Annotated in this window: 56 protein-coding genes and 2 pseudogenes (1 of these 58 cut by a window edge); 31 read left to right on the forward strand and 27 right to left on the reverse strand. The window is 63.7% G+C overall.

Going from position 1 to position 56,230, the window contains the following annotated elements; translation table 11 throughout:
• Positions 1-294, forward strand: partial view of a pyruvate dehydrogenase (acetyl-transferring), homodimeric type gene (gene aceE, locus C4K40_RS25425; RefSeq protein ID WP_022639709.1) — the 3' end only. 2,376 nt of this gene lie to the left of the window's left edge; the window shows 294 of its 2,670 coding nt (coding positions 2,377-2,670); its start codon lies beyond the left edge, outside the window; it ends in the stop codon at positions 292-294.
• Positions 295-409: 115 nt separating this feature from the next.
• Here the strand turns inward: aceE and C4K40_RS25430 are convergent, their stop codons facing one another.
• Positions 410-1,078: a M35 family metallo-endopeptidase gene (locus C4K40_RS25430; protein ID WP_053131810.1), complete on the reverse strand. Its 669-nt coding sequence runs from the start codon at positions 1,076-1,078 to the stop codon at positions 410-412.
• Positions 1,079-1,474: 396 nt separating this feature from the next.
• On the opposite strand from C4K40_RS25430, the gene ppk2 reads away from it, so the two are divergent.
• Together ppk2 and C4K40_RS25440 are read left to right on the forward strand one after the other, a co-directional pair.
• Complete coding sequence (ppk2, locus tag C4K40_RS25435; RefSeq protein ID WP_164485063.1) at positions 1,475-2,368, forward strand: polyphosphate kinase 2; 894 nt, start codon at positions 1,475-1,477, stop codon at positions 2,366-2,368.
• A 371-nt stretch (positions 2,369-2,739) separates the two neighbouring features.
• Complete coding sequence (locus tag C4K40_RS25440) at positions 2,740-3,477, forward strand: hypothetical protein (RefSeq protein WP_022640719.1); 738 nt, start codon at positions 2,740-2,742, stop codon at positions 3,475-3,477.
• Positions 3,478-3,609: 132 nt separating this feature from the next.
• Here C4K40_RS25440 and C4K40_RS25445 read toward each other — a convergent pair whose 3' ends face one another.
• Together C4K40_RS25445 and C4K40_RS25450 are read right to left on the reverse strand one after the other, a co-directional pair.
• The gene (locus C4K40_RS25445) at positions 3,610-4,944 is read right to left on the reverse strand and encodes an ATP-binding protein (RefSeq protein ID WP_053131814.1); all 1,335 of its coding nucleotides are present in this window, start codon (positions 4,942-4,944) and stop codon (positions 3,610-3,612) included.
• A complete protein-coding gene (locus C4K40_RS25450) occupies positions 4,941-5,651 on the reverse strand; it encodes a response regulator (protein ID WP_053131817.1) in 711 nt (236 codons plus the stop codon). Before C4K40_RS25450 ends, C4K40_RS25445 begins: the two co-directional genes overlap by 4 nt.
• A gap of 167 nt (positions 5,652-5,818) precedes the next feature.
• Here C4K40_RS25450 and C4K40_RS25455 point away from each other — a divergent pair, with 167 nt between their 5' ends.
• Positions 5,819-6,142, forward strand: a complete 324-nt coding sequence (locus tag C4K40_RS25455) for a hypothetical protein (protein ID WP_053131820.1) — start codon at positions 5,819-5,821, stop codon at positions 6,140-6,142.
• A 49-nt stretch (positions 6,143-6,191) separates the two neighbouring features.
• Here the strand turns inward: C4K40_RS25455 and C4K40_RS25460 are convergent, their stop codons facing one another.
• Positions 6,192-7,325, reverse strand: coding sequence for an MFS transporter (locus C4K40_RS25460; RefSeq protein ID WP_053131823.1), 1,134 nt, complete (start codon positions 7,323-7,325; stop codon positions 6,192-6,194).
• 101 nt (positions 7,326-7,426) lie between these two features.
• On the opposite strand from C4K40_RS25460, the gene gcvA reads away from it, so the two are divergent.
• From gcvA to C4K40_RS25485, 5 genes and pseudogenes are all read left to right on the forward strand, one after another.
• The gene (gcvA, locus tag C4K40_RS25465) at positions 7,427-8,356 is read left to right on the forward strand and encodes a transcriptional regulator GcvA (protein WP_053131826.1); all 930 of its coding nucleotides are present in this window, start codon (positions 7,427-7,429) and stop codon (positions 8,354-8,356) included.
• A 75-nt stretch (positions 8,357-8,431) separates the two neighbouring features.
• Positions 8,432-8,542, forward strand: a pseudogene (locus tag C4K40_RS25470) (LysE family translocator); the annotation flags it as partial.
• Positions 8,543-8,719: 177 nt separating this feature from the next.
• Positions 8,720-10,645, forward strand: coding sequence for an alkaline phosphatase D family protein (locus tag C4K40_RS25475; RefSeq protein ID WP_053131828.1), 1,926 nt, complete (start codon positions 8,720-8,722; stop codon positions 10,643-10,645).
• A 37-nt stretch (positions 10,646-10,682) separates the two neighbouring features.
• A complete protein-coding gene (locus C4K40_RS25480) occupies positions 10,683-11,153 on the forward strand; it encodes a hypothetical protein (protein WP_053131831.1) in 471 nt (156 codons plus the stop codon).
• A gap of 12 nt (positions 11,154-11,165) precedes the next feature.
• On the forward strand, positions 11,166-11,531 hold the full coding sequence (locus C4K40_RS25485; protein ID WP_031320450.1) for a hypothetical protein: 366 nt from the start codon (positions 11,166-11,168) through the stop codon (positions 11,529-11,531).
• 8 nt (positions 11,532-11,539) lie between these two features.
• Here C4K40_RS25485 and C4K40_RS25490 read toward each other — a convergent pair whose 3' ends face one another.
• The 3 genes from C4K40_RS25490 to C4K40_RS25500 form a co-directional block, all read right to left on the reverse strand.
• Positions 11,540-12,121, reverse strand: a complete 582-nt coding sequence (locus C4K40_RS25490) for a hypothetical protein (protein WP_053131833.1) — start codon at positions 12,119-12,121, stop codon at positions 11,540-11,542.
• 160 nt (positions 12,122-12,281) lie between these two features.
• Complete coding sequence (locus tag C4K40_RS25495; protein ID WP_053131836.1) at positions 12,282-14,327, reverse strand: c-type cytochrome; 2,046 nt, start codon at positions 14,325-14,327, stop codon at positions 12,282-12,284.
• Between the two features lie 215 nt (positions 14,328-14,542).
• The gene (locus tag C4K40_RS25500) at positions 14,543-15,208 is read right to left on the reverse strand and encodes a metalloregulator ArsR/SmtB family transcription factor (RefSeq protein ID WP_053131838.1); all 666 of its coding nucleotides are present in this window, start codon (positions 15,206-15,208) and stop codon (positions 14,543-14,545) included.
• A gap of 109 nt (positions 15,209-15,317) precedes the next feature.
• Here C4K40_RS25500 and C4K40_RS25505 point away from each other — a divergent pair, with 109 nt between their 5' ends.
• The 4 genes from C4K40_RS25505 (at position 15,318) to C4K40_RS25520 (ending at position 18,476) form a co-directional block, all read left to right on the forward strand.
• Complete coding sequence (locus C4K40_RS25505; protein WP_053131840.1) at positions 15,318-15,827, forward strand: DUF2938 domain-containing protein; 510 nt, start codon at positions 15,318-15,320, stop codon at positions 15,825-15,827.
• Between the two features lie 41 nt (positions 15,828-15,868).
• Positions 15,869-16,387, forward strand: coding sequence for a hypothetical protein (locus C4K40_RS25510; RefSeq protein ID WP_022640737.1), 519 nt, complete (start codon positions 15,869-15,871; stop codon positions 16,385-16,387).
• A gap of 139 nt (positions 16,388-16,526) precedes the next feature.
• Positions 16,527-17,108 carry a DedA family protein gene (locus C4K40_RS25515; protein ID WP_053131842.1) on the forward strand — a complete coding sequence of 194 codons (582 nt, stop codon included), beginning with the start codon at positions 16,527-16,529 and terminating at the stop codon, positions 17,106-17,108.
• 120 nt (positions 17,109-17,228) lie between these two features.
• On the forward strand, positions 17,229-18,476 hold the full coding sequence (locus C4K40_RS25520; RefSeq protein WP_053131845.1) for an aspartate aminotransferase family protein: 1,248 nt from the start codon (positions 17,229-17,231) through the stop codon (positions 18,474-18,476).
• A 25-nt stretch (positions 18,477-18,501) separates the two neighbouring features.
• On the opposite strand, the gene C4K40_RS25525 is transcribed toward C4K40_RS25520, so the two are convergent.
• The 3 genes from C4K40_RS25525 to C4K40_RS25535 form a co-directional block, all read right to left on the reverse strand.
• Complete coding sequence (locus tag C4K40_RS25525) at positions 18,502-19,086, reverse strand: hypothetical protein (RefSeq protein WP_022640740.1); 585 nt, start codon at positions 19,084-19,086, stop codon at positions 18,502-18,504.
• A gap of 4 nt (positions 19,087-19,090) precedes the next feature.
• A complete protein-coding gene (locus C4K40_RS25530; RefSeq protein ID WP_022640741.1) occupies positions 19,091-19,534 on the reverse strand; it encodes a DUF3592 domain-containing protein in 444 nt (147 codons plus the stop codon).
• Between the two features lie 146 nt (positions 19,535-19,680).
• Positions 19,681-20,511: an amidohydrolase family protein gene (locus C4K40_RS25535; RefSeq protein ID WP_022640742.1), complete on the reverse strand. Its 831-nt coding sequence runs from the start codon at positions 20,509-20,511 to the stop codon at positions 19,681-19,683.
• Positions 20,512-20,681: 170 nt separating this feature from the next.
• Between C4K40_RS25535 and C4K40_RS25540 the strand changes: the two genes are divergently transcribed.
• Entirely contained in the window at positions 20,682-21,077 is a 396-nt protein-coding gene (locus C4K40_RS25540; protein WP_053131848.1) for a GNAT family N-acetyltransferase, read from the forward strand.
• A gap of 35 nt (positions 21,078-21,112) precedes the next feature.
• Positions 21,113-21,742, forward strand: coding sequence for an SMI1/KNR4 family protein (locus C4K40_RS25545; protein ID WP_053131851.1), 630 nt, complete (start codon positions 21,113-21,115; stop codon positions 21,740-21,742).
• A gap of 24 nt (positions 21,743-21,766) precedes the next feature.
• Here C4K40_RS25545 and msrA read toward each other — a convergent pair whose 3' ends face one another.
• The 3 genes from msrA to msrB all read right to left on the reverse strand — a co-directional run bounded on the left by msrA (position 21,767) and on the right by msrB (position 24,881).
• The gene (gene msrA / locus C4K40_RS25550) at positions 21,767-22,465 is read right to left on the reverse strand and encodes a peptide-methionine (S)-S-oxide reductase MsrA (RefSeq protein WP_053131854.1); all 699 of its coding nucleotides are present in this window, start codon (positions 22,463-22,465) and stop codon (positions 21,767-21,769) included.
• Positions 22,466-22,552: 87 nt separating this feature from the next.
• Complete coding sequence (locus C4K40_RS25555) at positions 22,553-24,331, reverse strand: cytochrome c biogenesis protein DipZ (RefSeq protein ID WP_053131857.1); 1,779 nt, start codon at positions 24,329-24,331, stop codon at positions 22,553-22,555.
• 31 nt (positions 24,332-24,362) lie between these two features.
• Complete coding sequence (gene msrB / locus C4K40_RS25560) at positions 24,363-24,881, reverse strand: peptide-methionine (R)-S-oxide reductase MsrB (protein WP_053131860.1); 519 nt, start codon at positions 24,879-24,881, stop codon at positions 24,363-24,365.
• A gap of 149 nt (positions 24,882-25,030) precedes the next feature.
• On the opposite strand from msrB, the gene C4K40_RS25565 reads away from it, so the two are divergent.
• Together C4K40_RS25565 and C4K40_RS25570 are read left to right on the forward strand one after the other, a co-directional pair.
• Positions 25,031-25,744, forward strand: a complete 714-nt coding sequence (locus C4K40_RS25565) for a response regulator transcription factor (protein ID WP_053131862.1) — start codon at positions 25,031-25,033, stop codon at positions 25,742-25,744.
• Entirely contained in the window at positions 25,741-27,240 is a 1,500-nt protein-coding gene (locus tag C4K40_RS25570) for a HAMP domain-containing sensor histidine kinase (protein WP_053131865.1), read from the forward strand. Before C4K40_RS25565 ends, C4K40_RS25570 begins: the two co-directional genes overlap by 4 nt.
• A 137-nt stretch (positions 27,241-27,377) precedes the next feature.
• Here the strand turns inward: C4K40_RS25570 and C4K40_RS25575 are convergent, their stop codons facing one another.
• From C4K40_RS25575 to C4K40_RS25590, 4 genes are all read right to left on the reverse strand, one after another.
• Positions 27,378-28,175 (reverse strand): GNAT family N-acetyltransferase, encoded by a 798-nt coding sequence (locus C4K40_RS25575; protein ID WP_053131867.1) that lies wholly within the window; start codon positions 28,173-28,175, stop codon positions 27,378-27,380.
• Between the two features lies 1 nt (position 28,176).
• A complete protein-coding gene (locus tag C4K40_RS25580) occupies positions 28,177-28,656 on the reverse strand; it encodes an HIT family protein (protein WP_053131870.1) in 480 nt (159 codons plus the stop codon).
• A 107-nt stretch (positions 28,657-28,763) separates the two neighbouring features.
• A complete protein-coding gene (locus tag C4K40_RS25585; protein WP_053131873.1) occupies positions 28,764-30,371 on the reverse strand; it encodes a 5-guanidino-2-oxopentanoate decarboxylase in 1,608 nt (535 codons plus the stop codon).
• 121 nt (positions 30,372-30,492) lie between these two features.
• Positions 30,493-31,413 (reverse strand): LysR substrate-binding domain-containing protein, encoded by a 921-nt coding sequence (locus C4K40_RS25590; protein ID WP_022640755.1) that lies wholly within the window; start codon positions 31,411-31,413, stop codon positions 30,493-30,495.
• A gap of 225 nt (positions 31,414-31,638) precedes the next feature.
• On the opposite strand from C4K40_RS25590, the gene C4K40_RS25595 reads away from it, so the two are divergent.
• The 9 genes from C4K40_RS25595 to C4K40_RS25635 all read left to right on the forward strand — a co-directional run bounded on the left by C4K40_RS25595 (position 31,639) and on the right by C4K40_RS25635 (position 40,216).
• Positions 31,639-32,433 carry an ABC transporter ATP-binding protein gene (locus tag C4K40_RS25595; protein WP_053131876.1) on the forward strand — a complete coding sequence of 265 codons (795 nt, stop codon included), beginning with the start codon at positions 31,639-31,641 and terminating at the stop codon, positions 32,431-32,433.
• A gap of 49 nt (positions 32,434-32,482) precedes the next feature.
• Positions 32,483-33,256 carry a transporter substrate-binding domain-containing protein gene (locus tag C4K40_RS25600; protein ID WP_053131879.1) on the forward strand — a complete coding sequence of 258 codons (774 nt, stop codon included), beginning with the start codon at positions 32,483-32,485 and terminating at the stop codon, positions 33,254-33,256.
• 50 nt (positions 33,257-33,306) lie between these two features.
• Entirely contained in the window at positions 33,307-34,020 is a 714-nt protein-coding gene (locus C4K40_RS25605) for an ABC transporter permease (protein WP_022640758.1), read from the forward strand.
• A gap of 9 nt (positions 34,021-34,029) precedes the next feature.
• The gene (locus tag C4K40_RS25610) at positions 34,030-34,734 is read left to right on the forward strand and encodes an ABC transporter permease (protein WP_053131882.1); all 705 of its coding nucleotides are present in this window, start codon (positions 34,030-34,032) and stop codon (positions 34,732-34,734) included.
• 42 nt (positions 34,735-34,776) lie between these two features.
• Complete coding sequence (locus C4K40_RS25615) at positions 34,777-35,958, forward strand: pyridoxal phosphate-dependent aminotransferase (protein WP_022640760.1); 1,182 nt, start codon at positions 34,777-34,779, stop codon at positions 35,956-35,958.
• Between the two features lie 131 nt (positions 35,959-36,089).
• The gene (locus C4K40_RS25620; protein ID WP_053131884.1) at positions 36,090-37,838 is read left to right on the forward strand and encodes an amidohydrolase; all 1,749 of its coding nucleotides are present in this window, start codon (positions 36,090-36,092) and stop codon (positions 37,836-37,838) included.
• Positions 37,835-38,761 (forward strand): GTP-binding protein, encoded by a 927-nt coding sequence (locus tag C4K40_RS25625; protein ID WP_022640762.1) that lies wholly within the window; start codon positions 37,835-37,837, stop codon positions 38,759-38,761. The genes C4K40_RS25620 and C4K40_RS25625 overlap by 4 nt, the downstream gene beginning before the upstream one ends.
• 78 nt (positions 38,762-38,839) lie before the next feature.
• Complete coding sequence (locus C4K40_RS25630) at positions 38,840-39,337, forward strand: hypothetical protein (RefSeq protein WP_022640763.1); 498 nt, start codon at positions 38,840-38,842, stop codon at positions 39,335-39,337.
• Positions 39,338-39,517: 180 nt separating this feature from the next.
• Positions 39,518-40,216: a hypothetical protein gene (locus C4K40_RS25635; RefSeq protein ID WP_022640764.1), complete on the forward strand. Its 699-nt coding sequence runs from the start codon at positions 39,518-39,520 to the stop codon at positions 40,214-40,216.
• 66 nt (positions 40,217-40,282) lie between these two features.
• On the opposite strand, the gene glyA is transcribed toward C4K40_RS25635, so the two are convergent.
• Entirely contained in the window at positions 40,283-41,638 is a 1,356-nt protein-coding gene (gene glyA / locus C4K40_RS25640) for a serine hydroxymethyltransferase (RefSeq protein WP_031320455.1), read from the reverse strand.
• A gap of 487 nt (positions 41,639-42,125) precedes the next feature.
• Here glyA and C4K40_RS25645 point away from each other — a divergent pair, with 487 nt between their 5' ends.
• Positions 42,126-42,728 (forward strand): helix-turn-helix transcriptional regulator, encoded by a 603-nt coding sequence (locus C4K40_RS25645; RefSeq protein ID WP_031320458.1) that lies wholly within the window; start codon positions 42,126-42,128, stop codon positions 42,726-42,728.
• 238 nt (positions 42,729-42,966) lie between these two features.
• Positions 42,967-43,595: pseudogene (locus C4K40_RS25650) on the forward strand (queuosine precursor transporter).
• A gap of 83 nt (positions 43,596-43,678) precedes the next feature.
• Here C4K40_RS25650 and queC read toward each other — a convergent pair.
• The 9 genes from queC to hmpA form a co-directional block, all read right to left on the reverse strand.
• Positions 43,679-44,377 carry a 7-cyano-7-deazaguanine synthase QueC gene (queC, locus tag C4K40_RS25655; RefSeq protein WP_031320460.1) on the reverse strand — a complete coding sequence of 233 codons (699 nt, stop codon included), beginning with the start codon at positions 44,375-44,377 and terminating at the stop codon, positions 43,679-43,681.
• Between the two features lie 119 nt (positions 44,378-44,496).
• Positions 44,497-45,051 (reverse strand): cytochrome b, encoded by a 555-nt coding sequence (locus C4K40_RS25660; RefSeq protein ID WP_053131887.1) that lies wholly within the window; start codon positions 45,049-45,051, stop codon positions 44,497-44,499.
• A 144-nt stretch (positions 45,052-45,195) separates the two neighbouring features.
• On the reverse strand, positions 45,196-46,083 hold the full coding sequence (cyoE, locus tag C4K40_RS25665; RefSeq protein ID WP_022640771.1) for a heme o synthase: 888 nt from the start codon (positions 46,081-46,083) through the stop codon (positions 45,196-45,198).
• A 10-nt stretch (positions 46,084-46,093) separates the two neighbouring features.
• Positions 46,094-46,435 (reverse strand): cytochrome o ubiquinol oxidase subunit IV, encoded by a 342-nt coding sequence (gene cyoD, locus C4K40_RS25670; protein WP_022640772.1) that lies wholly within the window; start codon positions 46,433-46,435, stop codon positions 46,094-46,096.
• Positions 46,436-47,062: a cytochrome o ubiquinol oxidase subunit III gene (locus tag C4K40_RS25675; protein ID WP_031320461.1), complete on the reverse strand. Its 627-nt coding sequence runs from the start codon at positions 47,060-47,062 to the stop codon at positions 46,436-46,438.
• 3 nt (positions 47,063-47,065) lie between these two features.
• Complete coding sequence (cyoB, locus tag C4K40_RS25680; protein ID WP_031320463.1) at positions 47,066-49,084, reverse strand: cytochrome o ubiquinol oxidase subunit I; 2,019 nt, start codon at positions 49,082-49,084, stop codon at positions 47,066-47,068.
• A 3-nt stretch (positions 49,085-49,087) separates the two neighbouring features.
• A complete protein-coding gene (gene cyoA, locus C4K40_RS25685; RefSeq protein WP_031320464.1) occupies positions 49,088-50,032 on the reverse strand; it encodes a ubiquinol oxidase subunit II in 945 nt (314 codons plus the stop codon).
• Positions 50,033-50,827: 795 nt separating this feature from the next.
• Positions 50,828-51,337, reverse strand: a complete 510-nt coding sequence (locus C4K40_RS25695; RefSeq protein ID WP_022640776.1) for a disulfide bond formation protein B — start codon at positions 51,335-51,337, stop codon at positions 50,828-50,830.
• A gap of 383 nt (positions 51,338-51,720) precedes the next feature.
• Positions 51,721-52,902 (reverse strand): NO-inducible flavohemoprotein, encoded by a 1,182-nt coding sequence (hmpA, locus tag C4K40_RS25700; RefSeq protein ID WP_053131890.1) that lies wholly within the window; start codon positions 52,900-52,902, stop codon positions 51,721-51,723.
• A 154-nt stretch (positions 52,903-53,056) separates the two neighbouring features.
• Between hmpA and norR the strand changes: the two genes are divergently transcribed.
• The 3 genes from norR (at position 53,057) to C4K40_RS25715 (ending at position 56,132) form a co-directional block, all read left to right on the forward strand.
• Positions 53,057-54,610 carry a nitric oxide reductase transcriptional regulator NorR gene (gene norR / locus C4K40_RS25705; RefSeq protein WP_053131893.1) on the forward strand — a complete coding sequence of 518 codons (1,554 nt, stop codon included), beginning with the start codon at positions 53,057-53,059 and terminating at the stop codon, positions 54,608-54,610.
• 136 nt (positions 54,611-54,746) lie between these two features.
• Positions 54,747-55,649, forward strand: coding sequence for a chemotaxis protein CheV (locus C4K40_RS25710; protein ID WP_022640779.1), 903 nt, complete (start codon positions 54,747-54,749; stop codon positions 55,647-55,649).
• A gap of 3 nt (positions 55,650-55,652) precedes the next feature.
• Positions 55,653-56,132 (forward strand): GNAT family N-acetyltransferase, encoded by a 480-nt coding sequence (locus C4K40_RS25715; RefSeq protein ID WP_022640780.1) that lies wholly within the window; start codon positions 55,653-55,655, stop codon positions 56,130-56,132.
• Positions 56,133-56,230: the final 98 nt, after the last annotated feature.

Raw genomic sequence — 56,230 nt, forward strand, 5'->3', positions numbered from 1 at the left:
CTGCAAGACAAGGAAGGCCCGGTGGTGGTCGCTACCGACTACATGAAGATCTTCGCCGACCAGATCCGTCCCTTCGTACCCAAGCGTCGTTTCGTCGCCCTGGGCACCGACGGCTTCGGCCAGTCGGACACCCGTGAGTCCCTGCGTCGGTTCTTCGAGGTCGACCGTCACTTCATCGCCGTGGCCGCCCTCAAGGCCCTGGCCGACGAAGGCAGCCTGCCACGGGAAAAGGTCGCCGAGGCCATCGCCCTGTACGGCATCGATCCGGAGAAGAAGAACCCAGCCAAGGTCTGACGCTGCAAACTGCCTTGCCCACCCGGGCAAGGCACACCCTCGCTGTACCCCCTTCCAATGCCAAACGCCCCGGGGCTTGCCCCGAGGCGTGGACGCGTTCCCCGACCAGCCCTGGTCAGTCGTACATCTGTTCCTCGTAATATTCGTAGTTATCGGCGTTCTCCACTGCCTGTTCCGGGTGATCGGTCGCCAGATCACGCGCGCCCACCGGTCCATAGCCACCCGGGATATCGGCGGTGTGGCCGATCGAGTGGGTCAGCTCATGCACCACGCTACCGGCCTGGGTATCGAAGCCCACCCGTGGCGGCAAGGCGAAGAACGCCGTGCAGAACCAGGCTTCGATGTCCCCGCGGGCATTGACGTAGGTCGCCGCGATAACATCTACGCTGTCGCAGGGATCGACGGGGTTGGTCCGGCAACGGGCCGTCAGGGTATTGCCGCTGTTGAGCTTGAAGCGCACCCCGTCGAGTACCGCACGCACTCGCTGATAACGATCCTGGCTGAAGACGCCGAACCATGTCTGATAGACCGGGTCGCCGTTACGACGAAAGACCGCTTCGTTGTTGTTGACCCGGTTGTAGGCATCATTGGACCAGGTAGTGGCCACCGCCACCGCGTTGCTCACCGCGGTGCGATCGGCCTGGGTCGAACACGAGGCATCGAAGGCCACGTTGATCGCCAGCGCCGATTGCGCCGCCGCACTCAGCCCCAACAACAGCAACAGCCTCCACAGCCGATACGCCAGCCGGGGGCAGGATGAATAGACAAGGGATCGGATATCCATGATTCAGCATCCTTTGCAAGTTCCAGAGACCACCCCGAACGGGGCGGCACTTGCATTGGATTCCCCACCCGAACGCTGTATCAGCAGGAACTGCTTCCACATTTGCCCCAGCGCCTAGCGCCATCTCCCGAGCACAACCTTGATGGAAGTCAACGAGCGGTGCTTTGCGCTCCCTACACTGGTCGCTACCCCTTTGAACAAGATCCGCAGGCCCCCGCCATGAGTGAAGATTCCCGCGCACTTCCCCTCCCTGAAGTGCTGCCCAAGACCAGCGCAACCAGCCCCGCCAAGCCTCCGGCACGCAAGCCCGCCACACCCCGCACCCGCCGCCCGCGCAGCACACCCACCAAGGCTGCGGCAGTGAAGGCCATCGAGGTCGATCTCGAACAGACCCCCATGGCCCTGCAGATCGCCAGCGCGCCTCGTGGCTCCAACGAAGACAGCGTCTCGGCCAAGCTGCCGGGCAATTATCCCTACCGCAACCGCATGCGCCGCGCCGAGTACGAGAAGGCCAAGCACGAGTTGCAGATCGAATTGCTCAAGGTGCAAAACTGGGTCAAGGAAACCGGGCAACGCATCGTGGTGCTGTTCGAAGGCCGTGACGCCGCGGGCAAGGGTGGCACCATCAAGCGCTTCATGGAGCACCTGAACCCCCGCGGCGCGCGGATCGTCGCCCTGGAAAAACCCTCCGAGCAGGAAAAGGGCCAGTGGTACTTCCAGCGCTACATCCAGCACCTGCCGACGGCGGGGGAAATGGTCTTCTTCGACCGCTCCTGGTACAACCGCGCCGGTGTCGAGCGGGTCATGGAATTCTGCTCGCCCCTGCAATACCTGGAGTTCATGCGCCAGACTCCGGAACTGGAACGCATGCTGTGCAACAGCGGCATCCTGCTGTTCAAGTTCTGGTTCTCGGTCAATCGCGAAGAGCAACTGCGACGCTTCATCTCGCGCCGCGACGACCCGCTCAAGCACTGGAAACTCTCGCCCATCGATATCAAGTCCCTGGACAAATGGGACGAATACACCGGCGCCAAGCAGGCGATGTTCTTCCACACCGACACCGCCGACGCACCGTGGACGGTGATCAAGTCCGACGACAAGAAACGCGCCCGGATCAACTGCATCCGCCACTTCCTGCACGAGCTGGACTACCCGGGCAAGGATCCCAAGGTCGCCCACGCTCCCGATCCGCTGCTGGTGGGTCGCGCCTCGCGGGGGCTGGAAGAAGATGAGCGCCCCGGCCAGCTGGCGGCGGACATCGACACCACAGGCCCCGCACTGTCGTTCTAAGGTCATCCTCGCGCGCTGCACACGGGCCTCAGGACCCGTGTCGCGGTGCGCCTGGCCCGGGCCCTCGCCAGGTGTTAAATTGCCGGCCCCGGCAATGACCGCGTATTGCACAGACCGGACTTGGACATGGATGCCCAGCAACACCCTCCGATACCCGCGCCCCCTGGCGCTCGCTGTTTCGCCCGCCCCGCAAGCCTTGCGCGCGGCAGGCCATTCGCTACCACCCGACTGCTCCCGGCCACCAGCGCCCGGGCACTGCGTCGCACCCGATCATCCGGCAACCATCGACCCTGCTCGACCGCTTGCCTCTTGTTCTTCCTGAATCGCGCAGTGACTTGCGCACGTTAATCGCTCGATACCAAGGATGCTCCATGCCCACTATCCCGACCCCGGAATTCAACCAGCTGCCGGCTGGCGCCGTGGCCTACCCAGACGCCCGCGACCTGTTCGTCGCCGACCAGCAAGAGCTGGCCGAACACCTGCTGCCGCTGCTGTCCTTCGACGCCAGCCTGATCAACCCCGAGTGGTCCGCTCGCCTGCACCTGCTCAACCCCATCGAACCCAGCGGCGGCCTGGTCGGCATGTTCACCGAGGGCCAGGGCTTTGGCAGCGACTTGCTGAAGACCAACTGGATCGGTTTCAAGATCGAGGACGGGCGCTATCGCCTGTGCGGTGATCCACGCTACTTCTTCCTGCACCCGGACAACGCCCACCTGGCCGATCCCGAGCGCAACGCCCGTGTGGACCTGGAACAGCACTACAGCGAACAACGCGCCGCCTACCAGGCCGCCCGTCTGCGCTACCAGGAGCTCGGGCACCTGACCTGGCCCCGGGACAACGGGCAGAAGCTCAACTTCATCGAGGAAGTCGGTGGCGTGGCCGAAGGTTATGGCAACTGGGTGGAAACCGTGGAGTTCCCCATGGACGTGGTCGAAGCCGAGGATGACAGCGGCGACATCGACGTCTGGCCCCTGAGCCCCGCGGGCCGCCGCTTCCAGCACGTCCTGGGGGTACCGGCCTACAACTACGGCATCCGCGGCGCCGACCTGATCGTGATGTTCTACGAACCGGTTGAAGGCCTGGTGCTGTTCTGCTTCGACTGGTCCTGACCCACGACACCTGTCGCTGCTGTCGAGCGACGCGAGACTGCGACAAGGCCCGCAGGGCCTTCAACCACAACGGCCGCTACGCGCCCGTACGCAGGTTCGGCAGCGGCTACAAGAACCGCCCAGGTACAAGGGTTACAGCGGCAGTTCCACCCGAGCCTCGAGCCCGCCGCCCTCGCGGTTGAACAGGCGCAAGCTGCCGCCATGCTCACGCACGATGGCCCGGGCCGCCGACAGGCCCAGGCCAACGCCGCCGGTGCTCTTGTTGCGTGACGTCTCCAGGCGGAAGAACGGCTCGAACACCTGCTCCAACGCCTCGTGCGCAATGCCCGGGCCACGATCCAAAACTCGCACCCGCACCTGCTCAGCCCCCTGCTCCAGCTCGATGGCCGGCTCGACGCCGTACTTGAGGGCGTTGTCCAGCAGGTTGGTCATCACCCGCTTGAGCCCCAGGGGCCTGCCGCCATACACCAGGCGCGATGGGCCGCTGAAGGTGATTTCCAGACCCTGGTCGCGATAATCGTCCACCAGGGTCTGCAGCAGTTCGGCCAGGTCGAACTGGGTCGCCTGCTCCAGGCGTGCATCGTCGCGAAAGAACTCCAGGGCCGAGTTGATCATGGCCTGCATCTCGTCCACATCGCGGAACAGCCGTTGCTGCTGGTCTGCATCCTCGATGAACTCACCGCGCAGGCGCATGCGGGTCAAGGGCGTGCGCAGGTCATGGGAAATGGCTGCGAGCATCTGCGTACGGTCCTTGATGAAATGCTGCAACTGCGCCTGCATGGCGTTGAACGCCAGGATCGCCTGGCGGATCTCGTGGGGGCCCACCGGCTCGATGGGTGGCGCGTGAAAATCCAGGGCAAAGCGTCGTGCGCCCTGGGCGAATTGCTGCAACGGCCTGGCCAGGCGGCGGGTGGCGATCCATGCCACCAGGCCCGTGGACACCAGCACCAGGGCGATGACGATCAAGTTGCGGGTGCTCTCATCCAGCCCCCAACTGCGGGATGTCGAGGAGAACATCAGCCAGGATTGGTCGGTCAGTTGCACCAGTAGAGCGTAGCGGCCATTGGGCCCCGGCCAGTCGCTGGGCATGTAGGCCTCCATGCGCCGCGTAGGCGGTTCCAGCGCCTGGCGGATGCCCTCTCCCACGTACTCAGAGTCCTCGACGACCGGCAGATTGAAAGCCTCGCGAGTCGGCTGCCAGACCACGCTGGAATACTCATGGCTGACCGCTGCCGCCAGCCGTGCACGCTGGCCCGGCTCCGAGGCCTCGATCATCAGCACGATCGACGCCGAGTTCTCCAGGATTCCCGACTCTTCCAGGGACGGATAGGCCCAGACCCCGGCCAACTGCACGAACAACGCATTGAAGGCCAGGGCCGTGAGCATCGCCATGATGATGGTCAGGGCGATCCAGCGCGCCACCGTATCGCGCAACCGATAGCGCCATAGCGGCTTGAGCGCCTTCACTGGCGGGTCACGCTGGGGGTGAACAGGTAACCGCCGTTGCGCACCGTGCGGATCATCGCCGGGCGCTTGGTATCGAACTCCAGCTTGCGCCGCAGGCGGCTGACCTGGACATCGATGCTGCGGTCGAAGGCGTCATGGGCGTGGCCCCGGGCCAGGTCGAGCAACTGCTCGCGGGTGAGGATGCGCTGCGGATGCTCGACGAACACCAGCAGCAAGTCGAACTCCCCCGCCGACAGCGGGATCATCACCTGGTCCGGCGAACGCAATTCGCGCCGGGTCAGGTCCAGTTGCCAGTCGGCGAAGCGGATCAACGGCCGTGGTACCTCACCGGCCAGCGGCCGGCTCTCGCCGGAGCGGCGCAACACCGCACGCACCCGTGCCAGCAGCTCACGGGCATCGAAGGGTTTGCCCAGGTAATCGTCGGCGCCCATCTCCAGGCCCACCACCCGGTCGCTCAGCTCGCCCATGGCCGTGAGCATGATCACCGGCGTGGCATGTTGCAGCCGCAGGCGCTGGCACAGGGTCAGGCCGTTGTCGCCGGGGAGCATCAGGTCGAGGATGATCAAATCCGGCACGTCCCGCTCCAAGGCCGCCCACAACCCGGCGCCATCGGTGGCCACGCCGACCTCGTAGCCCTGTTGGACAAAGAATTTCTTCAGCAGGGCGAGGACTTCGACGTCGTCGTCCACGATCAAGAGACGGCTCACCGGCGGGGATCACTTCAAGTGGAAAGGAGCGTTATCTAAAACCATTCGCCGCGTCGCGTCATATATTTCAACCCGGTAACAAACCTGCAACGCTGCAATAAAGCAGACATCTTTGCGCAAGGTTCGGCTGCCAGCATCGGCCTCCCCCCACTGGAGAACAGCCGACCATGCACCTGATCAAGAACACCTCGGCGCCCGCCCCAGCCATCCGCGAAGAACTGCCCGAACCCTGCCTCACTCAACCGGCCCTGACGCTGCTGCAGCGGGTGACCAAGCTCGACGACGCCAGCCTGCATTGCCGCGAGGTCAGCCTGCGCCTGTCCGAGGACCAGAACCACCTGGTGCTGACCCGCTACAGCGAACACTACAGCCCCCAAGGCATGGAATGGGTGGAGCGCAAGCATCGGGTTTCGGTCACCGACCTGCTGCGCTGGGTCATCGAACAGGGCCAGCCCCAGAGCATCGAACGCGGCGACGACAAACAGGCGTAAAGACAGCTGCAAGCGACAAGCTTCAAGATTAAAGCTTGTCGCTTGCCGCTTAGACTCCGCTGCTTGCATCGGACCTCCGGCACGCCAACGCACTCAGCGCCAGGCACACTGCCGCCAGCGAATACACCCACACCGTGGAGGCCACCGGCAGCAGCATGCCGGCGATCAGTGGGCCGAGCCCGGCGCCGATATCCCGCCATACCGCATTGGCCGCCAGGGCTCGCACTCGTCCCGCGCCCGGGTGTCGCTGGGCCACCACCGTTACTACCAGCGGCAGTTGCAGGGCCCGCAGTATCAATACCAGGGCGCCGCCGACAATCAGCCAGTGGCAACCAAACCCCACCAGGGCCGCGCAGGTCAGCAACGAGAAGACGATCAGCATCCGCGTCGCGCCAAAGCGTTGCGCGGCGATGCCGCCCAACGGGCTGAGGAGCATTTCCGAGACATAGCGCAGGGCCAACAGCGCACCTGCCACCAGCAGCGCGTTGCCGGCCATTAGTTGTTCGGCCTGCAACGACAAGCCAATGATGAACAGCCCGTCCAGCACCAGGCCTTCGATGAAGGACCACAGTGCCACGCTGTCGGGACGTTGCAAGCGCCGGCCGGAATTCGCCAGTGGGTGAGGCCTGCCAGGCAGGCCGAAGGCCAGCAGCATGGCGAGCAGCGAGGTCAGGGCCATGAGCTCGAAGATCACCCGCGGGCCGTATTCGACGCTGACCAGTGCACCGATGGGCAAGGCCAGCATCGGCCCGGTGGCGATCAGCGCGCGGGAGCGGCCGGTGCGGCGGGCGGCGCCCGTGGGCTCGGCGGTGGCCATGACCTGGGTCGAGAGGTTGAGGGCGGCGTAACTCAGGCCCCAGCCCAGGCGCAGCAGTAACAACCACCAGAAGCCCGACAGCGTGGCGTAGCCCAGGGCGCACAACGCGGCGGTCGCAGCGGCCAGCACGCACACCGGGCGGTCGCCGTGCCGAGCATAGAAACGCATCACCTGGCCGTAGCCGAAGATCCGCACCAGGCGGTTGGCAGCCAGCAGCAAGCCGGCCTCGGCCAGGGTCACGCCGAAAGCTTCGTGCTGCATGGGCAGCAACAGGTACAGCAAGACATCACCAGGCAGGCACAGGCCTAGGATGCTGGCGCAACGGGCAGAGTCTTGATCGGTACGGCGAAGCGAAGTATCGGGCATGTCAGACAAACCGGCAGATCGTGAATCCGACGCAGCGTGCCGCCCGTGACCTGCGCTGACAAACGCTTTATTTGCGCCGTATAGGTAACTAAATTAGACGCATGATCAGCGACCTGCCCCCCCTGAACGCGGTCCGCGCCTTTGCCGCGGCCGCCCGCCACGAAAGCTTCAGCCGCGCGGCGGATGAGTTGCACGTGAGCCACAGCGCCATCAGCAGACATATCAAGTTGCTGGAAGAACACCTGGGCGTGCAGCTGTTCGAGCGCCGCATCCGCCAGTCGGTCCTCACCCCGGCCGGACAGGCCTTCTACGAACAGGTCAGCGTGGCCCTGACCCAGATCGCCCAGGCCGCCACCGCCCTGCGCCAGGGCGCGGCGCTGCGCAAGGTGACCATCAACGTGCGACCGTCCTTCGCCGTGCGTTGGCTGATTCCGCGCCTGCCGCAGTTCATGGCGCAGTACCCGCAGATCCATCCGGAAGTGGTGACCAGCACCCTGCCCCCCGACCCGGCCCGGGAAACCTTCGACCTGGTGATTCGCCGTGGGCGCTCGGGCTGGGCGGCAGCGCTGCAACCGCAACGCCTGCTGGACGACGAAATCCTGGTGGTGGCCGCCCCCGCGCTCTTGCAGGACACCCCCTTGCACAGCCCCAAGGACCTGGTACGCCATACCCTGCTGGTCAGCCGCACCCGACTCGGCGATTGGTCGAAATGGCTCGAGCACTGCCGGCTCAAGCCGCTGCGCAACCCGCCGACCCTGCATTTTGACCATATGCACTTCGTGCTCCAGGCCTGCGTCGACGGCCTCGGCTTGAGCCTGTGCCCCGCCTCGCTACTGGCCAAGGACCTGGCCAGCGGCCGGCTGGTCTGCCCGTTGCCAGAGTTGCGCCAGCCCCTGACCCACTATTACTACGCCTTGGCCCGCGACTCCGCGCCCGAGGCCCAGGTGTTCATCGACTGGATGCAGGCCCAGATCCAGCAGGACGCTGCGCTCAACCTGCCGCAGCTGCCGGTGCGCCAGAACGACCGCTGAAGCGGCCGGGCCAATCACCCTTGTGCCTGATTCCGGCGCGGCGGCGCTCTTTCATCGTCCAAGCCCGGAGTGCTCTTGGTGAGTTACGGAATGTTCCTGCTGCTGGCGACCCTGACCATCCTCAGCCCCGGTCCCGGGGTGGTGCTGATCCTGTCCAACGCCCTGGGCCATGGCAGGGCCGGCGCGGGGCACGGATCGCCGGCAGGCTGTCGGGGATCACCTTCTTGGGCTTCGGGGTGATGATGACCACGGCCAGTAAATAACTGGATACAAATGCCTGGGGACGGCGCCGCCAGGCAACGTTTCTGTGACATTGGCTACGCTACCATGGCGTCCCTTTTCTGGCCCCGAGCACCCGCGCGCATGCCCTTGTCCCACGCCCTCGACACCCTGCCTCCCGTACTCGCCGGCCCGCTGTTGCGCCGCCTGGAACCGAGCCGGCTGGTGTTGTGGCTGGTGGGCTCGCAGCCTTTGTCCCTGACCCTGCAACTGCAGGCCGAAGGCGCTGCCATACAGGAATTGACCCTGGATGAACACCAGTGCCAGGTCGTCGCCGTGGGCCGCGATGCCTACATCCACCTGATCGACGTGAGCCTGGACGCCGCCCTGCCCGAGGACGTGCCGGTCGCCTATGACCTGCTGCTCAGCGATGCGCAGCACGGCCTCCAGGGCATGGCCGCTTGGGCGCCCCACTTGCTTTATGGCAATGCCCGACGGGCCGAATTCGTACTGCATAGCCGCATCGACAACCTGCTCCACGGTTCCTGCCGCAAACCCCATCACCCGGCCCCCGACGGCTTGCTATGCGCCGACCGCCTGCTGGCGCAAAAACCGGCTACCAAGGACCGACCCGCGCTGCTGCTGATGAGCGGCGACCAGATCTACGCCGACGATGTGGCCGGCCCCATGTTGCGGGCCATCCATGCCCTGATCGAGCGCCTGGGCCTGTTCGACGAACAACTCGAAGGCGCCGTGGTGGACGACAGCCAAGCGCTCTACTGCCACCACGCCAGCTACTACCAGCGAGCCGAACTGCTCCCCGCGCTCAAGAGCAACGAGACCCTGCGCGAGCGGTTCTTCGGCGGGGTGAAGAAGCCGATCTTCACCAGCAGCAGCGCCGACAATCACCTGGTGACCTTCGCCGAAGTGCTGGCCATGTACCTGCTGGCCTGGTCGCCGGTGCCCTGGAGCCTGATCGCGCCCCAGATGCCGCAACTGAGCCCGCAACACCAGGCGCGCTATGCCAGGGAGCAGCGGCATATCGAGGCCTTCGTCGCCGGCCTGGACGGCGCGGCGCGGGTCTTCGCCCACCTGTCGTGCCTGATGATCTTCGACGACCACGACATCACCGACGACTGGAACCTCAGCGCCCAATGGGAAGAAACCGCCTACGGCCATCCCTTCTCCAAGCGCATCATCGGCAATGCCCTGCTGGCCTACATGCTGTGCCAGGGCTGGGGCAACAACCCTGACGCCTTCCCGGCATTGCTGGAGCAGACCCAGGCCCTGAGCGCCAGCGCGCGAGGCAACCGGCGACTGGACCGACGACTGCACGACCCGTTGCTCGAGCAACTGCTGCGCTTTGCCCAGTGGCAATACGTACTGCCCAGTACCCCGGCCCTGGTGGTGCTGGACACGCGCACCCGGCGCTGGCGCAGCGAGTTCAGCCTGGGCCAGCCTTCGGGCCTGCTGGACTGGGAAGCCTTGAGCGAACTGCAGCACGAACTGCTGGACCACCCTTCGGCGATCATCGTCTCGCCGGCGCCGATCTTCGGCGTCAAGCTGATCGAAACCGTGCAGAAGGTCTTCAGCTGGTGTGGCTACCCGCTGCTGGTGGACGCGGAAAACTGGATGGCCCATCGCGGTTCGGCCCAGGTGATCCTCAATATCTTCCGCCACTCACGCACCCCGGGCAGCTACGTGATCCTCTCCGGCGACGTGCACTACTCCTTCGTCTACGAAGTGCTGATCCGCCACCGCCAGGGCGGCCCGCGGATCTGGCAGGTCACCAGCAGCGGCATCAAGAATGAATTTCCCGCAACCCTGCTGGACTGGTTCGACCGCCTCAACCGCTGGCTCTACTCGCCACGCTCGCCGTTGAACTGGTTCACCAGGCGCCGGCGCATGAAGGTCATCCCCCATGTGCCCGAGCATGCCAAGGCCGGTGAACGTTTGTGGAACTCTTCCGGGCTGGGCCAGGTGTTCTTCGACGACCAGGGCCAGCCAGCGGCCATCTACCAGCACAATGCCAACGGCCGCGAGCCGACGCGGATGATCGCACCAAGATAGAATCGCCATTCGCCGGCAACCAGGGAGGCCCCGCCCGATGGAAAAACAACCGCTGTATCGCAAGTTCAACACGCGGACCCACGGCGTACACCACAAGATCCATCCGTCCTATGCCCGGCAGCGCCACAGCAAGGCCCTGGCCGCCAAGGAAGAGCAGCAGCGCGGCAGCATGCATTCCGGGCTGCGCCTGGGGCTGGACTACACGCCGCTGTTTCGCTTCCTGCTCAGCCGGGTGGGCGAACCCTGGGATGCGGTGTTCAGTGAGGCCAAGAGCCGCCTGGACCGTGAGGAGCCGGTGTTCTGGCTGGTAGCCCGGCATGAGCATGAACGCGAGGATTACGTGCGCATCGGCCACTTCAGTTTCTTCAGCGGCTTGTACGTCGACGCCCAGGGGTTGCTGCAAATGGTCGATCCGCAACTGCGCGCAGCGCACATGAGCCCCGACTGCCCCTGCTGTACCCACACCCTGAACGGGGTGCCCTTCGGCTTGCCCTACCAGCGCTCCTGAGCCCACTCGACCATGCCTAGCAACCCCATTACCCAGGAACAGTTGGACGAGATCCGCTATGTGCTGTCGGATGCCTTCGTCGACAACCAGGTGGACTATGCCTACATCGCCCGGCAGACCCAGGCCTACGAGCGGGCCGAGATCGAGCGCATCCTCTACTGCGAGGTGGCGCCGGTGTGCTACGTCAACCTGATGGCGGTGATCCCGGAAATCTGGATGGGTTTCGAGCGTACCTCGCTCCTGGCGGATATCGAAGAAAGCCTGCAGCGACGCCGCAACAGCCGCTGGCAAGCCTTTGTCGACCATCTGTATATCCGCTGGATCCGCTACAGCGGTGGCTATATCTGGAAGGAAATCTGCCAGCACTACCCAGGCTGAAACCCCTATCAGCGATCTCTGATCCGAGCATCGGGGCTGCAGTAGTCGCTGGAGTGCAGCCCCACAGGCTCGGCTTGCATCTGCCCGTGCTCATCAATCTTGCGCAGCAGCGCGGTGCATTGCTGGTCCTGGAGGAACACCAGCTGGTAGGTCGCGCCAGCCTCAGGCACGAAGCTCACGCTCTGCTCACAGACGGCGCGGAAATTCTCCAGCTGCCCGGGTTCGCTGTTGTAGAACATCAGGGCGAAGGGACGATTGGCCGGGAGCTTGAGTTCGTTGGCGCCAAACCCTTCCTGGCGCCGCATACGGTCGGTCTCGGCGCTCATGGGAATGCCCAGGCTGCGGAACTTGGGATTGGCAATGCCGCGATGCGGCTTGACCATCACGCCCGAGCCCGGTTTGCGCCAGTCGATGCAATCGCTGTATGGCACGCCACGGACCGAGCCCTGAGACACGATGCGAATCAGCGCGGTGTCACCGGCATCCGCCGGAACGCGATAACTGACGGTAGTGGCCTTGAGGGTCGAGACGAAGGTGCAACCGCCCAGGCCCAGGGTCAGGCCGAGCAACACCACAGAGGGAAACCGCATGCTTCATCCTTGGCAGGAGCAGCCATCGGTGGCCGCAAAAGGATGGCGATCTTAACTCGGCGTAATCGGCCTGCCACAGGTTTTTTGCTGCTCGAAAACCACAACTACGGGCTGCTCAAACCAGTCATGGCGGCTACCGAAGCAGCCGCCATGGTCAGGGTCAGTAGCGAGCGTCTGCCGGCCGGCCACCATTGGGCCAGTCCTTGACCTTGTCCGGGAAGTCCGGACGCGGTTGATGGGAGAAGTACTCGGCCACATCCAGGGCTTCCTGATCCGAGAGGCCACCCTGGCCCAGGGGGAATTTCTCGTGGAAGCCGATCGGCATGTTGCGCTTGACGAAGGCCGCGGCGGTATAGGTACGGGCCATGCCGGCGCCGATGTTGAACGACTCGTCGCCCCACAGCGGCGGGAAGATCAGGCTGCCGTCGGCACGCTTCAGGCCTTCGCCATCGGCGCCATGGCACACCGCGCACTGCTTGGCGTACACCTGCTTGCCATTCTCGGCGTTGGGCTTGAGGGCGGGATCGATCTTGCCCACGCCACGCCCGGCCACCTTGTCCTCGGGCCGGGTGTTCATCTTCATCCACTCGAAGTAGGCGACCATGGCTTGCATGTCCGGGCCAGCCACCGGCAGCGGCTTGCCGTGCATGGAGCGGCGGAAGCAACCGTTGATACGCTCTTCCAGGGTAATGGTCTTGCCCGCCCGTGGCGCGTAGCCGGGGAAGAATGCCGAGACACCGACGAAAGGCGACCCATCGGCCACGGTACCGGCGTTGAGGTGGCAGCTGGTGCAATTCAGCGAGTTGCCGACGTTGTCCGGTAGCAGGGCCTTGGTTTCCAGGTGCAAGCGCATGCCGCGTACCAGTTGCTCGGCGTTCGGCGCGGCCAGCAGCTTGGCCAGGCGTGGGGTTTCGAACGGCGTGCTCTCCACTTGCGGGCTCAGTTGGGCACGCATTTTCTTGACCTGGTTGGCGTCGATGGCCGAGCCCTGGTTGCCCCAGCTGCTGCGGACGAAGGTCAGGATTTCGGCGATTTCCTCATCGGCCAGCTGGGCGAAACCCGGCATGGTGTAGACCCGTGGATGGGCCGCGGTCTGGGCGGTCTTCCAGCCGGTCAGGGTGATGTGCAGCAGGGAAGTCGGGTTGCTCGACGCCACGCTGGGGTTGCCCGCCAGGGACGGGAACATTTGCGGTACGCCGGCGCCATCCTGGCGGTGGCAGTCGGAGCAGAACTGCGCATAACCCAGGCCACCACGAGAAGTGAACAGGTTGCTCGGCGGTGCTGCCGGGGCCTGGACCTCGGACGGCATCGGCAGGTCGTCCTTGCCTGCCGGCAACGACTTGAGATAGGCCGCGATGGCGGTCAGGTCGGCATCGGTGAAGTGCTGGGTACTGTGGTGGATCACATCGGCCATGTTGCCCGAGACCGTGGCGAAGCGGTTCTGCCCGGTCTTGAGCAGTTGCACGGTGTCTTCCACGGTCCACAGGTTGCGCAGGCTCAGGGCACGCCACTCTTCCACCGTCTCCCCGGCCAGGTAATGCTGGCCACCGGATTCGGTGTCGCTCATGGCCTTCTCCTGGAAGGCGATGCCCCGTGGGGTGTGGCAGGAACCGCAATGGCCCAGGCCCTGGACCAGGTAAGCGCCACGGTTGAGCTGTTCGTCACGCTGGGGATCGGGCTTGAAGGGCTGCTTGTCGACGAAGGCGAAGTTCCAGAACCACAGGCCCCAGCGCTGGTTGAAGGGGAAGCCCATGTCGGCCTCCAGGTTGCTCTGGGCCACCGGCTCCACGCCATTGATCAGGTAGGCAAAGAGCGCTCGCATGTCCTCTTCGGTCATCTTCGCGTAGGACGGGTACGGCATGGCCGGGTACAAATGGCTGCCATCAGGGGTCACGCCTTCGCGCATGACGCGGTCGAACTCTTCGAAGCTGTAGTTGCCGATGCCGGTGGTCTTGTCCGGAGTGATGTTGCTGGAGTAGATGGTGCCCATGGGCGTCTTCAGCTCCAGACCGCCGGCCATGACCGCGCCGCCACGAGCGGTATGGCAGGCGATGCAGTCGCCAAGCTGGGCCACATACTGGCCACGCTGGATCGTTTCGGCATCGGGGGTGGGGGTAGCTGCCGGAGCAGGCTCGCTACCGTGGGCAGAATGTACGCAGAGCAACGCAGCGCCCAGGAGGCACAAGCGTGACAGAGAAAAAGCCATCAGGTTATTCCTTTAAAACCCGCCTGGGGTGATCCCCTCGGCCGATATCCGCAAAGGTTTTTATTGGTTATCTCGGGCCCTTGGGAGGTAGGCCCGGGGCTCGATACCTTGTGGGTCCGAGCCTGAGTCCCTTGTAGCGGATTTCTCTGAAAACCCTGTTGATATGGATCATGCACCTGTAGGCAATGGCTTATTCACCCTGTTTCTCGGCGTTTTCACTCACTAGCTTCGACACCCAGCCCCGCGGCCTGCCAGTCGGTGAACCCCTCGTCCAGGCGCCGCACCTTGAAGCCCTTGGCCCGCAACAACGCCGCAGCGTTGTGCGAAAGCACGCAGTAAGGGCCGCGGCAGTAGGCCACCAACTCCTGCTCCGACGGCAGCTCCGCCAGGCGCAGTTCCAGCTCATCCAGCGGGATGTTGATCGCCCCCGGCAGGTGCCCCTGGGCAAATTCCTCCGGCGAACGCACATCCAGCAAGGTCATGCCGCCTTCCTGCAAGCGCTGGTGCAACTCGCCCCGGGAGATGGCCTCAAGCCGCGCCGGCTGTTGCACGCTATCGCTAAGCAGGTCGCGAATCTGCCCATGGTTGTAGTCGACGTACTGGCGCAAAGCATCGAGCAAGCCCGCCACCGGGCCTTGGGCCAGGCTGTAGAGCACGCGCTTGCCATCGCGCCGGGTCTGCACGAAACCGCCGCGACGCAACTGCTGCAGGTGCTGGGAAGTGTTGGCTACCGAAAGGCCCGAGGCCTCCACCAGGCGCTCCACCGGCTGCTCGCCGCGAGCGATGTGCTCCAGCAGGATCAAGCGATGGTGATGCCCGAGGATGCGCGCCAACTCGGCCATGTCGGCCAGTGGCTGCTGTGGGGAAAACGAATCGGTCATTGACAGTTCCTGCTGCTTTATTGATCATTCAATCATTAAATTGAATGAAATCTTATCACGGGAATACTTGGCACTGTACTGCCAGGCTCCCGTATCCGAAGGAGTCCTTATGCATGCACTCATGGCGTTGATCTTACCGGCACTGGCGATCGGTGTCGGCGCAACCGTGGTCTTGGATCTCTGGAACCTGTTCCTCGCCCGGTTCCTGAACATGCCCGGCCCCAACTGGGGCATGGTCGGGCGCTGGGTCGGCCACTTCCCCAAGGGCCGGTTCGTGCACCAGAACATCGCCCAGGCGGCGCCAATAGCCGGAGAACAAGCGCTGGGCTGGCTGGCCCACTACCTGATCGGGATCGCTTTCGCGGTACTGTTGCTGCTGACCCAGGACCCGCAATGGCCGTTGCAGCCGACCCTGGCCCCGGCGCTGATCGTCGGCGTGCTGACGGTGGCCGCGCCGTTCTTCCTGATGCAGCCGTGCATGGGTGCCGGAGTCGCGGCCAGCAAGACACCCAAGCCGAACGTGGCCCGGCTGCGCAGCCTGGTCGGCCACTCGGTGTTCGGCCTGGGCTTGTATGGTTCGGCCATGACCTGGGCCTGGGTGATGGGACAGGCCACCTGAGCGTCAACTCCAATTACCAGCGCCCAGGAACCGCGCCAGCGATGAAACCAGCCATCTGCGATCTATGCCTCAACGACTTTCGCTCGGAGATGTTCCATGCCGCCAGCGGCGGCGACCTGGTGCGCTTTGCCGACTACAGCCCCCTGGACGCCAGCTGTGCGGGCCATCCCCATGGCTATGAGTGGTTTTGCGCTGAACACCTGGCCAGCGCCCAGGCTCTGGCCTCGCTGAACCACGCCGATGCCATGGCCAGGCTGTTCCGACAATATGGGCCATTCCCGGAATATCCGCCGCTGGCCCCTAGCGATCCGGCACTGTGGCTCGTCCAGGTCGGCGCCAATCCCGCCCGAGTGTTCGGCATCGTCCGCCAGGCCATGACCCTCAGTCCCCGGCAGGCCAAGACGCTGATGGCCAACGCTCCCTTCAAGGTCATGCAAGCCTGGCCACAGGTGTTCAGGACCTGGCAACAAGCCCTGGAACAAGCGGGGGCCAGCGTCGAGATACGCTACCCTTCGTCAAGATCCGTCCTGGCCGAAAGCGCAGCCCTGCCCAGTCGCTGAAGCGCCTACCCGAAAGCCCTTGAACGCAACTGTCGCCAGCGGCGAATGTTCCAGGCACTTGTGCCGACCGATGGAATCAGAGTTCTGTGTAGCATCGCTACCGATCACCGGTTCCACCTGCCCACGGAAGACCCTGCCCATGCTCGACCACCTGGACCTCAACGCCCTGATCGCCACCTACGGCTACTGGGTGATCTTCGTCGGTTGCCTGCTGGAGGGCGAGACTGTGTTGATCCTCGGTGGCATGGCGGCGCACCAGGGCAACCTGGAGTGGCCCCAGGTGCTCGGCCTGGCCACCCTCGGCGGCATCCTCGGCGACCAACTGCTGTTCTGGACCGGTCGCTACTCCGGCGCCCGGATACTGCCCAGGCTCAAGCGCCACCAGGCCGCCATCGCACGGGTCAAGGGCCTGATCGAGCGCTACCCCCTGACCTCGGTGTTCGCCGTGCGTTTTCTCTATGGCATGCGCCTGGTAGGACCGATGGTCATCGGTGCCAGCGGCCTGGCACCCTGGCGCTTTGCCTTGCTCAATGTGCTCGGGGCCGCGGTCTGGGCCATGTTGTTCGTCGGGGCTGGCTATTGGGCCGGCGAGGCCTTGCAGCATTTTTTCGGCGACCTGAAGCCCTATCGCCTGCCGATCTTCCTCGGCGTGGTGGCCCTGCTGGGACTCGCCGCGCTGGTACGGCACCTGCGCAACCGACACAAGACGAAAACCTCTTGAAGCGGGCGCAAGCCCTGGATCCGGAAATTTCATACTGACCCGGCGACTTTATTTCGTTTGTCCCAGGCGGCCGAGGCCGGCTTAGATAACAGCTCGTTTCCGGCATGCAGAGCCCGTCCCATGAGCTACGAAAATATCAGCCGTTCGATCGCCACTGTCCACCCGATCCAGCTCAGCCATGGGCGCAATGCCGAAGTCTGGGACACCCAGGGCAAGCGCTACATCGACTTCGTCGGCGGCATTGGCGTGCTCAACCTCGGGCACTGTCATCCGCGTATTGTCGCGGCCATCCAGGCCCAGGCCAGCCGCCTCACCCACTACGCCTTCAACGCCGCTCCGCACGCGCCCTACCTTGAGTTCATGGAGCGCCTGGCCCGCTTCATCCCGGTGAACTACCCGGTCAGCGGCATGCTCACCAACAGTGGTGCCGAAGCGGCGGAAAACGCCTTGAAGATCGTCCGCGCCGCCACCGGGCGCAGCGCGGTGATTGCCTTCGACGGCGGCTTCCATGGCCGTACCCTGGCCACCCTCAACCTCAACGGCAAGGTCGCCCCCTACAAGCAGAAGGTCGGCGTACTACCGGGGCCCGTGTACCACCTGCCCTACCCTAGCGCCGACAACGGCGTGAGTGCAGAAGAAGCCTTGAAGGCCATGCAACGGTTGTTCAGCGTCGAGATCGATGTCGGCGAGGTGGCCTGCTTCATCTTCGAGCCAGTGCAGGGCGAAGGCGGCTTCCTGGCTCTGGACCCGGGGTTCGCCCAGGCCCTGCGTCGCTTGTGCGACGAGCAGCGGATCCTCCTGGTGGCCGACGAGATCCAGTCCGGCTTTGGCCGCACCGGCCAGCGTTTCGGCTTTTCCCGGCTGGGTATCGAACCGGACCTGATCCTCCTGGGCAAGAGCATCGGCGGCGGGCTGCCCCTGGGCGCGGTGGTGGGTCGCCAGGAGCTGCTGGACAGCCTGCCCCGAGGCGGCCTGGGCGGCACCTATTCGGGCAACCCGATCGCTTGTGCCGCGGCCCTGGCGACCCTGGAGGAAATGACCGACGAGCATCTGCAAGCCTGGGGCGAGGTCCAGGAACGAGCGATTGTCGAGCGTTACCAGCACTGGAAGTCCAGTGGCCTGTGCCGCTACCTGGGGCGCTTGACCGGGGTCGGCGCCATGCGCGGTATCGAGCTGCTGGATGAGCATGGCGCGCCAGCGTCGGAGCCGTTGAACAATCTGCTGGCCAGCGCCCGGGAAGCCGGCCTGCTGCTGATGCCCAGCGGCAAGTCACGGCATATCGTGCGCCTGTTGGCGCCCCTGACCACGGAAGCGGAAGTCTTCGAAGAGGGGCTGGATATTCTCCAGCAATGCCTGGCGCGCCTGTGACCCCAGGCGCCCCGGGCAGAAAGGGCTAGAACAGATAGCCCATGTAGATCGCCGCACCGCCGCCGGCTTGCAGGCCGGCGTTCATCCCGGCCATGACTACCGCACCCTTGGCCGACTGCAGCAGTTGGCGGTTGACCGTGGTAGCCGCGAAAATCGAGGCCGCAGTGGAATTCACCGCTACCGCCAGGGCCAGCAGCTTGGGGTCCAGGCCGAACAGCAAGGCCGTGGCCGAACCACCCACCCCCAGCCCCGCACCGACTTCGGTGTACAGGCAAGGGCCGGTGATGTCGTCGCTGGTCAGGTCGCGGCTGGCCAGGGCGTCGGAAACGAACACCTTGCCGGTGCTGGGAAAGGCTTCGGCAGCACCGGCGCCGCCGACGGTCTTGCCCTTGATCCGGATATTGACCTTGCCGAAACGCGGCAGGCGGGCGCCGAACCCTACCCCCACCCCAAGGCCGCCATAGTGGTAGTGCACATCCTCGCCCTGGGGCGAGCGCAGTACCAGGGAAGCGCCGCTGCCAGCCAGCAGGGCCACGGTCAGGCCGCCGCCACTGGCGGTCTGGTACTGCCAGCGACTCTCGTTGACCGGGATCGGGATGTCATAGCTCATGGGTTCAAAGTCCTTTTAATGGTTGTGCGGCGCGACGCCCGCGCTGGCTGGCGATGCCGATGAGGCCGGCAATGACGAACACCAGGCCGATCAGGCCCAGCACGCCCGGGGTGGCCCAGAGAGCGGCCGGATCGTCGATCACCGCGCTGTTGGCCGCGCGGTCGGGCTGGTAGTAGACCCGGACCGGCTGGTCTTTCTGGTAGCCGAAGATGAAGCCGCCCTGGGGATAGGAGATCTTCTCCCCACTGGCCGTGGTGAAGGCGATCTCGGGGTGCGAGCCGCCGGCATTCAGGTCGCTGACGATGCCGTCGGCGGTCTGGGCGCTGGCGAGGAATTCGCGGCGGTCGAGGGCAAGGTTGCCGGCGATGACCAGCAGGCCGATGCCGATCAGGGCGAACAGCAGACCCTGGAGGATCTTGCCGAGGCGTGACGGGGTGGAGTTAGCCATGGGCTGTCTCGATATTCGTCCGTGAATGGGGAGGCCAAGATTACAAGAAACCTCGAGCCAGAAAAACCGCTGCCAAGGTGCGCGCACCGTTCGCCAGCGGACCCGGGCCGCCCAGGGTCACGGCCGTGTGCGCCTGCGGGAGACGACTACAAACCGAAAACCCGGCGGGCATTGCCCTGGAGGAATTTGTCCGCGATTGGCGGCGGAAGTTCCAGGGCCTGGACCTGCTCCAGGCATTTTTTCAGCGACAGCTGGGGGAAGTTGCTGCCGAACAAGACCTTGTCCTGGCCGTAAGTACGGATGAAATGCAGCAGTTGCGGCGGGTAGTAGGCCGGCAGGTAAGCCGAGGTATCGATGTGGATATTGTCGTGCTTCCAGGCCAGGCCGATCATCTCGTCGGTCCAGGGATGGCCGATGTGCCCGCCGACGATCACCAGCTCGGGAAAGTCCAGGGCCACCTCGTCCAGGTAGGGCACCGGCCGCCCGGTCTCCGAGGGCATCAGCGGTCCGGTATGGCCGACCTGGGTACAGAAGGGAATCCCCAGCTCGATGCACTTGGCGTACAGCGGGTAGTACAGGCGGTGGTTGGGCGGCAGCTTCCAGAGCCAGGGCACGATGCGCAGGGCCTTGCAGCCCAGTTCGCCCACCGCCCGATCGAGCTCGGCCAGGGCGGCCATGGGCCGGCTCAGGTCCACCGTGGCCACGCCGACGAAACGCTCGGGAAAGGCCCGGGTATAGGCCGCCACTTCATCGTTGCTGAACACCCAGCCCTCGGGCCGGCACCAGGCGCTGAGCATGAGCTTTTCCACTCCGGCCTGATCCATCAGCGCCACGGTCTGCTCGATGCTCACCGGCTGGTCGAGCAGGTGCGCCGAGCCGGATTTCTCGAACAGCCGGGCGACTTCCGGCAACAGCGCCCGCGCGCGGCCATTGGCCGGCTGCGCCCAGGCATCGATGGCTCCCAGTTTCACGGTCATGCTTGCGTCCCTCCAGGCAGATCCAGGTCCAGGCACCACGCTACGCCTGGCGCCAGACGGCAACAATGTTCGCAATGCTCGCCCGGCTTGACCGAAGCGTTCAGCCGCGCTTGACGAATAACCCGCCGGCGGGATGCAATCCGCGATCGCTACCCATTGGAGACATGCCCATGCTGATCCGCGACGCCCGGGCCGAGGACTGCGAAGCCCTGCGGCAATTTCTCGGCGACAACGGCTGGGGCCATCGCATTGGTACCCGCGAGTACTTCAGCCAGTTGCTGGCCAACTCCCAGCGCACGGCAGTGGCATGGCACGACAACAGCATCATCGGTTTTGCCCGCGGCCTCAGCGATGGGCTCTCCAACGGCTACCTGTCCATGGTGGTGGTTGCCCAGCAATATCGACGGCAAGGTACAGGCCGGGCCCTGGTGCAGTGGGTGATGGGCGACAACCCGCAGATCACCTGGGTCCTGCGCGCCGGTCGTCCTGGAGCGGCGCAGTTCTTCCGCTCGATGGGCTTCGAGCCCTCGGACATCGCCATGGAGCGCAAGCGCCATAGCGCCTGATCGCCCTTCACCTGCCGCTCATCCAAGGAGCCCTCATGTCAGAACAACACGACACCAACGCCGACTGGCCACCGGCCGGCTGCCCGCCCCTGGCCTGGCCGGACCTGCCCGATCAGGCCACGCGCCTGGCCTGGTACCGGGCGGCGATTGGCGCCTACGGCGCGTTATGGGAAGGACACATCAACGAACCCGAGCTGACACCCGTCAGCGAAGACGCCTTGCAGGCCCTGGAACAGCGCCTGGGCTGCCCGCTGCCACCGGCGCTGCGCGACTACCACCGCCAGCTGGGGGTGCTGTCCCTGGCCGAGACCCTGTGCAGCGTCGAGCCCGGCGACATCTCGATCCAGCCTCTGCTGGAGGCCTACCCCGGCATCGTCGAGATCGACGAGCAATACCTGGACCTGGCACTGGCGCAAAGGCTGGTGGCCTTCGGCGACTACCTGGGCAACGGCAACCTGTTCTGCTTCGAGCGCGACACCGGCGCGGTCTACTACTTCGACCACGATAGCGGCATGGCCCTGACGCCTTTCTTCGATTCGCCGCAGGACTACCTGGACGCGCTGATGCTGCTGTGCCTGGCCGAGGTACATGACGACGATGACGGCGTCGAAGCGCTGATCAGCCAGCGCTATGGCGAGGATCTGCTACGCAAGTGGCGCTACTGACCTCCCCGCCCTCAAGATCGGTCATCAACCGCCAGTCTTCACCCGTATCGGCTGTTCCTGGTAACGCTCGGGAAACAGCTGCTTGAGGTGCACCACCTTGGGCAGGTCATTGATCACGATGTAGGGATAGCCAGGGTGCTCGGCAAGAAAATCCTGGTGATAGGCCTCCGCCGGGTAAAAGGTCTGGTCCGGCTCCAGGCGGGTGGCAATGGGCTTGGCGAACGCCCGCCCTGCATCGAGCTGGGCGATGTAGGCCTGGGCCACCCGTTGTTGCTCGGGCGTCTGCGGGAACAGCGCCGAGCGGTACTGGGTGCCGCTGTCCGGCCCCTGGCGATTGAGTTCGGTAGGGTCGTGGGCCACCGAGAAGTAGATCTGCAGCAAGCTGCCGTAGCTGACCTGGGCCGGATCGAAGGTCACCTGCACCGACTCGGCATGCCCGGTATCACCTTCGCTGACCCGCTGATAGTCCGCCGTCTGCGCCGCGCCCCCGGCATAACCGGACACCGCGCGCTGCACGCCTTTGACATGGGCAAACACGCCCTGCACACCCCAGAAGCAACCACCGGCAAATACCGCCGTCTCGCTAGGGGCCGGATTGCGTTCATCCAGCGCTGGCGGTGCGATCACCACCGCGTCACCGGTACCGCCAAGGGAAAAGGCCGAGCACTGCCCCGCCAGCCCCAGCACGGTCATTGCCAGCACTGCGCCCAGAATGTTTTTCATACCTGCCTCTCTTGCCATGAGTGAACCTGCAGGGCCGCGCCCGGCCTTTCCACGATCCAGACCAACCGACTGTCGTGTCCCCGCCTCTCAACCAAAAGTGAAGGCATAGGCCTGCACCCCTGGTTCGAGAAACTCGATGCTGAAGGTGTGCTCCGCCACATCGCCGGCCTGACGCACCAACTGGTACAGGCGCTGCTCGGTCACCTGGCCGCTGCCGTCGGGCGCCACATCCACGCCGTGGTCCGCCCCCGGTGCATGGCCGTCGATCAGCACCTTGAAGCGCACTGGCCGACCATCGCTCCCCGGACCCAGTACCAGGTGCAGGTCACGGGCGTGAAAGCGGTACACCAGCGCCCCGCCTGGCGCAGTGGATCGAGCACTTTCGGCACCGACCTTCCACTGCCCGCGCAGGCCCCAGTCGTTCAGCGCCAACTGCGCCGGCACGTCATAGGCCGCGATGGTGTCCGGCGCCAGGCTGGCCTGGGGCACGAAGTTCTCCGAGCGCTGGTAGCCGACGTAGGTTTCCGGCGAGCGCACCTCGTTCATGTCCGCCGCTTGCTGCACCCCCTTGGCCTCGGCCTGGATCAAGCCACCGGTGACCTGGGCATTGCCGGCCTCGCGCAGCAGTTGCTGGATCACTCGCTCAGACTCGGCGTACTCACCCTCGCCGAAGTGCTGGTAGCGAATGCGCCCCTGGGCATCGGCGAAGTAGTGCGCCGGCCAATACTGATTGTCGAAGGCACGCCAGATCCGGTAGTCGTTGTCGATGGCCACGGGATAGTCGATGCCCAAGTCCTTCACGGCCTTGGTGACATTGCCCACGTCCCGTTCGAAGGCGAACTCCGGGGCGTGTACACCGATCACCACCAGCCCCTGGTCGCGGTACTTCTCGGCCCAGGCTTTGACATAGGGCAGGCTGCGCAGGCAGTTGATGCAGGAGTAGGTCCAGAAATCCACCAGTACCACCTTGCCCTTCAGCGCCTCGGCACTCAGGGGGGGCGAGTTGAGCCACTGCACGGCGCCACTCAGCGGCGGCAACTGGCCCTGCACCGGCAAGGCCGGCGCGGACATGGCGCCAGCGGCAGCCATCATTGCGCCGCCGAGGTGATCTTGCGCCTGCATCGCCCCCTCCGGTGCGGCCGCCCCACCCGTCAACCGTCCCACCAGGGCCTGCTCCAGGCCGGCGGTGGAGGCCGTGGAAAGACGCGCCAGAATCCCGGTGTCCCAGCCCATGGCAATGGCCGCGACCCCGGCGAGCATCGCTGCCCCCAGGCCCTTGCGCAGCCATTCACCGGCGCCCAGGGAGCGCTTCATGGCGGCGAATACCTTGCCACCGAGCAACAGCGCCACGGCCAGCGAGGTCGCAGCGCCGCCCGCGTAGGCCAGCAACAGCAGGCTGGTCGCGAGGTTGGCGCCCTGCAATGCCGCCCCGGTCAGCAACAGCCCGAGAATCGGCCCGGCGCACGGCGCCCAGAGCAGGCCGGTGGCAACGCCGATCAACAATGAAGCGCCGGGCCGCGGCCGTGGGTCGTGGCCGGCAGCCTCCGACAGCCGCCCGCCCACCGCAACCAGCGGCCGGGTCAGGCGCTCGGCCAACCGCGGCAGCAGCAGCGTCAGCCCGAACAGTGCTACGCACAGCAACGCGAGCCAGCGACCGTACTGATTGGCTTGCACCACCCAGGCGCCGCCCACCGCCGCCAGGCTCGCGACCACGGCGAAGGTCAGGGCCATGCCCAGCAACAGCGGCAAGCCACTGCGCAAGAACGGCTGGCCGGTGCGAGCGAAGACAAAGGGCAATACCGGCAGAATGCAGGGGCTGACAATGGTCAGCACACCACCGAGATAAGCGAGAAGCAGTAGCCACATGAGGTCATCCTTCTATCGGTGAGAAACAGCATCAGGCCGCTTGCACGGTGAAGTTCATGGCCAGCCCGTTCATGCAGTAGCGCAGGCCGGTAGGCGCCGGGCCATCATCGAATACATGCCCCAGGTGGCCGCCGCAGCGCCGGCAGTGCACTTCGGTGCGCTGCATGCCCAAAGAACGATCGCTGCGCTGCGCCACTGCATGTCCCAGCGGGGCCCAGAAGCTTGGCCAGCCGGTATGGCTGTCGAATTTGGTGGTCGAGGAAAACAGCGCCAGGGCGCAGCCGGCGCAGGCGAAGGTGCCGGCGCGGTGCTCGTCGTTGAGCGCACTGCTATAGGCCCGTTCGGTGCCCTCCTGGCGCAGTACCCGGTACTGCTCGGGGCTGAGCAAGGTGCGCCACTGGTTGTCGGTGTGGCTGACCTCAAACGCCTCATCGGCCTGGGCCGCCCCCACCAGGCTGCCTTCACCGCCCTGCCAGGGCAACGCCTTCAGGGCCAGGGTGGCCACCCCAAGACCTGCACCTGCCGCCAGCAATTGTCGCCGTGTGAACATGGGTCTCTCCCGTAATCGGCCTCTGAACCTTGGGCAGAGCCTATGCTTGGGCTGATCGCCAAATCCTCACGCACAGTTAAACAATTCGTGATAACTGGCCCCGGCGAAACACCGCACAATGCGCCCATTGCCTAAAGGACCCTGTGTCGATGGAACAAGCCAAACGCGTGCTGGTGGTCGAGGACGACCAGCACATCGCCGACCTGATCACCCTGCACCTGCGCGATGAGCAGCTGGAGGTGGTGCACAGCGCCGACGGCAACGAGGGCCTGCGCCTGCTGGAACAGGGTGGCTGGGACGCGCTGATCCTGGACCTGATGCTGCCCGGGGTCGACGGCCTGGAGATCTGCCGCCGCGCCCGGGCGATGACCCGCTACACCCCGATCATCATCACCAGTGCCCGCTCCAGCGAGATGCACCGCATCCTTGGCCTGGAACTGGGCGCCGACGACTACCTGGCCAAGCCGTTCTCGGTGCTCGAGCTGGTGGCCCGGGTCAAAGCGCTGCTGCGCCGGGTCGATGCGCTGGCACGCAACCTCAAGCTGGACAGCGGCAGCCTCGCCCTCGACGGCCTGGCCATCGATCCGCTGACACGCGACGCCAACCTGGACGGGCGGCGCCTGGACCTCACGCCGCGGGAGTTCGACCTCCTGTATTTCTTCGCCCGCCAGCCGGGCAAGGTGTTCTCGCGCATGGACCTGCTCAATGCCGTCTGGGGCTACAACCACGAAGGCTACGAGCACACCGTCAACACCCATATCAATCGCTTGCGGGCCAAGATCGAAAGCGACCCGGCACAGCCCGCGCGGATCCTCACGGTCTGGGGCCGCGGCTACAAGTTCGCCGCCCAGGAGCCGACATGAGGCTGACCCTGACCCAGCGCCTGTCCGTGGTGTTCGCCCTGCTGTTGCTGGTGTGCTGCTCCACCTCGGCCTGGTTGCAGGTGCGTTCCAGCCGCATGCATGAACTGGAAGTGGTCCAGGGCCTGTCGCGGGACCTGGCCGGGCATATCGCCCAGGATACCCAGTTGATGGATGCCAACGGCCTGATGCCCAACGCCCTGCGTGCGCTGTTCGGCCAGCTGATGCTGGTCAACCCCAGTGTCGAGGTGTACCTGCTGGACACCCAGGGACGTGTGATGGGCAACGCCGCTCCCGCCGGCCGCCTGCGCCGCGAACAGGTGGACCTGGCGCCAATCCGTCGCCTGCTGGCTGGCGACCCGCTGCCGATCCTTGGCGACGACCCGCGCAGCCCGGATGGACGCAAGGTGTTCAGCGCAGCGCCGTTGATGGTTGCCGGCAAGCAGGCGGGTTATCTGTACGTGGTGCTGCTCAGCGAGGAACACGACCGCCTCGCCGAACGCGGCGCCACGGGTGCGGCCTTGAACATCGCCTTGTGGTCCATCGCCCTGGTGGCGCTGTTGTGCCTGATCGCCGGCCTCACGGCTTTCGCCCTGATCACCCGGCCATTGCGCACCCTGACCGAGCGGGTTGGCCAGTTCGATATCGATGCGGTGCCCAGTGTGCCGGCGCCGATGCCGGAACGCACACCGAGCCAGGATGAGCTCGCCGTGCTCGACGCCACGTTCCGCCAGATGCAAACCCGGCTCAACGAACAGTGGCGCACCCTGACCCGCCAGGATCAGGAGCGCCGCGAGCTGGTGGCGAACATTTCCCACGACCTGCGCACGCCACTGTCGTCCCTGCATGGCTACCTGGAAACCCTGTCGCTCAAGGACGCCAGCCTGAGCCCCGAGGAACGTCGGCGCTACCTGGGCATCGCCCTGGATCAGAGCCGCAAGGTCGGCGGCCTGGCCCAGGCACTGCTGGAACTGGTGCGCCTGGAACACGGTTTCGTCCAGCCGGTGCTCGAGACCTTTTCCCTGACCGACCTGCTGCAAGACATCTTCCAGAAGTTCGAACTGGCCGCCGAGGCGCGCCAGGTGCAGCTCAAGGCCGACTTCGCCCCAGGCGCCTGGGGCGTCTGTGCCGACCTGGGGCTGATCGAACGGGTGCTGACCAACCTGGTGGACAATGCCCTGCGCCACACCCCCGGCAGTGGCGAGATCGAGATCGGCCTGCGCGCCGACGGCCCAGAGGTGCAGGTACGAGTCAGCGACAGTGGTCCCGGCATTGCCGAGCACCTGCGCGAAGGCCTGTTCCTGCGCCCCTTCACTATCGGTGGCGCCCGCCGTGACGGCGGCCTGGGCTTGCGCATCGTCCATCGCATCCTGCAATTGCACGGGGTGAGCATCCGCCTGGTGGACGAACCCGGGCGCGGTGCGACCTTCTGCTTTGCCCTGCCGGTGGAGGCGAAAACGGCCGAGGAGTGGGCCAGACAATCGCGGACAAGCCAATAGCGCTGATTCCGAAACTCATCGCTTCGGCCGGTTGCACAAGGCCAAGCCTCGCCCGCTGCCTGCCTGTCGCAAAGCAGCCGGGCTGCCCGTCTTGCCCAAGGGCTCGCCACCCGTTCAGGGCCAGGGCTTCAGTGCTGTCAAGGCGCGGCCCGATACAGGGTTTGCAGATGGGAAAGGCGCAAGCCGCAGTGCTCCAAGTTGCGCCGGCTTTGCGAGTTCACCAACGCCGTGGCCGCCACACTCCGAGCGCCGAGGGCGACGGCCTGGTGCAACCTGTGGGCGATCAGGGCCCGGTGATGACCCTGGCCGCGCGCAGCCTTGGTGGTAAAGGCGGTGCCCAGATAGGCCACGCCGTTGTCGGCGATGAACAACGCCGCTCCGGCCACCGCGACACCCTGTTCGCGTATCAGGTACAAGTGCCCGCGAGCATCGTCGAGCAATGCGCCGAAAGCCGCTTGGGTAACCGGCCGGGCAGCCCCGGGTGTGTTGAATGCCTCGCGGTGCAGCACACAGAAGCTTTCCAGGGTCGACAGATCCACTGACTCGACATCCGAACACGCCGGCGAGGCCGGGATCGCCTCCACGGGCGCAAGGAATTGCCCATGGGTCCAGCCCTTCAGGCGTTGCAGCAGTTGCCCTTGCAGCTCCAGGGTGGGTGCGATCCTGGCCGATGCGGCGATCAGGGCGATCGCCGGGTTGCAGGCGTTGCAAGCCTGCAGCAGGCCGGCCAGCTTCCCGGCATCTCGCTCCTGGTCACCGTGCACCCGATTCAGCATCGGGCTGGGATGGCCGGCCACAAGGAACGCACCGCAACTCGAATCGCCCTGCACGCTTGCCCGATAGGGGTTGCCCGAGATGCTCGCCAGGCCCTCGACCCGGGTGCGCAAGTATTGGTTTTCCGCATGTTCAACGGCCAACGCCCATGAGCGATCCATATCAGCGGCCTCCCCCGGCCGGCGTCTCGCTGACCCAGGGCACCCGTACCTCGCCAGCGATGAGCGCGGCCTGGCGTTGCAGGGTGTCGAACTTCGCCTTGGGGCCGAACAGCCCGGTGAAGTGCAGCAGCAGGCGCCCGGCGAAACCCAGGCCATCGCCGCTGCGCCGGGGGATCAGGTGCATGTGGGCATGGGGAATATGCTGGTTGGTGGCCCGGCCATCGTTGACCAAGAGGTGCGTGCCCTCCACGCCGAAGCCGGCACGACGCTGCGCGGCCACCAGGCCATCGAACACCTGGTACAGGTGCTGGCGGACGAAACCGGGCAACTGGTCGAGCTTTTCCACATGGGACTGGGGAATCAGCAGCACATGCCCCTGCCCCAGGGGGTGCACGTCCATGAAGGCCATGCAATGTTCATCGCGGTAGATCACGGCCGCAGGCAAGGCGCCAGCGATAATCTGGCAGAAAATGCAGTTCATCCATGAGTCCTCGAGTGACAAGGTGCGTCCCGGCGAAAACCTGAATGTAACCCAGCTTGCCCCCTGCCTGCGCGTTTCTTGCGGCGCCTTGCCAGGGCGCCGGACAATCAGTCCAGGGCCAGGTAGGCGCCGGCATCGACCTCGATCATCACCGGTTGGCGAGTACTCGCAAGATTCGCCAGCAGTTCCTGCAACTGCGCCGGGCTGGCCACCTGGTGGTAGGCCACATGGCAACTGGCGGCCAGGGCCTGGAAATCCGGGGTGAGGATGTCCACCCCCAGCGGCTGGATGTCCCGGGCATGCATGTAGTCGCGGATCTCGCCATAACACTGGTTGTTCCACACCAGCAGGATCACGCCGATCTGCGCTTCACAGGCCGCGATCAGCTCGCCGCTGGTGAACTGCAGGCCGCCGTCGCCCACCAGCGCCACCACCGTCCGCCCGGGCTGCGCCAGCTTGGCGCCCATGGCCGCCGGCAAGCCATAGCCCAGGGTGCCGTAGCCACTGCCGGCGTTGAACCAGCTGGCCGGGGCCGGGGCCTGGTAGCCGCACGCGCCCTGGTACACCGGCTGGGTCGAGTCGCCCACCAGGATCGGTGCGTCGAGGTTGTCGCGCAGCAGGTCCAGCAAGCCTTGCAGCCCTCGCTGCCGGGGCGTCCAGCTGGCGCGTTCGGCCTGGTTCACCCGTTGCACGCTGTCCACCGCCCAGCGCCCGCGAGCGCCCTGCGGGGCGACCTGGTCCAGCAGCGCCTGCAAGCCTTGCCGGGCATCGCCCAACAGGCCGACATGGGCCCGTTGCACGCCCATGACCTGCAGCGGATCGATGTCCAGGCGGATCAGCGAACCCTTGAAGCGCAACGGCCCCAGGCCAAAGAAGTCGTAGTCGGTCTCGCCCAGTTCGGTACCCACCGCCAGCACCACGTCGGCCTCGTCGATCAACGCCCGGCCATGGGCCGCCGACTGCACCCCATCGAGCAACAACGGGTGGGCCTGGGGCAGCAGGCCCCGGGCGTTGGTGGTCAGCGCCACCGGAGCTTGCAGGCGCTCGGCCAGTTGCTGCAGCACCTGGGCGCAACCCCGGGCACCGCCACCGGCGAGGATCAGCGGCCGGTGGGCGGCATCGAGCAGGGCCAGCGCCGCGGCCAGCGAATCCCCGGCCGGAACCGGTGCGCCGGGCAGGCTGCGTGGCATCAGGTTGAGGTCGACGGCCGGCATCTCCAGCACGTCCAGGGGAATTTCGATGTGCACCGGCCGTGGGCGCGCGCATTTGAACAGGGCAAAGGCCCGGGCCAGGATCTCCGGCAACTCCGCCGGCGACTGCAAGGTATGGCTGAAGGCGCAGACCCCGGCCACCATCGCCCGCTGGTCCGGCAACTCATGCAGGTGGCCATGGCCCAGGCGCAGGTGCTCGCGCCGGTTGACCGTGGAGATCACCAGCATCGGCACCGAGTCGGCGTAGGCCTGGCCCATGGCGGTGAGGATGTTGGTCATGCCCGGGCCGGTGATGATGAAGCACACCCCGGGCTTGCCGCTGGCCCGGGCGTAGCCGTCGGCCATGAACCCTGCGCCCTGTTCGTGGCGCGGGCTGACGTGGCGCAAGCGGCTGCCATGCAGGCCGCGATACAGCTCCACCGTGTGCACCCCGGGAATCCCGAACACCGTGTCCACGCCATAACCTTCCAGCAAACGAACCAGCGACTGCGCACAGGTGGTCATCGACTACTCCTCTTGTTCTTATGGCGGGCGACACCCTGCGCCCGGCTGATGTCGGGGGACATTAGTCGCAGCCACCGAGGAGCAACAATCGAAAAAAATCCTCGCTATTGATCAATAAAATTCACGCTTTGCCAGCGCGTCGCGGTTCCGGATGCAGGCGGGTGATGCCATGCAATTGCGACTTGACCCACTCACTGAAGGCCAGCACCACCGGGCGCTCGGCCTTGAGCTGGTCGGCCACCAGGTAGTAGCCGCGGTTGGATTCGATCTCGGTGTCGAACGGCTGCACCAGCAGGCCCTTGGCCAGGGCTTCGCCGCTGATCAGGTTGTCGCCCATGGCGATGCCCTGGCCGGCGATGCAGGCCGACTGCACGAAGTGCGCATCGGCGAACACTATGCCCCGGCGCACGTCGACGTTCGGCGCCCCGGCCGCCGCCAGCCAGATCCGCCAGTCGGAGTAGTCGATCATGTGCAGCAACAGGGCGTGGTCCAGCGCATCCAGGCTCTTGAGCCCGCCCATGGCGTTCACCAGGCTCGGGCTGCACACCGGGAAATAGCGCAGGGAGACGATCTTCTGCACATGCTGGTTGGGCCAGTCGCCCATGCCGTAGGCGACGAACAGGTCGACGTTGCTGTCGCTGGTATCGCCCGGGGTACGCGGCGATACCAGGTGCAGTTCGACCTGGGGATATAGCGCCTGGAACTCGGCGATATGGGTGCACAGCCAGTAGGTGGCGAACCCTGGCGGGCTGCTGATGCACAAACGCCCGCTGACTTGCTGGCCGTCCGAGCGCTGCCCGGCCTCGAGGATATTGGCCAGCAGCAGGTGGATGTCCCGGGCGTAGCGCTCGCCCTGGTAGGTGATGCGGATGCTGCGGCCCTGGCGCTCGGTCAGGGCGAACCCCAGGGTCTGCTCCAGGCTCTTGATCTGGTGGCTGATGGCGCTGGGAGTCAGGTTCAGCTCGCTGGCGGCTTCGGCGACACTGCCCAGGCGGGCCACCGCATCCAGGGCCCGCAGCGCCGTCATGGAGGGATAACGCATACCGATCGTGCCTCGACTGCAAGAAAACGAGTGGCTGCACGATAGCGATAATCGGCGTGCGGCAATAGCCTTGTCCGTCATCGAAAAAACCGCCGACTACTGAAAAAAATTTCCGTGTCCGGCTAAAAAAGCTCGATTGACCCTATGCCGCCGATGGCTAATTCTCAGGCCCTACCTGCGCCGGGGAAACGCCCGGCCATCGCACAATAACAAGAGGGTCGACCCTTGCAATCGCAGCCCAACTTCACCCAGCCCGTGGTGGCGATCGACGATCTGCACAAGAGCTACGCCGATCACCACGTTCTCAAGGGCATCGCCCTGCGCGCCAACGAAGGCGAAGTGGTATCGCTGATCGGCTCCAGCGGTTCGGGCAAAAGCACCCTGCTGCGCTGCATCAACCTGCTGGAAATTCCCTGCAGCGGCAGCCTGCGCATCAATGGCGAACAGGTGCGCCTGAAGACCGACCGCGCCGGCAATCCCCAGGTCGCCGACCCGGCCCAGGTGGCGCGCCTGCGCACCCAGCTGAGCATGGTGTTCCAGGGCTTCAACCTGTGGCCCCACCGCACCGTGCTGGAGAACGTCATCGAGGCCCCGGTGTATGTCCTGGGCGAAGACCGCAAGGAGGCCATCGCCCACGCCGAGCACCTGCTGGAAAAGGTCGGCCTGGCCCACAAGCGCGACACCTTCCCGTCCTTTCTCTCCGGTGGCCAGCAACAACGGGTGGCCATCGCCCGGGCCCTGGCCATGCGCCCCAAGGTGCTGCTGATGGACGAGCCGACCTCGGCCCTGGACCCGGAACTGGTGGGCGAGGTGCTCAAGGTCATCCAGGGCATCGCCGAGGAAGGCCGGACGATGATCCTGGTGACCCACGAGATGGCCTTCGCCCGCGATGTGTCGAGCAAGGTGATGTTCCTCCACCAGGGCCTGGTGGAGGAGGAAGGTGCGCCGCAGCAAATATTCTTCAACCCGGTCAGCGAGCGCTGCCGGCAATTCGTCATGGCCCAGGAAAACCGCGTCTGACGTCCCGCTGCAATCCTTGAAAACAACAACTTAGATAAAGGGTCAAGCCATGAAAAACCTGCTCAAGGTGCTCGCCACCGGTTGCCTGTTCAGTGCCCTGTCCAGCCATGCCCTGGCCGCCGACAAGATCGTCTTCGGCATCGCCCTGGAACCCTACCCGCCGTTCTCGATGAAAAGCGGCGCCGGCGACTGGAGCGGTTTCGAACCGGAGCTGATCAAGGCCCTGTGCGAACGCATGCAGGCCCAGTGCCCGCTCAAGGAAGTGGCCTGGGACGGACTGATCCCGGCCCTGCAATCGAGCCAGATCGACGCCATCCTCAACTCCCTGAGCATCACCGAGGAACGCCAGCAGGTCATCGATTTCTCCGCGCCCTACTACCAGACCCCGGCCATGTGGGTCGCCGACCAGTCCCTGGAACTCACCCCCACCCCCGAAGGGCTCAAGGGCAAGCTGATTGGCGTGCAGGGCTCCACCTCCAACGCCACCTTCGCCAAGGCCTACTACGGCAAGACCTCGACCTTGCGCTACTACACCACCCAGGACGACATGCTCTCCGACCTGCAGAGCGGGCGCATCGATGTGATGCTGGCCGACGCCCTGACCATCGAGCCGGTCCTGCAATCGGCGGCTGGCGCGGGCCTGGCCAACAAGGGCCTGGCGCCCCGGGACCCGCTGTTCGGCTCCGGCATCGGCGTCGGCCTGCGCAAGGGCGACAGCGCCCTGCAGCAGCGGATCGACAAGGCCCTGGCGGCACTCAAGGCCGACGGCACCTACGACAAGATCCGCAGCCGCTACTTCAGCGTCGACATCTCTGCCAACTAAGCCGCCCGGCGACCTGCTGCGGCAGGCCGCCGGCGTTGACTGGATACGTCATGATTTCTCTGTCCGACCTTTCCCAACTGTTCGTCGCCGACGGCTGGCTCGGCGCCCTGGCCCAGGGCGCGCTGGTGTCCCTGCAGATTTCCGCCGGGGCCTTCGTCCTCGGCCTGGGCATCGGCCTGCTGGTGGCGATGATCAAGCTGCGCGGGCCGCGCTGGCTGGTGAAGCTGGCCAACCTCTACACCACCCTGTACCGGGCCATGCCCGAGCTGCTGCTGATCCTGCTGCTGTACTACGCCGGCACCGACCTGCTGAACATGGCCATGGCGGCCATGGACCGCCCAAGCGTCACGGTCAACGGTTTCATCGCCGCCGTGCTGGTGCTGGGCATCGTCCAGGGCGCCTATTCGGCGGAGATCATCCGCGGCGCGATCCTGGCCATTCCCCATGGCCAGATCGAGGCGGCGCGGGCCTACGGCATCGAACGCTGGCTGCTGGTGCGGCGCATCCTGCTGCCGAGCATGCTGCCCTTCGCCATGGCCGGGTTGTCGAACCTGTGGCTGGTGCTGGTCAAGGACAGCGCGCTGATCAGCATCGTCGGCTACAGCGAACTGCTCTCGGTGGGCAAGCAGGCCGCCGGTTCCACCAAGCACTACCTGGTGTTCTACCTCGCGGTCGCGGCGTTCTACTTCGTCATCACCCTGGTGTCCGGCAGCGTGTTCCGCGTGCTCGAACGACGCACCCACCGCTGGCTGCCCCAGCACTAGGAGGCTGTGATGGATTTTTCCTGGATCAATGGTTTTTCCACCGAGCTGGTACGCGGCCTGGGCATCACCCTCAAGCTGCTGGCCCTGAGCGGAGCTTGCGGTTTCGTCCTGGCGGTGCTGGTGGGCCTGGGCCGAGTGTCGCGCAACCCCCTGGTCAGCGCACCCATGCGCTTCTACATCAGCGTGTTCCGCGGTACGCCGCTGCTGGTGCAGATCTACATCCTCTACTACGGCGTCGGCAGCCTGTTCGCCGCCTACCCGCCGATCCGCGGCAGCTTCCTCTGGCCCTACCTGCGCGAAGGCTTCTGGTACGTGGCCCTGGCGCTGACCCTGAGTGTCGGCGCCTATGTCGGCGAGGTCCTGCGCGGCGGCCTGCGGGCAGTGCCCCGGGGCGAACTGGAAGCGGCCCGTGCCTATGGCATGGGCTACTGGCTGACCTTGCGCCGGGTCTGGCTGCCCCGGGCCCTGGAGCTGGTGCGCCCGACCCTGGTGGGCGAATGCGTGCTGCTGCTCAAGGCCACGGCCCTGGCTTCCACGGTGGCGGTCACCGACCTGCTGGGCGCCGCCAACCTGGTGCGGGCCCAGACCCTGAAGGTCTACGAGCCGCTGCTGGCGGTGGCGCTGATCTACATCGTGCTGGCCTTCGTCATCGAACACCTGTGCGGCCGCCTGGGCGCCACCCCCAACAAGCAGGCGCCCCAGCGCCAGGCCTGAACCCATTCATTACGCGGGCAACGCGCCCGTGAGGAGCACCACATGCGTTATTCCCCTTTCGTCCAGCGCATCACCGGCGAATCCGTCAGTGCCTGGGACATCCACTACGCCGCCATCGAGGCCCGGGGTCGTGGCGAGGACGTGATCGTGCTCAGCGTCGGTGATCCGGACTTCGCCACCGACCCGCGCATCAGCGCCGCCGCCGGCGCCGCGCTGGAGCAAGGCGATACCCACTACACCCATGTGCTTGGGCGCCCGGCCCTGCGCGAGGCGATTGCCGCCAAGCAGCGGCGCCTGCTGGGCATCGAGGTCGAGGCGGCCAACGTGGCCCTGGTGGCCGGGGCGCAGAACGGCCTGTTCGCCGCATCGCTGTGCCTGTTCGGCAGTGGCGATGAAGTGCTGGTGCCCGAACCCATGTACCTGACCTACGAGGCTTGCATCCATGCCTCGGGCGCCAGCCTGGTGGCGGTGGAGCAACCAGCGGCCAACGGTTTTCGCCTGACCGCCGCGGCCCTGGAGGCGGCCCTGACCGACAAGACCCGGGGCATCGCCCTGGCCACGCCGTGCAACCCCACCGGCAACGTCTACAGCCGCGAAGAGCTGGAAGCGGTGGCCGAGATCGCACGCAAGCACGACCTGTGGGTGATTTCCGATGAGGTCTACGGGCAACTGACCTACGACCGCCAGCACCTGAGCATCGCAGCCCTGCCAGGCATGGCCGGGCGCACGGTGATCCTCAACAGCCTGTCCAAGACCCACGCCATGACCGGCTGGCGCGTGGGCTGGGTGGTGGGCCCCGAGGAGCTGGTGGGGCACCTGGACAACCTGCTGCTGTGCATGCTCTACGGCCTGCCGGGATTCATCCAGGAAGCTGCGCTCAAGGCCCTGGAGCTGGATGACGAGGTGGTCGATAGCGCTCGCGAGGTCTACCGCCGCCGTCGCGACCTGGTGATGGCAGGCCTGCGCCAGGTGCCCCTGCTGGACTGCCGCGAACCAGAGGCCGGGATGTTCATGCTGGTGGACGTGCGCCGTACCGGCCTGTCGAGCATGGACTTCGCCTGGCAGCTGTTTCGCGCCACCGGGGTCTCGGTCCTCGATGCCCAGGCCTTTGGCGCCAGCGCCGAGGGTTTCGTGCGCATTTCCTTCACCGTGGCCGACGAGGTGCTCAAGGACGCATGCCAACGCATCGCCGGGTTCGTCGAGGCCCTGGGCGCACAACGCTGACCCAGGGACCGACGCTGGCGAGGCGGCTTGCTCCCTCGCCATAGCGGCGCCCATGAACCACTGCTTTGCCACTGCGCCTGTCGCCCATTTTTTTGCCCACTGTTGAAGGGCCCTGCTTGAGAGGTTGACCCGTGACCGCTTCCGACCAATTCAACTCCACCCATAGCGCCGTCGACCAGTACGCCGAACTGGTGCTGCACAACGGCCGGATCTACACCCTCGACCCGGCGCAGCCCTGGGCCGATGCCGTGGCCATTCGCCGAGGCAAGCTGATCGCGGTGGGCAGCCTCGCCTCCTTGAGCTCGCTGGTCGGCCCCAATACCCGCCAGCACGACCTGAACGGGGCGTTCTGCATGCCCGGCCTGCACGACATGCACACCCATCCGGACCTGGCCCTGGCACCCCGCTACGCCGACGACCTGGACGTGGGCATCGAGGACCCGACCCCGGAACAACTGGCGGCGGCGATCCACGCCTATGCCGACAGCCATCCGGGCGACGGCTGGATCTACGGCCAATACTGGGTGCGCTACACCTTTCGCGAGGCCGGCCTGACGCCGGGCCGCGAGTGGCTGGACAGCATCATGCCGGACCGCCCGGTGGCCCTGCTGGACCGCATGTGGGGCACCATGATGGTCAACTCCAAGGCCCTGGAACTGGCCGGTATCGATCGCCATACCAGCGACCCGCGCAACGGCTACCTGGAGCGCGACTCGCTCACCGGCGAGCCCAACGGGCTGCTGATCGACGGCGCCTACGCGCTGATCCACGCGGCCATGCCGGCGACGCCGGTCTCGGTACTGCGCCGGGCCTATCGCGATGGCGTGCACTTCCAGACCTCTCGCGGGGTCACCGCCACCAAGTACGTGCACGTCTGCGAGAACCGCTTGCAGGCTCTCAAGGAGCTGGACGACGCCGGCGAGCTGACCCTGCGAGTGGAAGCCGCCATCAGCTGGCAGGACGATATCTTCCCGGTGCGCCGGCGCTGGGAGCTGCTCAGCGGCGAGCGGCACTTCTATCGCAGCTCGCGCTTGAGCGCCAATGCGGTGAAGTTCCATTTCGACGGCACCGTGGAGCCCAAGTCCTCGTACCTGCTGACCCCCTGGCCCGAGGAATCGAGCTGGCGCGGCAAGCTCAACCTGACCCCGGAACACATCACCGACATGGTGGTGGACATGGACCGCCGTGGCCTGCGGGTGATCGCCCACTGCACCGGCGACGGCGCCTCCGACGTGTTCCTCGATGCCGTGGCCGAGGCCCGGCGCCGCAACGGCCACAGCGGCGTACGCCACCAGTGTGCCCACAGCACCTTGCTGCACCCGGGCAACCTCAAGCGCTTCCAGAGCCTGGACGTGATCGCCGAGTTCTCGCCGGCGGCCTGGTACCCGACCCCGTTCGCCAGCGGCGCGCGCTCAGGCTATGGCCAGGAACGCCTCAAGCGCATCTACGATTTCAAGGGCGTGCTGGCCGCTGGCGGCATCGCGGTGTTCGGCACCGACTGGCCGGTGGCATCCATCGACCCGTGGCTGGCGCTGGAAACCATGGTCACCCGGCAAAACCCCTGGAACCAGGAACCCGACACCTTCGGCGACCCCATCAGCCTGGAGCAGGCGCTGCAAGTGGCGACCCTCAACGGCGCCCATGCCATGGGTCTGGAACACCTGACCGGCAGCCTGCAGGCCGGCAAGTCGGCGGACCTGATCGTGCTCGACCGCGACCTGTTCGCCCAACCGGCCCGCAACTACATCCACCACACCCAGGTGCAACTGACCTTCGTCGAGGGCCAGTTGGTCTACGACCGACTGGGCACCTTCAGCGACACGCCGCTGCAGGCGGTGTGGGAAGGCCTGCCACCGGTGATCGAGGGCCAGGAGCCATGAACAAGCTGCCGAGCATTCCGGTCACGGTGGTCTCGGGTTTTCTCGGGGCCGGCAAGACCACCCTGCTCAACCGCCTGGTGCAACGCGCCGACAGCGGCCGGCTGGCGGTGATCGTCAACGATTTCGGCGAGCTGAACATCGATGCGGCGATCATCGCCGAGGTCACCGACGCGGTGTACAGCCTGCAGAACGGCTGTATCTGCTGCACCGTGCAGGAAGACCTGCTGGCGCAACTGGTGAGCCTGTCCAAGCTGCGCCCGGCCCTGGAGCGGATCGTCATCGAGTGCAGCGGTGTCTCCGATCCGCAACGCATCGTGCAGACCATCGGCTACCCGCAACTGCGCGACCGCTTGCACCTGGATGCGGTGGTGACCCTGGTGGATGCCAGCGGTTTCCAGGCCCTGGAGGGCGACATGGCGCGCCTGTCCCGGGCCCAGGTGGCCTGCGCCGACTGGGTGCTGCTGAACAAGGTCGACCTGGTCACGCCCGAGCAGTTGCAGGCGATCCGTAGCAGCCTCGCCTGCCGTGCCCCGGTGTTCGAAACCGTACAGGCCGAACTGCCGGACGAACTGTTGCTGGCCCCGCCGGTACGCTCCAGCGAGGTGCTGTTCAAGGCTTTGCCCCAGGCCCACGACCAGTTGTTCGAGAGCTGGGTATGGAACAGCCCCCGGCCCTTGCAGGCCAAGGCCCTGCGCACCTGGCTGGCGCAGTTGCCGGCCGACCTGCTGCGCCTCAAGGGGCTGGTACGCCTGGACGGCAGCGAGCAGCCCTACTGGTTGCAGCATGTGGGCAGCCGCAGCCAGTTCACCCTGGCCACCGGGCAACCCAGCGAACATGCCGCGCAACTGGTGTTCATCGCCCGCCGCGGCAGCGACCTGCGCCAGGAGCTGGAAGCCGGGATCCGCGCCACCCAGGTGGCCTGATCCCGGGTGGCTTCACGGCCTGGTCGGCAAGGCGCAATATGGGCCGCACATTTCCTCCAGGAAGCAAGGACGCTGAAAATGATCAACATTCTCCAGGGCACGCCTCTCTGGGTGTATGCGGTCTTCGCCATGATCCTCTATTACGGCCTGCGCGCTCGCTCCGGCAGCCGTGAAAGCCTGGGTTCGCTATTGATTGCGCCCTTGATCCTGCTGGTCTGGTCGTTGTGGTCGATGAGCCTGGGCGGGCATCCCCTGTTGGCCCTGGGAGCCTGGACCGCTGGTGCGGTGCTGGGCAGCCTGGCGGCCATGCTGCTGTTCTCCACGTTCGGCGCGGTACTGGATTCGGGCGGCGAGGCGCTCCTGGTTCCCGGAACCTTGAAGATCCTCGGGATCTCGCTGCTGTTCTTCGTCGTGAAGTACTGGCTTGGGTATCAAAAGGCCGTTCATCCCGAACATGCCGCCAGCGTGCAGATGCTCAGTATCGGTGGCGCGGCTGCAGGCTTCACCGTAGGGCTGTTCTGGGGCCGGGCACTCAAGTTGTACCGCCACTTGCGAATCCTGCAGGCCAGGCACTGAATCCAGCGGGAGACAGGGGCTGGGGAATCTTCCCGGGCTAGACCGGTCTGTAGGGACGGCCAGCACCTCCGGGCGCTTGGTCCGTGACAATGGCCGTGCGCTCCAATAGATTAGGCGCCCCCGAAAATCCCCCCGGGGTTTTCGCGCCTCAAACCTGTCAAACCAAGTAGTGGATGTTCAATGCCTGATTCCAACACCGAAGAATCCGTAATCGCCTTGTCGAACAAGACCGAGTACGAAAACGCCATGCATCTTTCCCAGCATGTGTCCCAGGCCAAGACCATCAGCGAGATGGTGCTCGACGCCTTCCAGAGCTCGAAAGAAAGTGACCAGATTCGCGAACTGCGCGCCGCCATTCGCCAGGCCCACGACAGCTTTGACGACGATACCGCCTATGAACTCATGGGCCAGCTCAAGCAACTCAAGGATGCCGAAGCTGCGGACCTGGCCGCCCTGGAGGACCTGAGCAAGAAATTCCCCATCAGCCGGATTCTCTCCAGCTACAAGGACGACCCGGACTTCCAGGAACTGGTCTATGGCCTGGCGCTCAAGGTGCTGAACCAGACCCACCAGGCCATCAGCAACCCAAGCGGCAAGAGCAAGGCATCGCGGCCCAAGAAGGAAATGGAAGTGTTCGCCATCAGCAAGGACGGCATCAGCGTCACCCTGCCGATGCGCCCGCGCTCCAAGGCCAATGCCGATCGTGAAGCCTTCGAGTTCCTGGGCTTCAGCTTCATCGGCGAAGGCGAAGAGGCCGAGCTGGAAAGCGAGGTGTTCGTCGACAACCTGGGCAACGAACAACCGGCCACCCGCAAGAACATCGTCACCGCGATCCAGCAGCAGACCGCGTTCGCCGGCTACAGCGCCATCCAGCAGTAAGCCGATGCCCGGCCGACCGGCCGGCTGGCAGCCCCGTATTCACGACGAAGGCGGGGCTTGCCCCTCTCAACGATCCCCATACTCGACAATCGGGTACATCGCGCACAGCGCCTCGGTCTGCCGCCGGAACTGCTGCTGCAAGGCAGGCTCCAGGATGTATTGCTGCCCACCGTGGGGCTTGACCTGATCCAGTATCCGACACATCAGGTCGACGAGCTCGCGACATCCCTGGGAGTCCAGGTATCGCTGGGCAATGGAGCCGGTGCCAATGCACAGGCCATTGGCGGCGAATGCCGAACGGATCTCCCCCGGCCCACGTTTCTTGCTGACGATGATTGCGCACTTCTCGAGCGCCGATTCGGCGATGGAGCCGCTGATGCCTCCATGCAAGCGCAGCAGGATGGTGTGATTCTCCGTGCCGCCGCCCACGACTTCATAGTCCCGCTCCATGAATGCATCGGCCATTTCATCGGCGATGGTGCGCACCCGCCCCATGTAGGCATCGAACTGCACCGACTTGGCATAACCCAGCGCGGCCGCCTTGGCGGCGATCATGTTGACCGCCGGCGCCCCCTGCATCCCGGGAAACACGGCCTGGTCGAGCACTCGACGAAAGCTCGACCTGAGGCCCGGCACCTTGGTGTCGGCATCGCGTCCCGAGAGAATCAACCCGCCGCGAGGCCCGCCGAGCTGCCTGTGGGTACAGCAAGTAGTGACGTGAGCCGCATCGATCGGACTCGGATGACGCCCGGTGGCCACCAGCCCGGCGATATGGGAAATGTCGGCCAGGAGAATGGCTCCGGCTTCATCGGCGATGGCACGAAAGCGCTGGAAGTCGACGATCCGTGAATAGGCCGTCGCCCCACAGATGATGATGCGCGGACGATGGGCCAGGGCCAGTTGCCGTACTTGCTGGTAGTCGATGGCGCCCTGGGCCGTGGTGCCATAGCGGATCGCCTTGTAGTGGACGCCGCTGAACGCCAGGGAACTGCCATGGGTCAGGTCGCCGCCATGGTCCAGGGCCATGCCGAGGATGGTGTCGCCGGGCTCGGCCAGGGCCGAAAGGACCTGGTAATTGGCATTGGAGGCCGAGTGCGATTGCACCCCGGCATACTGGGCAGCGAACAGTTCCTTGGCTCGGCGGATCGCCAGGGACTCCACCAGGTCGGCGTTTTCGCAACCGGCATGATGGCGTCGACCGGGAATGCCCTCGACCGTGACGTTGAGCAAGGCCGAGGCAGATGCCGCCAAGGTCCGGGGGCCCGCCGCGCAAGAGGATGAAACCAAGGACAACGTGCGGTGTTGACGTGTGATTTCCGCATCCAGGATGCTTGCCAACTCGGCGTCTTCAGTTCGTAATTCGGCCAGGCCACGTCGCAACAGGTCTGCCTGGGTCCTGAGTGGTTCAGTATCGGCTGCCATGGTTCTCTGTCCCTTCCTTGTGTGTCGCATGCCACGAACGAAGGCACGCTTCCTGGATTTTACGTTCGTTTGGGCACAACGGGCTAATCCATCCCTGGCGATGACTGTACGAGATGTAACAAAATTAATCAAAAAATTGAACATAAGCCAAATTAAATGAGGCTTTTCTCGAAAAGTCAGGCCAACGTCAGCATTGCTCTGCTGTATCCCTTCGCCATCAAGTCTCAAGACATCAGGCTGCGGGACTGTATTGCAGGGCCGGCGCATGCAACACTTGTCCGCCGTGATGAGCTAAATCGGATCATCCCGATGATTTGAGCACACGCCGCTCAGCGAAACATTCCAGGACGGATCCGCGCCGGTTGAAAAAGCACCGGTGTCATAACCAAACATGAAGAATCCGGGCAGACTCCATGCCACTGCCGCCCGACATTGGGCTCTGGGCAACTGGATGCATTACGACTATAGGGAAATAGTGAGGTACTGGATGCATAAGAGAGAAAGAACAGAGTATTTAAAAAGCAATATTAAATACCTGATTAAAAGTCGCGGTGAGACACAACTATCCTTGTGCAACGCCAGTGGCCTGACCAGAACCACCATCTATAACATCCTGGAAGGCAAGGTCAGTAACGTCCAACAGTCCACCATCCGCAAGATCTCCGACTTCTTCGGAATTTCCTATGAAGAAATCGAAACCGTAAACTTCGAAGAAAAGGAGATCATCGAGAGCAGTATCTCCCCTCAAGGAAACATGAATCCTGCAGCCGTTCCGATCATCAAGGAACGTCAGTTGTTGGCCAATATGGACAAACGCATAGGTGAACTGGCAACGCGTTTCCCGTTGACCTACTACTTCGGCACCTCCTACAACTTGATAGCGGTATTGCTAGAGTATGAGATCGAAGGAAGGAATGAGCCAGGAGACTTGCTGATCGTACAGAAAGGGGCGTCGTCCGACGATAAGGAAAAACTGGTCTACGACAGGTTGGCAAAAAGGTTGTTCATCGTGAATGAAGCCGACACCAACCCGGAACGGATTTCTCTCGTGGGCGATATCATCGAGGAACGATTCAATGACTGCATATGAAGGAGATATCGAGAACAACAAGTACAAGCTTCTAGGTTTTGAGAATAATAAGAATCTGGCCGTGATCATGATCATCGACACAGGCAAGGTCATAAAAATAAAATTAAGTGAATTATTAAAAAGCGAAATAATGGACAACCTCAACAAGATGGAAGTTAAAAACCTCTACAAAAAGTTCTACTCCCAAGGAGGGGCTCTTACTGCATACGACCTGAATGACCGTAATGAAAATTCATGGATGATTTACATCATCCTCAACCTGCTGCTCTTTACCTTCTATATCTTCACCAGCATTGCCGCGACCAAGCCAATTTTTCTCGAGTCGCTGGGCATCATTGTCACACCCGGGACCTTTCTCTATCCCTTGACCTTCCTTATCGTCGACTTACTGAACGAAAATTTCGGACTGAGGTTAGCAAGAAGAGCCATTCTTTTTGCCTTTGCAAGTAATGCGATGATCATCATCTTGCTCTATGCATCCACCTTTCTCCCTGGGCTGCCCGGCTGGAAACTCGACACACCTTATAATGACGTCATTATCCAGGTGTCCTCAGTGCTGGTGGCCTCATCTGTCTCCTTCCTCGTTTCTGAAAATATAAACTCATATCTACTGTGCAAGATAAAAGAGCTCACGAATTCCAGATTTCTTTTTTACGAATATTTTTGAGCACCCTGTTTGCAGTCATCATCGATAGCTTCGTCTTCTGCTTCATTGCATTCTATGGAGCGATGCAAACCAGCGATATCTTGAACATGATCTACGTGCAAATTGCGATAAAAGTTTGCTTTGCATTCTTCAATATATTACCCGCCTACGGGGCAAGGTCTCTATTCAAGAGATACATAACCGATAGCCAGACAAACTAACTCGTAGCCTACCGTTGGGGTTCAACACCACCTGCCAAGCAGATTCGATGTTGAATCCCAACGGTAAGCGAAAGATCAAGACCTCACTTCAGGCTCAATTTCCCCCTCAGGTTACTCATCACCTCGGCCTTGTTCAGCTGATAGCTATCCAGCCCTTTTTTGCGTAGGTTGCAGGCGTCGCAATTACCGCAGCCACTCCCCATGATGCCGTTGTAACAGGTCAACGTCTGTTCACGGACCAAATCCAGTTGATTGTGATAGTCAGCCAGCGCCCACGTCTCCGCCTTGTTCAGCCACATCAATGGCGTTTCAAGACGCAATTTGTACTCCATTCCCAGTTCAAGGGCCTTGTTCAAGGCTTTGACAAACTCGTCACGGCAATCGGGATATCCCGAGAAGTCGGTCTCGCACACCCCGGTAATAACGGTTTCGGCCTGTACCTGGTAGGCATAGATTGCGGCAAGGGTAAGGAACAGAATGTTCCTCCCAGGAACGAAAGTGCTGGGCAGGCTTTCGCCTGAACTGTTCACAGAAGGCACCGGGATGTTATCCCGAGTGAGACTGCTGATCGCCAGCTCATTGAGCAGCGAAGCATCCAGGACCTTATGGACTGTTGCACCGAGTTGTTTTGAAAGCCGCTGCGCGGTTTCTATTTCGGCATGGTGGCGCTGGCCATAGTCGAAGGTAATACAGTGCACCTCGTCATAAAGCGGCAATGCGTGGATCAGGCACGTTGTCGAGTCTTGTCCGCCACTAAAAACGATAACGGCTTTTTTCTTCATCATTCTGCTTCCTGCATGAGTCAAGTCATTTGAATACTGTCGCAGCCCACTCAAGGGCTATCGATAAAATACCCCGTGCCTCTCTTGAAGACGGGGTTTTCCACTTCCCGGCAACGACCTCAAGCGTTGCCGCCAGCCCCCAGCATACGACGCAGGATATGCCCCTGGCCCTTGGCACAGTGCAAGATCAACGCCGCGACATGGCCAAGGATCAACACCAGCAAGGTCCAGCCCAGGAGGCTGTGGAAGTTGTTGCCCAGGTCGGTCATCCACTGGATCTTCGGCCCTTCGAAGCCACTCATCACCGGCAGGCCGAAGGCGGAGAAAGCGCGCCCCGAACCGTACTGGCGCAGCAGGCCGAGAAACGGAATGGCGAACATTCCCACATATAGCAGCCCATGCCCCAGCGTTGCCGCGAGGTTGAGGCTCGGTGGCCGCCGACGGCGATTCAACAGGCTCCACAGCACCCTCACCAGCAACAGGGCCATCAGCAGCAGGCCCACCTGCTTGTGGGTCGGCCAGAGGAACTCGTCCAGGGCCGAATCAGCCAGCAGGTAATGCGCACCGGCAGTGCTGTAGATCCAGGCGAAGGCCAATGCCATGGCCCAGTGCAATCCGCGACTGACGGCGCCGTAGCGCTCCTTCGAGTCGTATAGTTCGATACCGCGTTCCATTCCATCCACTCAGGTTCATCACGAGCGGCGCATTTTACCCGCCCAGGCAAAAGCTTCGGGCTTAAAGCTTTAAATGATGTGACCGCCATGAAATGAAAAAGCCCCGCGCTTCTTGCGAAGGCGGGGCTTTTCCGTGGCCCGGGCTTAGTGGGCGTAGGTCAGCAGCAACTCGGTCGGGGCCTTGAAATCCACCGACATCATCACGCTCAGCGCGGTGATGGTGAAGATCGAGAACACGAAGAGCTTGCGGGCCCATACGGTGTCATCCACCGCCTTGTAGCCGGTCCAGGCCATGTACAGCCAGTACATGCCCATCGCCGCCGCTACCGCCATGTAGCTCATGCCGGCATACCCGCTGAAGGTCAGCATCAGGGTCGCCACCAGGAACGCCAGGATGTAGAGCAGGATGTGCTTCTTGGCCACGCGAATACCGCGCTTGACCGGCAGCACCGGAATCGATGCGGCCAGGTAGTCGTTGAAGCGGAAGATCGCGATGGCGTAGGAATGCGGCATCTGCCACAGGCTGAACATCACCAGCAGGGTCAACGCGGCCATGTCGAAGCTGTTGCTCACGGCCACGTAACCAATCACCGGCGGCATGGCCCCGGACAGGCTGCCCACCAGCGTGCCGTGAACCGACTTGCGCTTGAGGTACAGACTGTAGAGCCCAACGTAGATGACAAAGCCGATTACCGCGAACAATGCGGCCAACGGGTTGGCCACGTAGTACAGCAGGGCGACGCCGGCGACGCCGAGGAGGGAGGCATAGACCAGGGCCACTTCCAGGGAGATCAGGCCCTGGACCAGCACGCGGTTCTTGGTGCGCTCCATCTTCAGGTCGATGTCACGGTCGATGCAGTTGTTGAACACGCAACCGGACGCTACCACCAGCGAGGTGCCGATCATGGCGGCCAGGAAAATGGCCAGATCGACATGCCCCTTCGAGGCCAGGAAGAACCCGCCTGCCACCGAAAGCACGTTACCGAAAATGATCCCCGGTTTGGTGATTTGGATAAAGTGCTTGAGCGACATCGGGTCTACCTCACTTCGCCATCATGACGGTGTGGATGCTGAACATGATCCACAACGACAGACCAACCAGCAGGACAATGACCAACGCGGCGAAGATGAACGCCACCACGTTGTTGCGCTGTGCCGCGGAACGGTCCAGGTGCAGGAAGTACACCAGGTGCACCAGCACCTGGATCACCGCAAACGCCAGGACGATCCACAGGGTCACGTCTTTAGGCAGCGATGGGTACATCACCAGGCCGAACGGGATCAGGGTCAGGATCACCGACAGGATGAAGCCGATGGCGTAGGACTTGACGCTGCCGTGGCCGGCTTCGTCGTGGCCATTGTGGGAATGTGATGCGTTAGCCATTTACATAGTCCCCATCAGGTAAACAACGGTGAATACGCAGATCCACACAACGTCCAGGAAGTGCCAGAACAGGCTCAGGCAGCTCAGACGGGTCTTGTTGGTCGCCGTCAGGCCTTTTTTCTGCACCTGGTACATCATGATTGCCATCCAGATCAGACCGCTGGTCACGTGCAGACCGTGGGTACCGACCAGGGTGAAGAACCCGGACAGGAAGCCGGAACGGCTAGGGCCGTAGCCTTCGGAGATCAGCAGGTGGAACTCGTTGATCTCCATGCCGATGAAGCCCAGGCCGAACAGGAACGTCATGGCCAGCCAGCCCAGAACCTGCTTCTTGTTGCCCCGGAAGAACGCCAGCATGGCGAAGCCGTAGGTGATCGAACTGAACAGCAGCAGAGCGGTTTCGCCCAGTACATAAGGCAGTTCGAAGATGTCGTGGCCCGACGGGCCACCCGCTACGTTGTTAACCAGTACCGCGTATACCGCGAAGATCGACGCAAACAGAATGCAGTCGGTCATCAAGTAGAGCCAGAAACCGAATACGGTCATCTCGCCCGAGTCGTGGTGATGGTCATCGTGCCCATGGTCATGACCATGGGCGTGTCCAGCATTGGTCACTAAGTTCGACATGGATTAAGCCTGTTCCAACGAGGTTTCAACACGGGAAGCCGGGATCTTCTTCTCCGATACCAGACGCTTGTGCTGCTCGGCTTCGATGCGCTCGATCGTCTCGACCGGCACCATGTAGCCTTGATCATCACGGGCAGCGTGGATCGCGAAATAGATCACGGTGCCGGCCAGGCTTGCGATGGCCATCCACCAGATGTGCCAGATCATGGCGAAACCGAACACGGTCAGCAGAGCCCCCATGACCAAACCGGTAGCGGTGTTGTTGGGCATGTGGATCGGCTGGTAGCGGCCAGGCTGCTCGTAGGCAGTGCCGTTTTCCTTGGCTTCGGTGAACGGATCGATACCTTCGGCTTTCGGCAGTACCGCGAAGTTGTAGAACGGAGGTGGCGACGAGGTCGACCATTCCAGGGTGTGGGCATTCCACGGGTCGCCCGATACACACATGTTCTGCTTGCGATCACGCACGCTGACGTACAGCTGGATCAACTGGCAGGCGATACCCACGGCGATCAAGACTGCACCCACCATGGCGACGTACAGGTACGGTACCCACTCGGGGTTGGTGGTGGCGTTCAGGCGACGGGTCATGCCCATGAAGCCCAGTGCATAGAGCGGCATGAACGCGACGAAGAAGCCCGAGATCCAGAACCAGAAAGCAGCCTTGCCCCAACCTTCATGCAGCTTGAAGCCGAAGGCTTTCGGGAAGTAGAAGCCGAAGCCGGCGATGTAACCGAATACCGCACCGCCGATGATCACGTTGTGGAAGTGCGCGATCACGAACAGGCTGTTGTGCAGAACGAAGTCGGCACCCGGGATGGCCAGCAGTACGCCGGTCATGCCGCCGATGGCGAAGGTCACCATGAAGCCCAGGGTCCAAAGAACCTGGCTGGTGATGCGCAAACGGCCGTGGTAGATGGTGAACAGCCAGTTGAACAGCTTCACCCCGGTCGGGATGGAGATCAGCATGGTCGCCAGGCCGAAGAAGGCGTTGACGCTGGCACCCGAGCCCATGGTGAAGAAGTGGTGCAGCCAGACCATGAAGCCCAGGATCGAGATCGCGCCGGAAGCGTAGATCATCGAATGGTGGCCGAACAGGCGCTTGCCGGAGAAGGTCGAGATGACTTCGGAGAAGATACCGAACGCCGGCAGGATCAGGATGTACACCTCGGGGTGACCCCAGGCCCAGAACAGGTTCACGTACATCATCGGATTGCCACCAAGTTCATTGGTGAAAATGTGGAAATCCATGTAGCGGTCAAGCGTCAGCAGCGCCAGGGTAGCGGTCAGGATCGGGAACGAAGCCACGATCAGCACGTTGGCCCAGGTGCAGGTCCAGGTGAAGATCGGCATGTCCATGATCTTCATGCCCGGGGTACGCATCTTCAGTACGGTGGCCAGGAAGTTGACCCCCGTCAGCGTTGTCCCTAGACCTGAAAGCTGTAGCGCCCAGATGTAGTAGTCCATACCCACGCCAGGACTGTATTGCAGGCCCGACAGCGGCGGATAGGCAACCCAGCCGGTCTTGGCGAATTCGCCAACGCCCAGGGACAGGTTGATCAGCACGACGCCGGAAACCAGCAGCCAGAAGCTCAGGGAGTTGAGGAATGGATAGGCCACGTCGCGAGCGCCGATCTGCAGCGGCACGACGAGGTTCATCAGGCCGGTGAAGAATGGCATCGCCATGAAGATGATCATGATCACACCGTGTGCGGTGAAGATCTGGTCATAGTGTTCAGGTGGCAGGTAACCAGGCGAACCCTCGGTGGCCAGGGCCAGCTGGGAACGCATCATGATGGCGTCGGCAAAGCCACGCAGCAGCATGACCATGGCAACGATGATGTACATCACGCCGATTTTCTTGTGGTCGACCGAAGTCAGCCACTCGGACCACAGGTAGGTCCATTTCTTGAAATAGGTGATACCCGCGACGACCGCCAGACCACCCAGCGCGATCATGGCAATGGTCACCATGACAATCGGCTCGTGGAACGGTATCGCGTCCAGACTTAATTTACCAAACATCGTTTACTCCTCTGCCCCGGCAGCTGAATGCGAGCTCATGTCCATTCCCTGCGAAGTGGCCACTTCTTTCTCTTTCTTCTCGTGCTTGAGCGGCTTGCCTGGAGTCATACCTTCATACTTGTCGACGATGGTCTGGAACAGGTTTGGCGCGTACGAGGAGTAGAGCTCCACAGGGTTGTTCTGGCTTGGCTTGGAAAGGGCCGCGTATTCAGCTGTGTCCAGCTGTTTAGGTGCCTTCTTGGCTTCGTTTACCCAGGCGTCGAACTCTTCCTGGCTGGTTGCGATCGCTTTGAACTTCATGCCGGTGAAACCCGCGCCGCTGTAGTTGGCGGAGATACCTTCAAGTTCGGTGTTCTGGTTGGCAATCAAGTGCAGCTTGGTGGTCATGCCCGCCATCGCGTAGATCTGGCCGCCCAGGCCCGGGATGAAGAACGAGTTCATCACGGTGTCGGAGGTCACGCGGAAATTGACTGGGGTATGGGCCGGGAACACGATCTTGTTGACCGTGGCAATGCCCTGCTCCGGATAGATGAACAGCCATTTCCAGTCCATCGCGACCACTTCGATGGTCACCGGCTTGACGTCGGACTCCAGCGGACGATAAGGGTCCAGGGCGTGGGTCGACTTGTAGGTCACATAGCCCAGGGCCAGGATGATCATGATCGGCACGGCCCATACGGCCACTTCGATCTTGGTGGAGTGGGACCATTTCGGCGCGTAGGTCGCGTTCTGGTTGGAAGCACGATACTTCCAGGCGAAGGCGAAGGTCATGAGAATGACCGGCACCACCACCAGCAGCATCAGGATGGTTGCAGTGATGATCAGGTTTCGTTCGTCCAGACCGACCTGACCCTTGGGATCAAGCAAGGTCCATTTGCAGCCTCCCAGCATCAACATGCTGAGCAGCGGCAATAAGCCTAGTAATCTGGGGTACCTGTTTTTACTCATCTCACGACCTCTAAAGCAGCTTGCGCAATGCAGTTGGGTTTTGATCGCCAACACTTCACCCTGCCAAGGGTTGGCATTTTTCTTCAATTGAATAAGGGCCTGCCCGTTGCGGTGAAACGCTCAACGACACATCCCGGGCTAGCAGTGGTTCTTATTCGATCTCGTGGTCAAAGGCCTTGTTACAGACCAATTCCATTTGGTGCGGAAGTTAGGAAGGCGCCAACACCTGCAGTCGCATGGAGCGCTCAATCCACTCCTCGACCATCCTCGTGTGCTCAGGGGTGAGCAGCGTCGGAAATTCAGTGCGGGCGATTGTAGATATGTCGCGTTTTATAAACCATGTCTTATCCCGAAATAATTTTTATCGCTGACCGCAACAATCCCACATGATTGTTACGAAGGACCGCAATCATATCGATTTTCATTCGCAACAAAAACCCCAGAAAAGCCCCTCATACCAGTATCGGCAAGCGCCTGAAAAAGTCGCTGAAAGCCGCCATCCGTATGGCTCAGCCCTTGTAAAACGGGGTCTGTGAAGAATTGTATAGATAGCAGGCTATGGGTTTTTTCGACATTGCCGGCATACACAAACTGACAGGCTCGAATTGAACCAGTTGGTGAAATTGCAGTCTCTTGAAACCATTCCCTTGTCTCTCTGCGGCTGCGACAGTGTGACAACATGTCGCACTTTTGTTGCCCTTTGGCTTGCCGCAAATCACGGACTTTTCAGGCACCTCATGCGCGACATGAAAAAGCCCCGGTTCCTCCACAGGAACCGGGGCTTTTGCAAGACGATCAATAGGTTTTCTTGCGATTGCGCACCACGCCCAGCGGTACCAGGATCACTGTCAGCACGAACGCCAGCAACGCCCACTGGGCCAGGGACAGACCAAGGATCGGCGGGTACGGCGTGGAGCAGAAACCATCGACCTGGAACCCCAGGGGAAAGATGCTCGCCAGCGGCAGGCTGTCGACGATCGGCTGCAGTACATCGATGCCACAGCTCACCGCCGGATAGAACTGGGTATACACATGGTGCCCGGCCACCCCGGCGCCGGCGATGGCGCAGATGACCACCAGGGTCTCCATGATGGTGACGCCGCGGCGCGAGCCCAGGGCCGCGCCGATGAAGGCGAAGATCGCGATCAGCAACAAGGCGTAGCGTTGCAGGATGCACAGCGGACAAGGCGCCTCGCCCAGCACCACCTGCATGTACAAGGCACCACCGATCAGTGCCAGGCAGATCACCCCCAGCAGTACCAGGAAGCGTCGTTCACGCCCCAAACGCAGTCTGTCGTCACTCATCCCTATTCCTTTTTCTGTGTGTTGCAGCGGCCCGCCCGCCTCTATCGCGGCGGCGCGCTGTGAAATTGCCAAATGGCCGGTTCGCCGTCGCAGTGCCCGGAAGTCTACACGCTGAACATGACCTTTGAATGCACGGTTTGCAGGCTGCAAGCCAAGGCCTGCCGGGCGAGCAACGCAATCGAACTGCTCGCCCGGGCAATCGCGCCCCGGACGATATCGCAGGCAATTAACGACAGGCAGGTTAAGTCGGGATTAACCCGGCAGCCGCCCTTCCAAGGTCGGCCAATGGGTCTGGAGATTGCCGGCGCCCCATGGTGGCTGGAATGCACATGGTGGGCGCCGGCAAGCGGCCCCTGGAGGACAGGAGCCGGCAGGCGGGAGGGTTATTCCAGGGCCGCGGCCGGGCCAAAGAACTCGTAGCGGCTCTGCTGCTCAGGAATGCCCAGGGCCTTCAGGTGGCGCTTGATTGCCGCCATGAAGCCCTTGGGACCGAGGAAGTAGGCATCCAGGTCGCGCTGTTCGGGCAGCCACTGCGCCAGCTGATCCTGGGTCAACAAGCCCAGGTTGTCGGCCGCCGGGCTGACGCCATCATCCTCGGCATAGCAGTAGAAACGCTTGAGCTGTGGATAACGTTCAGCCAGGGCGTCGACCCACTGGCGGAAGGCATGCACCTGGCCGTTGCGCGCACAATGAATGAAGTGCACCGGACGCTCGGTAGCCAACGCTGCCTCCAGCATCGGCAAGGTCGGGGTAATGCCGACGCCCCCACTGATCAGCACCAGCGGCTTGTCGCTGGCCTGCAGGGTGAATTCCCCGGCAGGCGGGAACAGCATGATGCTGCTGCCCACCGGGCATTGGTCATGCAGATAGTTGGAGGCCACGCCACCGGCCTCGCGCTTGACGCTGATGCGGTACTGGCCCTGGTCGGACAGGGCCGACAGCGAGTAATTGCGGCGAATTTCCTGGCCATCGATGAACAGTTGCAGGCCGATGTACTGGCCCGGCTCGGCGGCGAGGATCGGCCCCTGGTCGGCCGGCTCGAAATACAAGGAGGTGATTTCCGCACTTTCCTGCACCTTGCGCACCAACTTGAACTCCCGGGCACCACGCCAGCCGCCCGGGGCCTGGGCCTTCTCGTCGTAGATGGCCGCCTCGGCGCCGATCAGGATGTTCGCCAGCTGGTTGTAGGCCGCGGCCCAGGCATCGATAACCTCCTGGGTGGCGATCTCGCTGCCCAGCACTTCCGCGATGGCCCGCAACAGGCAACTGCCGACGATGGGGTAGTGCTCCGGCAGGATCTGCAGGGCGACGTGCTTGTTGATGATCTTGGCTACCAGGTCTCCCAGCTGGTCGAGCTGGTCGATGTGCCGGGCGTACATCAGCACGCCATTGGCCAGGGCCCGGGGCTGGTCGCCGCTGGCCTGGTGAGCCTGGTTGAACAGTGGGCGGACTTCTGGATACTCCGAGAGCATCATCCGGTAGAAGTGGGTGATCAGGGCCTCACCACCGCTTTCCAGCAGGGGCACGGTGGATTTGATGATGGCGCGATCTTGGACGCTTAGCATGGGACAACTCCTGGACTTATGACTGCTTGCAGGTTTCCCTCGTCCAATCAGTATTCGTGCCAAGATAAAAATCATTTAAATTCAACAAGTTAAAAACATAGTAGTCATAATGACCGCAATGAATTTATAGTCGTAACGACTACAAGGAGTCTTTATGACTGCAAAAGCCCTGCTCACCACACTGCTGCCCCTGGTCACCGACCTGTCCCGGGAATTGCCGGAAGGCGAGCGCTATCGACGCCTGCTGGAGGCCCTGCGCGTGCTCCTGCCTTGCGACGCCGCCGCGCTGTTGCGCCTGGATGGCGAGTGGCTGGTGCCGCTAGCCGTCGATGGCCTGAGCACCGACACCCTGGGCCGTCGCTTCAAGGTCAGCGAACACCCGCGTTTCGCCGCGTTGCTGGCCAGCCCGGGACCAACCCGCTTCGCCAGCGACAGCCAGCTACCCGACCCCTACGACGGTTTGGTGGAAGGGCTCGACGAACACCTGGAGATCCACGATTGCATGGGCTGCCCACTGTTCGTCGACGAACGCCCATGGGGCCTGCTGACCCTCGACGCGCTGGATCCGCAACGGTTCGAACCCATCGAGCTGGATGCCCTGCAGGCCTTCGCCAGCCTGGCCGCAGCCACCGTCAGCGCCGCCGAACGCATCGAACGCCTGGCCCAGCGTGCGGAGAACGAGCACCAGCGCGCCGAGGTGTATCGCCAGGCCAGCGGCCAGCATCGGGAAATGATCGGCCAGAGCAAGGCCCACAAGCACTTGATGGAAGAAATCGCCCTGGTGGGCAGCAGCGACCTGACGGTCCTGATCACCGGAGAAACCGGGGTCGGCAAGGAACTGGTGGCCCAGGCCATCCACGCCGCCTCGCTACGCGCCGACCAGCCGCTGGTCAGCCTCAACTGCGCGGCCCTGCCGGATACTCTGGTGGAAAGCGAACTGTTCGGCCATGTCCGGGGCGCCTTCACCGGCGCCACCCAGGACCGCCAGGGCAAGTTCGAGCTGGCCAACGGCGGCACCCTGTTCCTCGACGAAGTGGGCGAATTGCCGTTGCTCGTCCAGGCCAAGCTGTTGCGCGTGCTGCAAAGCGGCCAGTTGCAGCGCCTGGGCTCGGACAAGGAGCATCGGGTGGACGTGCGCCTGATCGCCGCGACCAATCGCGACCTGGCCCAAGAGGTGCGCAACGGCCGCTATCGTGCCGACTTCTACCATCGCCTGAGCGTTTATCCACTGCGCGTTCCGGCGTTGCGCGACCGTGGCCGCGACGTACTGCTGCTCAGCGGCTACTTCCTGGAGCAGAACCGTTCGCGCATGGGCCTGGGCAGCCTGCGCCTGAGCGCCGATGCCCAGGCCGCGTTGCTGGCCTACCACTGGCCGGGCAACGTCCGCGAGCTGGAGCACCTGATCGGCCGCAGCGCCCTCAAGGCCCTGGGCAACCACCGGCAGCGGCCGAAGATCCTCAGCCTCGACGCCGCGGACCTGGACCTGCCCCATGCAGGCGAAAAACCCGGCGTGGCCGCCGAAGCAGCGCCGCCGGCCCTGCCACTGGCGGCTTCCGGGGACCTGCGCCAGGCCACCGAGCACTACCAACGCCAGTTGATCGACGCCTGCCTGCAACGGTACCAGCACAACTGGGCCGCCGCCGCCCGTGAGCTAGGCTTGGACAGGGCCAACCTGAGTCGCCTGGCCAGGCGCCTGGGGCTCAAATGAGCGCACCCGGGGCGGTGCATGCAACGAGCCGGATCGGCCAATCCGGCTAAAGCCCGTCCTGAAAACGTCGATAACCCGTTATCAATGGTTGTCCGTGGTTCGATCCACGCGCCAATTCTTCAAGAAGAAGGTTTTTATGTCCTCCAACAAAGCCCGCGCAGATTCGCTTTCGCTTCTGCTGTTTACCTTGCGCAGCGGCAAGCTGATGGCCATCAACCTGCTTAAGGTCAGCGAAATCATTCCCTGCCCGCCCCTGACCAAGCTGCCTGAATCCCATCCCCATGTGAAAGGCATCGCCACTTTGCGCGGCAACTCGCTGTCGGTGATCGATCTCAGCAGGGCCATCGGCGAGCGCCCCCTGGCCGACCCGGACGCCGGCTGCCTGATCGTCACCGACGTCAGCCGCTCCAAGCAGGGCCTGCACGTGCAGGCCGTGAGCAAGATCGTGCACTGTCTGACCACCGATATCCGTCCGCCGCCCTACGGCTCGGGCGGCATCAAGTCCTACATCACCGGGGTGACCCAGGTAGACGGGACCCTGGTGCAGGTGCTGGACATCGAGAAGGTGATCCATGGCATCGCCCCGGCCCAGATCGAGATGGCCCCCACCGAATTGAGCATGGAAGACGCCGATGCCCTGGGCAACGCGCGCATCCTGGTGGTGGACGACAGCCAGGTGGCACTGCAGCAATCGGTGCACACCCTGCGCAACCTCGGCCTGCAATGCCACACCGCCCGCAGCGCCAAGGAAGCCATCGACTGCCTGCTGGAACTGCAAGGCACGGCCAACGAAATCAATCTGATCGTCTCGGACATCGAAATGTCCGAGATGGACGGCTATGCCCTGACCCGGACCCTGCGCGAGACCCCGGACTTCGCCCACCTGTATGTGCTGCTGCATACCTCCCTGGACAGCGCGATGAACAGCGAGAAGGCGCGCCAGGCCGGGGCCAATGCGGTGCTGACCAAGTTCTCCTCGCCGGAGCTGACTCGCTGCCTGATCGATGCGGCCAAGGCCATCGCCGCCCACGGAGCCTGAACCGTGGAAGAACGCTATTGCCTGTTGATGCGCCGCGACCTGAGCGGCCCGCAGCTCGCCCCTCGATGGCCGGCCGGGGTCAGCCTGAGCCACTACAGCCCGGATCTCGCACCAGAGGTGCATCATTTGATGCAGCTGGGTTACCTGGACGGCGGCGGCCGCGTCCCGGACCTCGATACCTGGCGCAAGGCCTTCGAGACCGATGCCGAATACGATCCTGAACTCTGCCTGGTGCTCCAGGAGGCCGGTCGGGTCATTGGCGTGGCCCAGTGCTGGACCAGCGCCTACCTCAAGGACCTGGTGGTGCATGCCGACGCACGCGGCCGAGGCCTGGGCCGGGCCCTTTTGCAACAGGTGTTCGTGATGTTCGCCGAACGCCGGGAAGAGCGGCTCGACCTCAAGGTGCTGGAAGACAACCTGCGCGCCCGCCGCCTGTACGACAGCGCCGGCATGCAAGTGGTCCGCCGCGAGCTGGTGCCATAGGCAAACTTACGCCGACACGCACGACCTGTAGCCACTGCTGAGCCTGCGAGGCCGCGACCAGACCCGCAAAACCTTCGCCCTCCCCTCCTGTCGCCTGC

Origin of the sequence: Pseudomonas sp. CMR5c (assembly GCF_003850545.1) — a bacterium.
GTDB classification, from domain to species: Bacteria; Pseudomonadota; Gammaproteobacteria; order Pseudomonadales; family Pseudomonadaceae; genus Aquipseudomonas; species Aquipseudomonas piscis.

Coding starts and splice junctions, on each gene's coding strand:
- C4K40_RS25535 (WP_022640742.1), bottom strand. CDS start 20,511: ATGACCGTGAAACTGGGAGCCATCGATGCCTGGGCGCAGCCGGCCAAT.
- C4K40_RS25500 (WP_053131838.1), bottom strand. CDS start 15,208: ATGACCGATTCGTTTTCCCCACAGCAGCCACTGGCCGACATGGCCGAG.
- C4K40_RS25570 (WP_053131865.1), top strand. CDS start 25,741: ATGAGGCTGACCCTGACCCAGCGCCTGTCCGTGGTGTTCGCCCTGCTG.
- C4K40_RS25635 (WP_022640764.1), top strand. CDS start 39,518: ATGCCTGATTCCAACACCGAAGAATCCGTAATCGCCTTGTCGAACAAG.
- C4K40_RS25565 (WP_053131862.1), top strand. CDS start 25,031: ATGGAACAAGCCAAACGCGTGCTGGTGGTCGAGGACGACCAGCACATC.
- hmpA (WP_053131890.1), bottom strand. CDS start 52,902: ATGCTAAGCGTCCAAGATCGCGCCATCATCAAATCCACCGTGCCCCTG.
- queC (WP_031320460.1), bottom strand. CDS start 44,377: ATGAAGAAAAAAGCCGTTATCGTTTTTAGTGGCGGACAAGACTCGACA.
- C4K40_RS25590 (WP_022640755.1), bottom strand. CDS start 31,413: ATGCGTTATCCCTCCATGACGGCGCTGCGGGCCCTGGATGCGGTGGCC.
- C4K40_RS25495 (WP_053131836.1), bottom strand. CDS start 14,327: ATGGCTTTTTCTCTGTCACGCTTGTGCCTCCTGGGCGCTGCGTTGCTC.
- C4K40_RS25430 (WP_053131810.1), bottom strand. CDS start 1,078: ATGGATATCCGATCCCTTGTCTATTCATCCTGCCCCCGGCTGGCGTAT.
- C4K40_RS25530 (WP_022640741.1), bottom strand. CDS start 19,534: ATGGCTAACTCCACCCCGTCACGCCTCGGCAAGATCCTCCAGGGTCTG.
- C4K40_RS25615 (WP_022640760.1), top strand. CDS start 34,777: ATGCGTTATTCCCCTTTCGTCCAGCGCATCACCGGCGAATCCGTCAGT.
- C4K40_RS25585 (WP_053131873.1), bottom strand. CDS start 30,371: ATGACCACCTGTGCGCAGTCGCTGGTTCGTTTGCTGGAAGGTTATGGC.
- C4K40_RS25455 (WP_053131820.1), top strand. CDS start 5,819: ATGCACCTGATCAAGAACACCTCGGCGCCCGCCCCAGCCATCCGCGAA.
- gcvA (WP_053131826.1), top strand. CDS start 7,427: ATGATCAGCGACCTGCCCCCCCTGAACGCGGTCCGCGCCTTTGCCGCG.
- cyoB (WP_031320463.1), bottom strand. CDS start 49,084: ATGTTTGGTAAATTAAGTCTGGACGCGATACCGTTCCACGAGCCGATT.
- C4K40_RS25575 (WP_053131867.1), bottom strand. CDS start 28,175: ATGGATCGCTCATGGGCGTTGGCCGTTGAACATGCGGAAAACCAATAC.
- C4K40_RS25660 (WP_053131887.1), bottom strand. CDS start 45,051: ATGGAACGCGGTATCGAACTATACGACTCGAAGGAGCGCTACGGCGCC.
- C4K40_RS25485 (WP_031320450.1), top strand. CDS start 11,166: ATGCCTAGCAACCCCATTACCCAGGAACAGTTGGACGAGATCCGCTAT.
- C4K40_RS25510 (WP_022640737.1), top strand. CDS start 15,869: ATGAAACCAGCCATCTGCGATCTATGCCTCAACGACTTTCGCTCGGAG.
- C4K40_RS25645 (WP_031320458.1), top strand. CDS start 42,126: ATGCATAAGAGAGAAAGAACAGAGTATTTAAAAAGCAATATTAAATAC.
- C4K40_RS25580 (WP_053131870.1), bottom strand. CDS start 28,656: ATGAACTGCATTTTCTGCCAGATTATCGCTGGCGCCTTGCCTGCGGCC.
- C4K40_RS25460 (WP_053131823.1), bottom strand. CDS start 7,325: ATGCCCGATACTTCGCTTCGCCGTACCGATCAAGACTCTGCCCGTTGC.
- C4K40_RS25525 (WP_022640740.1), bottom strand. CDS start 19,086: ATGAGCTATGACATCCCGATCCCGGTCAACGAGAGTCGCTGGCAGTAC.
- C4K40_RS25480 (WP_053131831.1), top strand. CDS start 10,683: ATGGAAAAACAACCGCTGTATCGCAAGTTCAACACGCGGACCCACGGC.
- C4K40_RS25545 (WP_053131851.1), top strand. CDS start 21,113: ATGTCAGAACAACACGACACCAACGCCGACTGGCCACCGGCCGGCTGC.
- C4K40_RS25610 (WP_053131882.1), top strand. CDS start 34,030: ATGGATTTTTCCTGGATCAATGGTTTTTCCACCGAGCTGGTACGCGGC.
- cyoA (WP_031320464.1), bottom strand. CDS start 50,032: ATGAGTAAAAACAGGTACCCCAGATTACTAGGCTTATTGCCGCTGCTC.
- cyoD (WP_022640772.1), bottom strand. CDS start 46,435: ATGGCTAACGCATCACATTCCCACAATGGCCACGACGAAGCCGGCCAC.
- C4K40_RS25555 (WP_053131857.1), bottom strand. CDS start 24,331: ATGTGGCTACTGCTTCTCGCTTATCTCGGTGGTGTGCTGACCATTGTC.
- ppk2 (WP_164485063.1), top strand. CDS start 1,475: ATGGCCCTGCAGATCGCCAGCGCGCCTCGTGGCTCCAACGAAGACAGC.
- glyA (WP_031320455.1), bottom strand. CDS start 41,638: ATGGCAGCCGATACTGAACCACTCAGGACCCAGGCAGACCTGTTGCGA.
- C4K40_RS25625 (WP_022640762.1), top strand. CDS start 37,835: ATGAACAAGCTGCCGAGCATTCCGGTCACGGTGGTCTCGGGTTTTCTC.
- C4K40_RS25675 (WP_031320461.1), bottom strand. CDS start 47,062: ATGTCGAACTTAGTGACCAATGCTGGACACGCCCATGGTCATGACCAT.
- C4K40_RS25520 (WP_053131845.1), top strand. CDS start 17,229: ATGAGCTACGAAAATATCAGCCGTTCGATCGCCACTGTCCACCCGATC.
- C4K40_RS25605 (WP_022640758.1), top strand. CDS start 33,307: ATGATTTCTCTGTCCGACCTTTCCCAACTGTTCGTCGCCGACGGCTGG.
- C4K40_RS25490 (WP_053131833.1), bottom strand. CDS start 12,121: ATGCGGTTTCCCTCTGTGGTGTTGCTCGGCCTGACCCTGGGCCTGGGC.
- msrA (WP_053131854.1), bottom strand. CDS start 22,465: ATGAAAAACATTCTGGGCGCAGTGCTGGCAATGACCGTGCTGGGGCTG.
- C4K40_RS25695 (WP_022640776.1), bottom strand. CDS start 51,337: ATGAGTGACGACAGACTGCGTTTGGGGCGTGAACGACGCTTCCTGGTA.
- C4K40_RS25540 (WP_053131848.1), top strand. CDS start 20,682: ATGCTGATCCGCGACGCCCGGGCCGAGGACTGCGAAGCCCTGCGGCAA.
- C4K40_RS25630 (WP_022640763.1), top strand. CDS start 38,840: ATGATCAACATTCTCCAGGGCACGCCTCTCTGGGTGTATGCGGTCTTC.
- norR (WP_053131893.1), top strand. CDS start 53,057: ATGACTGCAAAAGCCCTGCTCACCACACTGCTGCCCCTGGTCACCGAC.
- msrB (WP_053131860.1), bottom strand. CDS start 24,881: ATGTTCACACGGCGACAATTGCTGGCGGCAGGTGCAGGTCTTGGGGTG.
- C4K40_RS25505 (WP_053131840.1), top strand. CDS start 15,318: ATGCATGCACTCATGGCGTTGATCTTACCGGCACTGGCGATCGGTGTC.
- C4K40_RS25600 (WP_053131879.1), top strand. CDS start 32,483: ATGAAAAACCTGCTCAAGGTGCTCGCCACCGGTTGCCTGTTCAGTGCC.
- C4K40_RS25440 (WP_022640719.1), top strand. CDS start 2,740: ATGCCCACTATCCCGACCCCGGAATTCAACCAGCTGCCGGCTGGCGCC.
- cyoE (WP_022640771.1), bottom strand. CDS start 46,083: ATGTCGCTCAAGCACTTTATCCAAATCACCAAACCGGGGATCATTTTC.
- C4K40_RS25710 (WP_022640779.1), top strand. CDS start 54,747: ATGTCCTCCAACAAAGCCCGCGCAGATTCGCTTTCGCTTCTGCTGTTT.
- C4K40_RS25475 (WP_053131828.1), top strand. CDS start 8,720: ATGCCCTTGTCCCACGCCCTCGACACCCTGCCTCCCGTACTCGCCGGC.
- C4K40_RS25515 (WP_053131842.1), top strand. CDS start 16,527: ATGCTCGACCACCTGGACCTCAACGCCCTGATCGCCACCTACGGCTAC.